The 54972-nt window shown below is 66.8% G+C and carries 56 protein-coding genes, 1 tRNA gene and 2 pseudogenes (1 of these 59 cut by a window edge); 21 read left to right on the top strand and 38 right to left on the bottom strand.

Annotated elements, in window-relative coordinates; all coding sequences use genetic code 11:
* Positions 1–133: the 3' end of a YbhB/YbcL family Raf kinase inhibitor-like protein gene (locus ACT53K_RS18670; protein WP_476230288.1), read on the top strand. The gene continues 482 nt to the left of window position 1, outside the view; the window shows 133 of its 615 coding nt (coding positions 483–615); its start codon lies off the left edge, out of view; its stop codon occupies positions 131–133.
* A gap of 19 nt (positions 134–152) precedes the next feature.
* On the opposite strand, the gene ACT53K_RS18665 is transcribed toward ACT53K_RS18670, so the two are convergent.
* The 5 genes from ACT53K_RS18665 to ACT53K_RS18645 all read right to left on the bottom strand — a co-directional run bounded on the left by ACT53K_RS18665 (position 153) and on the right by ACT53K_RS18645 (position 4467).
* On the bottom strand, positions 153–1010 hold the full coding sequence (locus tag ACT53K_RS18665; RefSeq protein WP_476230286.1) for a glucose 1-dehydrogenase: 858 nt from the start codon (positions 1008–1010) through the stop codon (positions 153–155).
* A 93-nt stretch (positions 1011–1103) separates the two neighbouring features.
* On the bottom strand, positions 1104–1229 hold the full coding sequence (locus tag ACT53K_RS18660; protein ID WP_476230285.1) for a hypothetical protein: 126 nt from the start codon (positions 1227–1229) through the stop codon (positions 1104–1106).
* A gap of 263 nt (positions 1230–1492) precedes the next feature.
* On the bottom strand, positions 1493–2506 hold the full coding sequence (locus ACT53K_RS18655; protein WP_476230284.1) for a GGDEF domain-containing protein: 1014 nt from the start codon (positions 2504–2506) through the stop codon (positions 1493–1495).
* Between the two features lie 292 nt (positions 2507–2798).
* Entirely contained in the window at positions 2799–3347 is a 549-nt protein-coding gene (locus ACT53K_RS18650; protein WP_476230283.1) for a peroxiredoxin, read from the bottom strand.
* A 55-nt stretch (positions 3348–3402) separates the two neighbouring features.
* Positions 3403–4467, bottom strand: coding sequence for a phospholipase A (locus ACT53K_RS18645; protein WP_476230281.1), 1065 nt, complete (start codon positions 4465–4467; stop codon positions 3403–3405).
* A gap of 63 nt (positions 4468–4530) precedes the next feature.
* On the opposite strand from ACT53K_RS18645, the gene hisN reads away from it, so the two are divergent.
* Positions 4531–5313 carry a histidinol-phosphatase gene (hisN, locus tag ACT53K_RS18640; protein WP_476230280.1) on the top strand — a complete coding sequence of 261 codons (783 nt, stop codon included), beginning with the start codon at positions 4531–4533 and terminating at the stop codon, positions 5311–5313.
* Between the two features lie 15 nt (positions 5314–5328).
* On the opposite strand, the gene ACT53K_RS18635 is transcribed toward hisN, so the two are convergent.
* From ACT53K_RS18635 to hflK, 6 genes are all read right to left on the bottom strand, one after another.
* Positions 5329–7275 (bottom strand): OPT family oligopeptide transporter, encoded by a 1947-nt coding sequence (locus ACT53K_RS18635; RefSeq protein ID WP_476230279.1) that lies wholly within the window; start codon positions 7273–7275, stop codon positions 5329–5331.
* 160 nt (positions 7276–7435) lie between these two features.
* Positions 7436–8734 carry an ABC transporter ATP-binding protein gene (locus ACT53K_RS18630; protein WP_476230278.1) on the bottom strand — a complete coding sequence of 433 codons (1299 nt, stop codon included), beginning with the start codon at positions 8732–8734 and terminating at the stop codon, positions 7436–7438.
* 13 nt (positions 8735–8747) lie between these two features.
* On the bottom strand, positions 8748–10490 hold the full coding sequence (locus ACT53K_RS18625; RefSeq protein ID WP_476230277.1) for an ABC transporter permease: 1743 nt from the start codon (positions 10488–10490) through the stop codon (positions 8748–8750).
* 372 nt (positions 10491–10862) lie between these two features.
* Positions 10863–12386: a Do family serine endopeptidase gene (locus ACT53K_RS18620; protein ID WP_476230276.1), complete on the bottom strand. Its 1524-nt coding sequence runs from the start codon at positions 12384–12386 to the stop codon at positions 10863–10865.
* A 95-nt stretch (positions 12387–12481) separates the two neighbouring features.
* Entirely contained in the window at positions 12482–13336 is an 855-nt protein-coding gene (gene hflC, locus ACT53K_RS18615) for a protease modulator HflC (protein ID WP_476230274.1), read from the bottom strand.
* Positions 13333–14427, bottom strand: a complete 1095-nt coding sequence (hflK, locus tag ACT53K_RS18610) for a protease modulator HflK (protein ID WP_476230272.1) — start codon at positions 14425–14427, stop codon at positions 13333–13335. The genes hflC and hflK overlap by 4 nt, the downstream gene beginning before the upstream one ends.
* Before the next feature lie 71 nt (positions 14428–14498).
* Between hflK and ACT53K_RS18605 the strand changes: the two genes are divergently transcribed.
* Together ACT53K_RS18605 and ACT53K_RS18600 are read left to right on the top strand one after the other, a co-directional pair.
* Positions 14499–15461: an Mrp/NBP35 family ATP-binding protein gene (locus ACT53K_RS18605; protein ID WP_476230271.1), complete on the top strand. Its 963-nt coding sequence runs from the start codon at positions 14499–14501 to the stop codon at positions 15459–15461.
* A 4-nt stretch (positions 15462–15465) separates the two neighbouring features.
* Complete coding sequence (locus tag ACT53K_RS18600) at positions 15466–15894, top strand: CoA-binding protein (protein WP_476230270.1); 429 nt, start codon at positions 15466–15468, stop codon at positions 15892–15894.
* Positions 15895–16032: 138 nt separating this feature from the next.
* Here the strand turns inward: ACT53K_RS18600 and ACT53K_RS18595 are convergent, their stop codons facing one another.
* From ACT53K_RS18595 to groES, 4 genes are all read right to left on the bottom strand, one after another.
* The gene (locus ACT53K_RS18595; RefSeq protein ID WP_476230269.1) at positions 16033–17166 is read right to left on the bottom strand and encodes an aminotransferase class V-fold PLP-dependent enzyme; all 1134 of its coding nucleotides are present in this window, start codon (positions 17164–17166) and stop codon (positions 16033–16035) included.
* Positions 17163–17927, bottom strand: coding sequence for a tryptophan 2,3-dioxygenase (locus tag ACT53K_RS18590; RefSeq protein ID WP_476230268.1), 765 nt, complete (start codon positions 17925–17927; stop codon positions 17163–17165). The genes ACT53K_RS18595 and ACT53K_RS18590 overlap by 4 nt, the downstream gene beginning before the upstream one ends.
* Before the next feature lie 211 nt (positions 17928–18138).
* Positions 18139–19773 (bottom strand): chaperonin GroEL, encoded by a 1635-nt coding sequence (gene groL, locus ACT53K_RS18585; RefSeq protein WP_476230267.1) that lies wholly within the window; start codon positions 19771–19773, stop codon positions 18139–18141.
* A 54-nt stretch (positions 19774–19827) separates the two neighbouring features.
* Positions 19828–20115 (bottom strand): co-chaperone GroES, encoded by a 288-nt coding sequence (groES, locus tag ACT53K_RS18580; protein WP_010544804.1) that lies wholly within the window; start codon positions 20113–20115, stop codon positions 19828–19830.
* A 205-nt stretch (positions 20116–20320) separates the two neighbouring features.
* Here groES and sppA point away from each other — a divergent pair, with 205 nt between their 5' ends.
* The 3 genes from sppA to ACT53K_RS18565 are packed head-to-tail and all read left to right on the top strand — an operon-like array spanning position 20321 to position 23195.
* Positions 20321–22222: a signal peptide peptidase SppA gene (gene sppA, locus ACT53K_RS18575; protein WP_476230265.1), complete on the top strand. Its 1902-nt coding sequence runs from the start codon at positions 20321–20323 to the stop codon at positions 22220–22222.
* Positions 22219–22782 (top strand): N-acetyltransferase family protein, encoded by a 564-nt coding sequence (locus ACT53K_RS18570; RefSeq protein ID WP_476230263.1) that lies wholly within the window; start codon positions 22219–22221, stop codon positions 22780–22782. Before sppA ends, ACT53K_RS18570 begins: the two co-directional genes overlap by 4 nt.
* A 26-nt stretch (positions 22783–22808) precedes the next feature.
* Positions 22809–23195, top strand: a complete 387-nt coding sequence (locus ACT53K_RS18565; RefSeq protein ID WP_476230262.1) for a SpoIIAA family protein — start codon at positions 22809–22811, stop codon at positions 23193–23195.
* A gap of 4 nt (positions 23196–23199) precedes the next feature.
* On the opposite strand, the gene ACT53K_RS18560 is transcribed toward ACT53K_RS18565, so the two are convergent.
* From ACT53K_RS18560 to dapB, 5 genes are all read right to left on the bottom strand, one after another.
* Positions 23200–25671, bottom strand: a complete 2472-nt coding sequence (locus ACT53K_RS18560) for a glycoside hydrolase family 31 protein (RefSeq protein ID WP_476230261.1) — start codon at positions 25669–25671, stop codon at positions 23200–23202.
* A gap of 134 nt (positions 25672–25805) precedes the next feature.
* A tRNA-Arg gene (locus tag ACT53K_RS18555) sits at positions 25806–25882 on the bottom strand.
* Between the two features lie 48 nt (positions 25883–25930).
* Positions 25931–26302, bottom strand: a complete 372-nt coding sequence (locus ACT53K_RS18550; protein WP_476230260.1) for a hypothetical protein — start codon at positions 26300–26302, stop codon at positions 25931–25933.
* Positions 26303–26320: 18 nt separating this feature from the next.
* The gene (gene nth / locus ACT53K_RS18545; protein WP_476230259.1) at positions 26321–26989 is read right to left on the bottom strand and encodes an endonuclease III; all 669 of its coding nucleotides are present in this window, start codon (positions 26987–26989) and stop codon (positions 26321–26323) included.
* Positions 26986–27711, bottom strand: coding sequence for a 4-hydroxy-tetrahydrodipicolinate reductase (gene dapB, locus ACT53K_RS18540; protein ID WP_476230258.1), 726 nt, complete (start codon positions 27709–27711; stop codon positions 26986–26988). Before dapB ends, nth begins: the two co-directional genes overlap by 4 nt.
* Before the next feature lie 126 nt (positions 27712–27837).
* On the opposite strand from dapB, the gene ACT53K_RS18535 reads away from it, so the two are divergent.
* Together ACT53K_RS18535 and ACT53K_RS18530 are read left to right on the top strand one after the other, a co-directional pair.
* Positions 27838–27987: a hypothetical protein gene (locus ACT53K_RS18535; protein WP_476230310.1), complete on the top strand. Its 150-nt coding sequence runs from the start codon at positions 27838–27840 to the stop codon at positions 27985–27987.
* 219 nt (positions 27988–28206) lie between these two features.
* A pseudogene (locus ACT53K_RS18530) lies at positions 28207–28949 on the top strand (NAD-dependent deacylase).
* A gap of 3 nt (positions 28950–28952) precedes the next feature.
* Here ACT53K_RS18530 and ACT53K_RS18525 read toward each other — a convergent pair.
* The 5 genes from ACT53K_RS18525 to ACT53K_RS18505 all read right to left on the bottom strand — a co-directional run bounded on the left by ACT53K_RS18525 (position 28953) and on the right by ACT53K_RS18505 (position 35499).
* Positions 28953–29516, bottom strand: a complete 564-nt coding sequence (locus ACT53K_RS18525; RefSeq protein WP_476230257.1) for a DUF1993 domain-containing protein — start codon at positions 29514–29516, stop codon at positions 28953–28955.
* Between the two features lie 83 nt (positions 29517–29599).
* Positions 29600–31033: a mannitol dehydrogenase family protein gene (locus tag ACT53K_RS18520; RefSeq protein WP_476230256.1), complete on the bottom strand. Its 1434-nt coding sequence runs from the start codon at positions 31031–31033 to the stop codon at positions 29600–29602.
* Between the two features lie 48 nt (positions 31034–31081).
* Entirely contained in the window at positions 31082–32083 is a 1002-nt protein-coding gene (locus ACT53K_RS18515) for an aspartyl protease family protein (RefSeq protein WP_476230254.1), read from the bottom strand.
* Positions 32084–32136: 53 nt separating this feature from the next.
* A complete protein-coding gene (locus ACT53K_RS18510) occupies positions 32137–34548 on the bottom strand; it encodes a ligase-associated DNA damage response DEXH box helicase (protein ID WP_476230253.1) in 2412 nt (803 codons plus the stop codon).
* A 42-nt stretch (positions 34549–34590) separates the two neighbouring features.
* A complete protein-coding gene (locus ACT53K_RS18505; protein WP_476230252.1) occupies positions 34591–35499 on the bottom strand; it encodes an FtsW/RodA/SpoVE family cell cycle protein in 909 nt (302 codons plus the stop codon).
* Positions 35500–35654: 155 nt separating this feature from the next.
* Between ACT53K_RS18505 and ACT53K_RS18500 the strand changes: the two genes are divergently transcribed.
* The 3 genes from ACT53K_RS18500 to ACT53K_RS18490 all read left to right on the top strand — a co-directional run bounded on the left by ACT53K_RS18500 (position 35655) and on the right by ACT53K_RS18490 (position 37790).
* Positions 35655–36650 carry a ligase-associated DNA damage response exonuclease gene (locus ACT53K_RS18500; RefSeq protein WP_476230251.1) on the top strand — a complete coding sequence of 332 codons (996 nt, stop codon included), beginning with the start codon at positions 35655–35657 and terminating at the stop codon, positions 36648–36650.
* Positions 36651–36660: 10 nt separating this feature from the next.
* Positions 36661–37266 carry an SOUL family heme-binding protein gene (locus tag ACT53K_RS18495; protein WP_476230250.1) on the top strand — a complete coding sequence of 202 codons (606 nt, stop codon included), beginning with the start codon at positions 36661–36663 and terminating at the stop codon, positions 37264–37266.
* 62 nt (positions 37267–37328) lie between these two features.
* Positions 37329–37790: a hypothetical protein gene (locus ACT53K_RS18490; protein ID WP_476230248.1), complete on the top strand. Its 462-nt coding sequence runs from the start codon at positions 37329–37331 to the stop codon at positions 37788–37790.
* Between the two features lie 20 nt (positions 37791–37810).
* On the opposite strand, the gene rpoN is transcribed toward ACT53K_RS18490, so the two are convergent.
* The 5 genes from rpoN to ACT53K_RS18465 form a co-directional block, all read right to left on the bottom strand.
* Positions 37811–39319, bottom strand: coding sequence for an RNA polymerase factor sigma-54 (gene rpoN, locus ACT53K_RS18485; protein ID WP_476230247.1), 1509 nt, complete (start codon positions 39317–39319; stop codon positions 37811–37813).
* A 6-nt stretch (positions 39320–39325) separates the two neighbouring features.
* Positions 39326–40102, bottom strand: a complete 777-nt coding sequence (gene lptB / locus ACT53K_RS18480; protein WP_476230246.1) for an LPS export ABC transporter ATP-binding protein — start codon at positions 40100–40102, stop codon at positions 39326–39328.
* A gap of 123 nt (positions 40103–40225) precedes the next feature.
* On the bottom strand, positions 40226–40822 hold the full coding sequence (locus ACT53K_RS18475) for an LptA/OstA family protein (protein ID WP_476230245.1): 597 nt from the start codon (positions 40820–40822) through the stop codon (positions 40226–40228).
* Entirely contained in the window at positions 40819–41466 is a 648-nt protein-coding gene (lptC, locus tag ACT53K_RS18470; RefSeq protein WP_476230244.1) for an LPS export ABC transporter periplasmic protein LptC, read from the bottom strand. Before lptC ends, ACT53K_RS18475 begins: the two co-directional genes overlap by 4 nt.
* Before the next feature lie 44 nt (positions 41467–41510).
* On the bottom strand, positions 41511–42131 hold the full coding sequence (locus ACT53K_RS18465) for a ribonuclease D (protein ID WP_476230243.1): 621 nt from the start codon (positions 42129–42131) through the stop codon (positions 41511–41513).
* A 292-nt stretch (positions 42132–42423) separates the two neighbouring features.
* Between ACT53K_RS18465 and ACT53K_RS18460 the strand changes: the two genes are divergently transcribed.
* Positions 42424–43209, top strand: a complete 786-nt coding sequence (locus tag ACT53K_RS18460) for a cold-shock protein (protein ID WP_476230242.1) — start codon at positions 42424–42426, stop codon at positions 43207–43209.
* Positions 43210–43284: 75 nt separating this feature from the next.
* On the top strand, positions 43285–43950 hold the full coding sequence (locus ACT53K_RS18455) for an HAD family hydrolase (RefSeq protein ID WP_476230241.1): 666 nt from the start codon (positions 43285–43287) through the stop codon (positions 43948–43950).
* Positions 43951–43963: 13 nt separating this feature from the next.
* Here ACT53K_RS18455 and ACT53K_RS18450 read toward each other — a convergent pair whose 3' ends face one another.
* Positions 43964–44941 carry an alpha/beta hydrolase gene (locus ACT53K_RS18450; RefSeq protein ID WP_476230239.1) on the bottom strand — a complete coding sequence of 326 codons (978 nt, stop codon included), beginning with the start codon at positions 44939–44941 and terminating at the stop codon, positions 43964–43966.
* Between the two features lie 61 nt (positions 44942–45002).
* The gene (locus tag ACT53K_RS18445; RefSeq protein ID WP_476230238.1) at positions 45003–46580 is read right to left on the bottom strand and encodes a cisplatin damage response ATP-dependent DNA ligase; all 1578 of its coding nucleotides are present in this window, start codon (positions 46578–46580) and stop codon (positions 45003–45005) included.
* A 47-nt stretch (positions 46581–46627) separates the two neighbouring features.
* On the opposite strand from ACT53K_RS18445, the gene ACT53K_RS18440 reads away from it, so the two are divergent.
* Together ACT53K_RS18440 and ACT53K_RS18435 are read left to right on the top strand one after the other, a co-directional pair.
* Positions 46628–47446 carry a metallophosphoesterase gene (locus ACT53K_RS18440; RefSeq protein WP_476230237.1) on the top strand — a complete coding sequence of 273 codons (819 nt, stop codon included), beginning with the start codon at positions 46628–46630 and terminating at the stop codon, positions 47444–47446.
* 87 nt (positions 47447–47533) lie between these two features.
* Positions 47534–47854, top strand: a complete 321-nt coding sequence (locus tag ACT53K_RS18435) for a hypothetical protein (protein WP_476230236.1) — start codon at positions 47534–47536, stop codon at positions 47852–47854.
* A 48-nt stretch (positions 47855–47902) separates the two neighbouring features.
* Here the strand turns inward: ACT53K_RS18435 and ACT53K_RS18430 are convergent, their stop codons facing one another.
* Positions 47903–48400 (bottom strand): Dps family protein, encoded by a 498-nt coding sequence (locus tag ACT53K_RS18430; RefSeq protein ID WP_476230235.1) that lies wholly within the window; start codon positions 48398–48400, stop codon positions 47903–47905.
* A 107-nt stretch (positions 48401–48507) separates the two neighbouring features.
* Positions 48508–49068, bottom strand: a complete 561-nt coding sequence (locus ACT53K_RS18425) for a hypothetical protein (protein WP_476230234.1) — start codon at positions 49066–49068, stop codon at positions 48508–48510.
* A gap of 164 nt (positions 49069–49232) precedes the next feature.
* Here ACT53K_RS18425 and rpmG point away from each other — a divergent pair, with 164 nt between their 5' ends.
* Positions 49233–49400, top strand: a complete 168-nt coding sequence (gene rpmG / locus ACT53K_RS18420; protein WP_025294449.1) for a 50S ribosomal protein L33 — start codon at positions 49233–49235, stop codon at positions 49398–49400.
* 123 nt (positions 49401–49523) lie between these two features.
* On the opposite strand, the pseudogene ACT53K_RS18415 reads toward rpmG, so the two are convergent.
* A pseudogene (locus ACT53K_RS18415) lies at positions 49524–49883 on the bottom strand (response regulator); the annotation flags it as partial.
* A gap of 37 nt (positions 49884–49920) precedes the next feature.
* Here ACT53K_RS18415 and ACT53K_RS18410 point away from each other — a divergent pair.
* From ACT53K_RS18410 to ACT53K_RS18395, 4 genes are all read left to right on the top strand, one after another.
* Positions 49921–50187 (top strand): DUF3572 domain-containing protein, encoded by a 267-nt coding sequence (locus ACT53K_RS18410; RefSeq protein WP_476230232.1) that lies wholly within the window; start codon positions 49921–49923, stop codon positions 50185–50187.
* On the top strand, positions 50184–50795 hold the full coding sequence (locus ACT53K_RS18405; RefSeq protein WP_476230230.1) for an HAD family hydrolase: 612 nt from the start codon (positions 50184–50186) through the stop codon (positions 50793–50795). Before ACT53K_RS18410 ends, ACT53K_RS18405 begins: the two co-directional genes overlap by 4 nt.
* A 32-nt stretch (positions 50796–50827) precedes the next feature.
* Positions 50828–51292: a RidA family protein gene (locus ACT53K_RS18400; RefSeq protein WP_476230229.1), complete on the top strand. Its 465-nt coding sequence runs from the start codon at positions 50828–50830 to the stop codon at positions 51290–51292.
* A 264-nt stretch (positions 51293–51556) separates the two neighbouring features.
* Entirely contained in the window at positions 51557–52339 is a 783-nt protein-coding gene (locus ACT53K_RS18395; protein WP_476230227.1) for a TorF family putative porin, read from the top strand.
* Positions 52340–52498: 159 nt separating this feature from the next.
* On the opposite strand, the gene ACT53K_RS18390 is transcribed toward ACT53K_RS18395, so the two are convergent.
* The 3 genes from ACT53K_RS18390 to ACT53K_RS18380 form a co-directional block, all read right to left on the bottom strand.
* Entirely contained in the window at positions 52499–52912 is a 414-nt protein-coding gene (locus ACT53K_RS18390; protein WP_476230226.1) for a DUF3035 domain-containing protein, read from the bottom strand.
* Positions 52905–53426 (bottom strand): signal peptidase II, encoded by a 522-nt coding sequence (gene lspA, locus ACT53K_RS18385; protein ID WP_476230224.1) that lies wholly within the window; start codon positions 53424–53426, stop codon positions 52905–52907. Before lspA ends, ACT53K_RS18390 begins: the two co-directional genes overlap by 8 nt.
* Positions 53426–54972 (bottom strand): class I tRNA ligase family protein (locus tag ACT53K_RS18380; RefSeq protein WP_476230223.1); only part of this gene is annotated, 1547 nt, incomplete at its 5' end. The genes ACT53K_RS18380 and lspA, both read right to left, overlap by 1 nt.

Below are 54972 nucleotides of genomic sequence, written 5' to 3'. Positions count from 1 at the left end.
CGAGAATCCGGGCCGCAGCGCGCTGGTGAAGGCAATGGCGGGGCACGTGCTCGCCGCCGGGTTGCTCACCGGCGTCTATTCACGGGGTGAGGAAGCACCCACCGCACCCGTCGGCGAGGCAGCGCCGGTGTGACGCCGGCGCAGCGCCCGTCTCAACCGTTCACGATCGTGCCGCCGTTCGGGTGCAAGACCTGTCCCGACATGTAGCTCGCATCTTCGCAAGCCAGAAACAGGAAGGCGGGCGCCACTTCATTGGGCTGGCCTGGTCGGCCCATCGGCACGCTTTCACCGAAATGTGTGAGCTTTTCGGGCGATGCGCCGCCGCTGGGATTGAGCGGCGTCCAGATCGGCCCCGGCGCCACGGCATTCACGCGGATCCCCTTTTCGATGAGGTTCATCGACAGGCTGCGGGTGAAGGCAATGATGGCGCCCTTGGTCGCGCTATAGTCGAGCAGTTCGGGCTCGCCCTGGTACATCGTTACCGAGGTGCAGTTCACAATGGCTGCGCCCGATTTCAGATACGGAGACGCCGCCTGTACCATGAAGAACATGCCGAAGATGTTCGTCTGGAAGGTTCGCCGCAGTTGCGTCTCGGTGATGTCGACAATGTCCTTGTCGGGATGTTGCTCCCCCGCATTGTTGACGAGCACGTCGATGCGGCCGAACCGGTCGATCACCTGGGCCACGGCCTGTTCGCAGAAATGCTTGTCGCCGATATCGCCGGCGATGGTCAGTGCCTGCCGGCCCTCACTGCGGACTATGTCGGCGGTGGCCTCGGCGTCCTGATGCTCGTCCAGATAGACGATCGCCACGTCGGCGCCCTCGCGGGCGTACAGGGCCGCGACGGCCCGGCCGATGCCGCTGTCGGCGCCGGTAATTACGGCCACCTTGTCCTTCAGCCGGCCTGAGCCGGGGTAGCGCGGCTGCCATTGGGGTCTGGGGTCGAGCATATGCTCCTCGCCGGGGAGGGCGTCTTCCTGGACTCGCTCGATAAGGTCGGGGTCGGACATCGGCACTGCTCCGGTGCGAGGAGGGGTGTGCCGAAAACCGGTGGGAAAGGCTTGTTGTTCCGCGGCTTGGGGCCGCCGGAGCGGTCGCAGGGATCAGCCGAGGAGGCTGGAGCCCTGCAAACCGCTGCCGAGGATGACAATGGTGGTGATCGCGAAGGAAAGGGCGGCGATCACCACGCTATAGGCCGGGGAGATCCGGCCCGGGTGCCGCGCGTTCATGCGACGTGCACGGTCGGGATGGAATAGACCATCAGCGCGACGGTGAAGAGAACGGCGCCGAAAGCGGCAACACTGCGCTGGAACGAGTCGATACGAGCAGTCATGATAGTCACTCCCTGATGTCGGTCCGGACGTTCCGAACCATGCAGAGAGCTTTGCAGACAGCGTGCCAAATTGCGGAAACGGCGCAAATCTGCGAATTTTGAAGGGTAGCTTGTCGCACTATGGCGAAATATGCGTAGCCGATCGGTGAAATGTGCTAACTAGCGGCGATTTTCACCTGGTTTGGCGGCGCCGACCTGAATGCAGTTCCGTCCGCTATTCTTCGCGGCATATAGTAGCCGGTCTGCGCGGTGAAATGCGGTCTGGTGCAATTCCCCCGCGACAACCGGGGTGAGCCCTGCGGAAAAGGTAATTTCGCCCAGCGGCGCATCGGTATCGCGCAGCTTGTAGCGCTTGGCCTGCACCGTGGCGCGGGCCTGGTCGAGAGTCTGGCGCGCTTTCTCCAGCGATACACCGGTAAACAGGATCGCGAATTCTTCGCCGCCGTAGCGCGTGACGATGTGCCCTCGGCAGCTTTGGGTCAGTGCCTCGGCGATCGCTTTCAGTACCCGATCGCCGACCGCATGGCCGAACCGGTCATTGACCGACTTGAAATGATCTACATCGCAAACGGCCATGCACATCTTGCCGCCGATATTGGCCTGGGCGGCATAGGCCTCTTCGAACGCGCGTCGATTGGGCAATTGGGTCAGCGGATCGCGCCGGGCATTTTCGCGCGCCTCTTCCAGCTTCTCACGCAGCTCGGTGGCCTCGCGCGTTGCGCTTTCCAGTTTTTCCTCGGCGGTCCGCACGCGGGTCAGCATGGCCGCAGTGAGCCGCGTAACTTCGTCGATCGCTTCGGTGCCTTCTCCCCGGTCTGAAATCGCGCGCGCGCTTGCGGCAAGGTCGCGGCCGAAATCGGCGGTTTCGGCGCGCATCGCCGTTACCATGTCGGCAAAGCCTTCGACCTGCATCTGGGTGCGCGCCACCAGCCCTTCGGTACGTGCCTTGGCGGCACCCGGGTCTTCGGCAGGCGGGGTGTGGTCGGGCTCGAGATCGCAATGCAGCGACAGGATGTCGCGTTTGGTAAGGCGTACGCCACCTTCGGTCAGTTGCTGTACGGCACGTGCCAGCGTGCCATCGGGATCGGAGAGCAGCTGATAGGCAAAGGCATAGTTGGTCGGATCGGGAACGAGCCGCTGGTCGAACAGAAACTCTCCTATCCGTTCGTACAAGGCCCGACTGGCTTCCTGGCCAGTGTCTGCTCGAACGGCCCGCGCGAAGCGCATCCGCCTAAACCCCTGTGGAACTACGGCTCGTTACCGCATCCTTCGACGCAAAGGGGTAAGGCGGAAATGCTAAAAACTGGTTTCTAGCGCGTTCATACCCTTCTTTGTCGACTGCGGCGACAAAGAAATAGAAAAGAAAATCCATCTCGGACAAAGTATTGCTGCGACTTTTCGAGAAAATATGCCCCTTGTGCCGCCTCCTTCCAGTGAAGCGGCGCAAGGGGCATGCGCCTGAGAATTAGTGTGCGTGCGAGCGGTGAAAGTTCTGCACAGCGGCCAGTGTCAGGCGAATATGGTCAGCCGGGCTGGGGTTGTCGTGCGCCAGCAGAATCCGGCCATCGGGCGCGATGACATAGCTCGTGCGGCTGGTGATGGTCTTGGGGCTGCCGTCAGCGTTGCGGCCGACGACATCATAGCCCTGGCTGATCGCAGGTGTCGAGGCGGCCACCGCAAACTTGCCGGCGCAGTGCTCGCTGGAAAATTTCTTGAGCTGATCGACATTGCCGGCCGTCATGCCGATTACCGTGGCACCGGCCTTCTGGAACTTGGGCAGTGCTTCGGCAAAGGCGCGGGCCTCGATGTTGCAGCCGGGCGTGAACGCTGCCGGGAAGAAATAAAGGACGACGGGGCCTTTCTTCAGCGCCGCCTTCAGGTTGATCGTCACCGGCTGGCCGGCGATCGCGCCCAGCGCGGTGAAGTCGGGTGCCTTGGCGCCGGGCGCCAGCGCGGCATCGGCGGGCATGGCAAAAGGCAGCATCAGCGCGGCAAGGGCGAGTTTCAGGCGCATGGCAATCCTCCGGGGTTTTTGTGGTGCGATCTCTACGCCCGCCGCCACCACAAGGCTAGCGGCTGAAGGCAATGCCCAGCCGGGCATGGGTGTCGCGGGCCGAATAACGGTCTAGCGCCTCGCCATAGCCGGTGAATGCCTGTCCGAAGAGGAATATGCCGAGGCCGCCGACCCGGCTGAGCGGGTAGGAGACGAACAGCTCGCCCGCGCCGCGTCCGGTGCGCACATTGCCGCGCCCGCTCAGCGCGATCTTCAGTCCGTCCTTCTGCTGAAGCGCGGCGGCAAGGCCGGTATAGCCGAAATAGTCCTTCATGTCGTGGAAGGTGCCGCTGCTGCCGACATAGACCCAGGCCTGCGGCGCGACGTCCACCCGCCAGTCCCGGCCCAGATCGAATCGCTTCTCGCCGCGCACGAACAGGCGGTTGAGATCGACCGAGTCGGTCACGCCCCGCCCGTTTGAATCGTGCCGCCAACCAAGCGCCACCCGCGTCGTGTCGTCGACGGGAATGTCGGCATAGAGTTCGGGACTGTAATTGGTTGAGCGGAACGGACCGGATGGCTCATTCAGCGCCCAGAACATCGTCTGGGTATAGGCGAAGCGCAAATTGCCCAGCTTGAGCGGCGCGTCTTCGGCAAAGGGGCGGAAGGCGAAGCTGAACTGCAGCTTCGCACCCGCGTCCTTTAGCCCGAAGGCGCCATAGATCGGCTCATGCGGCTCGAACCGGTCGAGCAGGGCAGAGGAACTGCCGGTCGCGCTCTGCGCCACGCTTTCCTGCGGCGGAACCATAGCGGGGCGGTGCTGCTCGGCAGGCGGCACTGTGGCGCCGGCGACGCCGACCGGCACATAGCGTGCTTTGGCGAACGCCCCCGGCGCGATGGTGCGGAAGGGGCCGGGCGTGCGTTCGAGCACCAGCCGGGTGCCGTCAGCCGCCGTGATCTCGATCTGGCGGGGGCCAGGATCGGTGACGGGGGCATCGCCTTCGTTGATCAGGAATACCTCGACCCCGCGCAGCGCCGCCTGTTCGGATTCGGGCTGGGCCGGCACGGCGCGGACCTGCGCCAGCGCAGGCGCGCCCGCAAGCAGCAGGGCGGAAGCGAAGAAGGCGGCGAAGACGCGCATGGCCGAGGAAGTGGCAGGCGTTTGTGACCTTGGCTAGTCAAATCCGGCCGGGTAGGGCGGGGCATGGCCGTTTCCGAAACCGACATCGCCCTTGCCGCCCGCCTTGCCGAAGCCGCAGGTGCTGCGATCCGCCCCTATTTCCGCACCGAACACGGGCTGGAGGCCAAGGCCGACCAGTCGCCGGTGACGCTGGCCGACCGCGCTGCCGAGGAAGCGATGCGCAAGCTGCTGATCGCCGAACGGCCGATGGACGGCATCGTCGGCGAGGAATTCGGCGTGCGCGAGGGGTCGAGCGGCCGGCAATGGGTGCTCGATCCGATCGACGGCACCCGCGCCTTCATCGCCGGCCGTCCGGTGTTCGGCACGCTGATCGCGCTGATCGAGGATGGCTGGCCGGTACTGGGCATCATCGACCAGCCGATCATCGGCGAACGCTGGCTGGGGGTGACCGGCCGCCGCACGCTGTTCAACGGCAAGCCCGCCCAGACCCGCATCTGCCGCGACCTGAAGGGGGCGATCCTCGGCACCACTTCGCCGGCGCTGTTCAATGACGACCAGCTCCACGCCTTCGAGCATCTCGATGCCGCAGTGATGAGCACGGTGCTGGGCGGCGACTGCTATAATTATGGCTGCGTCGCCAGTGGCTGGCTCGACATCGTCGTCGAGGCCGGGCTGAAGCTGCACGATTTTGCCGCGTTGGTGCCGGTTATCGAAGGCGCCGGCGGCCGCATGTGCGACTGGCAGGGCGATCCGCTCCACGCCGGCAGCAAGGGCGAGGTGGTGGCCGCAGGCGACCCAGCGCGCATCGACGATATCCTCGATGCGCTGGCCTGCCGCGGCCATTGACCTGCCGGGCGGGCGCTACCGCGCCTGCCGCCGGGTATAGGCGTAGAGCAGAGCGGTCAGCGCCAGGAATGCGGCGGTGCCACCTGCAAGCGCATAGGGCGCAAAGCCTTCGCCAAGGATCGCGAGCGGCGATTCCTTGCCCGTTTCATAGACGATGCCGGCGTAGAGCACGCCGAACAGGCTGTCGCCGACGATCATGCCGGTGGCCATCAGCACGCCCATACGCTTGACGAATTCGGGATCGCGGGCGCGTTCGGCGGCGCGGTCGTAGAACCAGCCGATCACCGCGCCCACCACCACCGTCAACGTGACGCCCATCGGCAGATAAATGCCCAGTCCCACGGCCAGCGGCGGCAGGCGCAGCTTGCCGGTGCGGGCCAGCACTTCGTCGATCAGGATCACGCCCGCGCCGATCGCCGCGCCGATGCCGATCAGATCCCAGCGCAGGTTGCCGCCCAGCACGCCCTTGGCCAGCGACGAGATCAGCGCCGCCTGGGGGGCGGGCAGCGCATCGGCGCTCGCACCTGCAACCCCGGCAAAGCCGAACGAGGCGTTGAGCACGCTCAGCACCGGCGGGATGACGAGGCTGCCGAAGATAACGCCGAAGATCAGCGCCACCTGCTGCTTCCACGGCGTCGCGCCGACGAGTTGGCCGGTCTTCAGGTCCTGGAGATTGTCGTTCGAGATGGTGGCCACGCCGAACACGATGCCGGTGACGATCAGCGCATAGGCGATCAGCGCCTGCGTCGTGTCGGGCGCGAGGTTGCGGCCGAACAGGCCGACCAGCATCAGCGACGCGGCGACGACCGACAGAATGCCGATGCCCGAAACCGGGCTGTTCGAGGCTCCGATCAGGCCGGCCATATAGCCGCACACCGATGCAATGACGAGGCCGACTACCAGCACGAACACCAGCGAACCCGCGACCAGCAGCCCGGCCGAGGCGGAAAGCGGTCCGCCGGCCAGCACGCTCCACAGCAGCCAGCCGATCGGCAGCAACATGGCGAGCGTTACGATGCCGACCACGCCGATCGGCAGGTCGCGTTCGGTCAGCGCGACGTCCGCACCGCTGCGCGCCGCGCGCGAGGCAGCGAGTGCCGAGCGGATGCCGCCTACCACCGGACCGATGATCTTGAGCAGCGTCCAGATCGCCGCCATGCCGATCGTGCCCGCGCCCAGAAAGCGCACGTCGCTGCGGAACACCGCGTTGGCGACATGTTCGGCGGTGCCCGGCACCCCGGCGCTCAGGATCGGCAGCGCGATCCACCAGCCGATCGCGACGCCGACCAGAATGGCGATGCCGACGGTCAGGCCGATCAGGTGGCCGGCGCCGATCAGCGCGAATTGCAGCCCGCCGATCACGCCCGTCGAACCGGCGCCGGCCTTGAAGAACATGGCACCTTCTTCGGCCGCCAGCTTCATCCGGGTGATGAGCGCAAAGCCCGCCGAGGCGAGGGCATTGACGACGATCACGGCCAGGCCGCGCGCGCTTTCCTCCGCACCCTCTCGGCTGCCCGCGCCTACCTGCAGCACTTCGGCGGCGGCACGGCCTTCGGGATAAGGAAGGTCGGGCGAGTCCACCACCAGCGCTCGGCGCAGTGGCACAGAGAACATCACGCCAAGGATGCCGCCGAACATCGTGATCGCGGCGGTTTCCACATAGGGGAAGCCGTTCCACCAGCCGATCATCACCAGCCCAGGCAGCACGAAGATGATTGCCGCCAGCGTACCGGCGGCACTCGCCACCGTCTGGACAATATTGTTTTCGAGCACGGTGGAATTGGGCAGGAAGCGCAGGATGGCCATCGAAATGACGGCGGCCGGGATCGAGGTGGCAAAGGTCAGGCCGATCTTCAGACCCAGATAGACATTGGCGGCGGTGAACAGCAGCGTGATCGCACCGCCGAGCAGCACGCCTCGCAGCGTTAGTTCAAGCGGCGCACGAACGGGGGCAGTGGCCATGGGTGGCGGAACTCCGGAATGATCGTCCCGGACGAGCCGGGCAAAAGGATGCCCCATGGTGGCATCCCGGTTCCGGTTTGGACAGAGGGTTTAGCGTGCGTCTGCGTTCCCCTCCCGCAAGCGGGAGGGGAACAGAAACAGAAAGGGGGACGAGGCTTTCCTATTCCGGATCCTCCAAGCTGAACACATCCGCGTCCTCGTCATAGGCGAACAGCTCGCCGAAGCGGCCCCAGAGCGTCACTGTCTTCAGCGTCTCGTCGGCGAAGTCGGAGGACATGTGATCCTCCAGCTCGTCGCGGAAGCGGCTGGCCGAGGCGCGGTGCGAGTTGCGCTCGTCGAGGATGCGGCGGATATGCTGCGCAAGCGGCACATGCGCCAGCAGCGCCTGGCCGAACATCGTCTTGCGCTGGTCGACATCGGCCTGGGCATAGCGCCGCGCCTCGGCCGTCAGCACCAGATCGGCGCCGCGCAGATCGGCGAAGCGCAGCAATTGCAGCGTCTCGGCCATCGGGAAGAGCTGGTCGATCTCCAGCCCCAGGCTGTCGGCCAGCTCGGCCATCGCGGCGCGGCCGTCGAACGGGCTGGCGTCGACTTCCTCGATCAGGCCCGACAGGCTGTTCGTCGAAACCTGCGGCAGCACCATGCCGATGCCAGTGCCGGGGAAAAGCCCGTCCTTGTGCGGCTGGCCGGCCGGGCGCTCGGTCATGCGGGCATAGATGGCATCGACCATCGCGCGGAACTCGGGGTCGAGCCGGTCGCGCGGCTGCGGTAGCTTCACCTCGATCTCGGCGGCGACGCGGCCGGGGTTCGACGAGAAGACCAGGATGCGGTCGCACATCAGCACCGCTTCCTCGATATTGTGGGTGACGAGCAGCATCGACTTGATCGGCATCCGCCCTTCAGACCAGAGATCGAGCAGGTCGGTACGCAGCGTCTCGGCGGTGAGCACGTCCAGCGCGGAGAAGGGCTCGTCGAGCAGCAGCAGCGCCGGATCGACGACGATCGCGCGGGCGAGGCCGACGCGCTGGCGCATGCCGCCGGACATTTCCTTGGGATAGGCGTTCTCGAATCCGTCGAGGCCGATCAGGTCGATCGCGGCGAGCGCCCGGGCGCGACGCTCGGCGGCGGGCACCTTGCGCGCCTCGAGGCCGAGTTCGACATTCTGTTGCACCGTCAGCCAGGGGAACAGGGCGAAGGTCTGGAACACCATCGCGACATCGGGGCTGTCATCCTCGCGCGGGGTGAAGCGCACCTCGCCCTGGTCGGGCTGGATCAGGCCGGCGATCGAGCGCAGCAGCGTCGACTTGCCCGATCCCGAGCGGCCGAGCAGGCCGACGATCTCGCCCTCGTGCAGTGTCAGCGATACATTGTCGATCACCGGCTTAGAGCGGCGGGCGCCATAATGATGGGTGAGCTGCTCGACCGAAACGAGCGGACGGCGGATATTCTGGGTGGCCATGGAACGAGGCTCCTCAGGCAAGACGCAGGCGGCGTTCGGCAAAGCGATACATCGGACGCCAGACAAGATGGTTGAAGGCGAGGACGAAGGCGGACATCGTCGCCACGCCCAGCGCCACGCGCGGATAGTCGCCGATCGCGGTAGCCTTGGCGATGAACGCGCCGAGCCCCGGCGCCTCGAGCCGCTCGCGGCCCCACACCACCACTTCGGCGACGATGCTGGCGTTCCACGAACCGCCGGATGCGGTAAGCGCGCCGGTGACGTAGAAGGGGAAGATGCCCGGCAACGCTACCTGCCGCCACCATTGCCAGCCCTTCACGCCGAACATGCCGGCGGCCTCGCGCAGGTCGTTGGGGATCGCGCTGGCGCCGGCGATCACGTTGAACAGAATGTACCACTGGGTGCCCAGGATCATCAGCGGCGACAGCCAGATGGCCGGGTTCAGCTTCCACGCGACGATGCCCATCACCGCGAAGGGGAACAGGATGTTCGCCGGAAAGGCAGAGAGAAATTGCGCCACCGGCTGGAGCCGTTCCGCCCAGGCCGGGCGCAGGCCGATCCACACGCCGATCGGCACCCAGATCAGGCTGGCAAGTGCGATCAACAGGACGACGCGCAACAGCGTCAGCAGCGCCAGCCCGAACGCAATGACGGCATCCGTCCAGCGCAGCGTGTGGGCGACATATTCCACCAGCGTCCAGCCGCCGGCCGCCAGCGTGACGAGCACCAGCCCGCGCCAAAGCCATTCGCCGGCTGCGCTGGCCTCGCGCCGCACCGGGCGAGCACGGCGCGCGCCGCGGTCGAGCGTCAATAGCAGCTGGCCGAGCGCACGGAACGGGGCGAACAGCACCGGCAGCATCCGCGTCGAGCGAAACAGGTCATAGGCCCAGCTTTGCGGGCGCTCGCCGCTTGCGGTCTGCTCGAAGCGGAAGCGATCCGCCCAGGCGACGACCGGGCGGAAAACGAGCTGGTCATAGGCGAGGATCACCGCCGCCATCATCGCCACCGCTTCCCAGATCGCGTGGAAATCCTGCCGCTCGATCGCCAGCGCCAGCCACGAGCCGAGGCCCGGGAGCGCGATGCTGGTGTGGCCTACGGTGATCGCTTCGGACGCGACGACGAAGAACCAGCCGCCCGACATCGACATCATCGCGTTCCACACCAAAGCCGGGGTCGCGAAGGGCAGCTCCAGCCGCAGGAAACGCCGGACCGGAGACAGGCCGAATCCTTGTGAGACTTCCTCCAGATCCGCCGGCAGCGTGCGCAGCGACTGGTAGAAGCTGAAGGCCATGTTCCAGGCCTGGCTGGTGAAGATGACGAAGATCGAGGCGAGCTCGGCGCCGAGCACGTCGCCGGGGAACAGCCCCATGAAGAAGGTGACAGTGAAGGTCAGGAAGCCGAGGATCGGCACCGACTGCAGGATGTCGAGTGCCGGCACGATGATCTGCGCCGCACGCTTGCTGCGCGCGGCCAGCGTCGCGAAAACGAAGGTGAAGATGAGCGAAGCGAACAACGCCGCGAACATGCGCAGCGTGGTGCGCAGCGCATACCAGGGCAGATTGGCGGGATCGAGCGTTACGGGATGGCGGATCAGCGCGTCGATCGGTTCGATCGTGCCGCGAATGCCGCGCAGCGCCAGCACAGCGCCGGCGCCGAGCAACACGAACGCGATCAGGTCGGCACGGTTGGGCGCCAGACCTAGCCAGATTCGGGGGGACGCGCGGAGCACGCGCGCATGCAATCGGATCTTGGACATCTACTACCTCGTCTCGAGCCGGGCGCCGTGCGCGGGGCGGACGAGGGCGGTGAATTAGCCCCGGTCGCGCACGCGCAGCGGCGCCAAACTTCGACTGCCGTCGCTGGGCATTGCGTTGAAAGCCTTTTGCTGCTGTCGCGAAGACGAGTCGCGACACGGGCGCCGGTGCGCGATCCCGGCGGCGCTGTCAATCGCGGTGTCGTTCGGACGCACGCGCTTCATGTTGGGATCATCCGTGGTGCTGCAGTGCAGCGCGGGAAACGAAAACGCCCGCTTCCTTTCCCTCCCCCGCGCTGGAGCGGTGAGGAGGCAAAGGAAACGGGCATTTCGATCCACCGGCATGTCCCGCTGGCGGACAGATTCGGGGAAGGATCAGTTGCTGAGCGACAGCGCGACGAAGCCGCCATTCGGTCCGCGCTGAACGAACAGCACGACTGTCTTCCGGCCTTCAGCCTTGGCGGCGGCGACGGCCTTGTTGACCTCCGCCGCAGTCGTGACCGGCACGCGGTTGACGGAGACGATCACGTCGCCGCGGCGCAGGCCCTTGGCGGCTGCGTCGCTATTCTGGTCGACCCCCAGGACCACCAGGCCGCGGGTGCCAGCCGGCACGCCGATGCTGCCGGCAATCTGCGCGTTGAGCGGCTGCACGGCGATACCCAGCGAGGCAGTGCTGCTGGTGCTGCCGCCGCCATTGCCATCGTCACCACCGGCGCCGTTGTCGTCATTGGGATCGAACTGCGCCAGTTGCTCTTCGGGCGGGCGGGTGCCGACGGTGACGTTCAGCGTCTGGCGCTTGCCGTCGCGGATCACTTCCACCGGCACGGTGCTGCCCGGCGGAACATTGGCGACGAGGTAGGACAGGGTCTGCTGCGGCGTCACGTCCTTGCCGCCGACGCGCACGATAACGTCGCCGGCCTTGATCCCGGCCTTTTCAGCGGGCTGGCCCGGCTCGACGCGCGAAACCAGCGTGCCGCGATCAGACGGCAGGCCCAGGCCGTCGGCCAGGTCCTTGGTCAGATCCTGCATGCCCACGCCCAGATAGCCGCGCTTGATCTTCTGGCCCTTCATTAGCTGGTCGATGACCGGCTTTGCCTGTTCGGCCGGAATCGCGAAGCCGATGCCGACATTCGCGCCGGTCGGCGACAGGATCTGCGAGTTGATGCCGATCACATTGCCCTGCAGGTCGAACATCGGACCGCCCGAATTGCCGCGGTTGATCGAGGCATCGGTCTGGATGAAGCGGTCATAGGCACCGCTGCCGGTAACGCGGTGGACGGCCGAAATGATGCCGGCGGTAACCGTGCCGCTGAGCCCGAAGGGGTTGCCGATCGCGACGATCCAGTCACCCACCCGCGCGCGGCTCGAATCACCGAAGCGGACGAAGGGCAGGTTGGTGCCCTCGATCTTCAGCACCGCCAGGTCGGACGCCGCGTCGTTGCCGACCAGCCGCGCCTTGAACTCGCGGCCGTCGGTCAGCGTCACGGTGATCGATTCGACCACGGCCCCGCGCTGATCGGCGGAGATCACATGGTTGTTGGTGACGATATAGCCGTCCGGCGAAATGATGAAGCCGGAGCCGAGCGACTCGGCCTTCTGGGTGCGGGTGCCACCGCCGCCCTGGCCGCCGAAGCCGAACATCTCGAACGGCGTGCCGGCGAACGGGTTGTTGTTCACCGGCACCTGCACGCGCTGGGTGGTGGAGATATTGACCACCGCCGGCTGCAGCTTGGCCACCATGTCGGCAAAGCTCATCGGCGCGCCGGCCTTGGGGGCGGCGGCCTGGATCGCGCCCGGCTCGTTCTGCGCGGTCTGCGCGCCGGCGGGCTGATTGAGCGACAGGGTGGCGGCAGCGCCGCCGAGCAGGATCGCGGTAGTAAGAGCGTAGGCGTAACGCACTGCGGTATTTCCTCTCGAAGGAACGGGGTCTCTTCAGGCGCGGATTCTTGCGACCAGTTGCTGAACAGGCATTGAATATGAACGGGTCGACAGCATCATCGTTGCCCCGTGAATTCACGCAAGTAACTATTCTGTGGCGACAGGATGATCTGCGTATCGCCCTTGGCATTCGGGTCCATGAAGGTCACCCGGTACGACTGCATCGCACGATAGAAATCGTAAAAGGCAGGATCCTTGTTGAATGCCTGGGCATAGATCTGCGCCGCCTGGGCCTGGGCATTGGCGCGGATGATCTGCGCGTCCTTCAGGCCCTGTGCCTTGATCGTCGCGGCTTCCTGACGACGGGCCGTGGCCATGCGCTCGAGGGCGCTGTTGAGCGGTGAGCCCGAGGGTAATTCGGTTTGCTTGATCCGCACGTCGACGACTTCGACGCCATATTGGCTGGCGAGCCGCTGCAGCGACTTCTGGATATTCTCCATCACATTGCCGCGTTCGGGGCTGAGCAAAACCTGCGACGGGCGCTTGCCGAGCTCGTTGCGCAGGGACGAACGCAGCAACGGCTGCAACTGATCACGCAGCCGATCCTCGCTGCCCACGGTTACCACCATGCGCAGCGGATCGGTAATGCGGTACCGGGCATAGGCATCGATCTGGAGCCGGAGCTGATCGGTCGACAGTACCGGCTCGTTCGGCAGGTCGACGCTCAGTACACGCTTGTCGACCCAGACGATCCGGTCGACGAACGGAATGCGGAACATCGGCCCGGCCTGGGTGCGGCCGAAATCTTCGCCCGGTTGATAGGCATTGACCGTGCGGAGCGGCTTTTCCAGCCGCAGCACCACTGCCTGCTTGGTTTCCGGCACGATCGCGACGGCACCCATCAGCACCACCAACACGACGATGACGGCGACGAGCAGCGTGATCGGGTTACGATACCAGGCGCCGTTCACTGATTGCCTCCCTTGGCTGCAGCATCGCCTTGCGCCTGGCTGTTCCCGCGCAGAGTCGGCAGCGGAAGATAGGGCGTCACGCCCGGCGCCTCGACGATGGTCTTGTTGGTGCGCGACAGCACCTGTTCCATCGTTTCGTAATAGAGACGACGCTTGGTCACTTCGGGCGCGGCCTTGTATTGCTCATAGATCTTGTCGAACTCGGCCGCTTCGCCCTGGGCCTGGGCGATCACCTGTTGGGCATAGGCATTGGCGTTGTTCTTGTTGGACTGTGCTTCCTGCTGCGCGGCGGTAACTGCCTTGAAGTCCTCGTCGACCTGCTGCGGTGCCTGCGCCTTCTGGATCGCGACGCCCTGGATGCGGATGCCCGAATTATATTCGTCGAGTATGCGCTGCATCAGCACCTGCGCCTCGGCCTCGATCCGTGAGCGGCCCTCGCCGATCGCTTCGTTGAGCGTGGTATTGGCGATGATGGCGCGCATCGCGCTTTCCGCCGTCGCCTTCACGGTTTCTTCGGGATCCTTGATCTGAAACGCATAGTCGGGCGCGCTGCGAATGTCCCAACGTACCGAATAGGCGAGATCGACGATATTCTGGTCGCCGGTCAGCATCAGGTTATCGCCGCTCTGCGGGAAATTCTGGGTGCGGATGTTGCCGACATCGACCACGTCGACCAGCTGCAGCGGCGCCGGCAGGGTGAATTGAACACCGGTATCGAGCGTTCCCGAATAGCGGCCCAGAAAGGTCACCACCCCTTTTTCGCGCGGCCCGATGGTGTGAATCGATGTAAACATTACCCACAGCGCGATCAGCGCGCCCAGGATCAGCAGCCATAGCCGGGGACCGGTGGGAACGCCGGGCAGGCCCGATCCGCCCCCGCCGCCGCCCATGCGGCGCAGCAGCTCGTCGAGCGCGCTGGGCCCGCCGGTGCGCGGACGCCGGCCCTCGGGCGGGACCGACCAGGGGTTACGCGGCCCGCTGCCCTTGCCGGAGCCATTGTCCGATCCGCCGCCGTTACCGCCCCAGGGGCTCTTCGGGGGCTCATTGTGGAAGGTGCCGGATGCGCCGTCACCGCCGGTTAGTATCGCCATGCAGGCCTTTATAGGGTTCGATCTGCGGATTTACAGTGGCAGCAACATAATGTCGCCTTATGTGGGCGGGCATGACGACATCCGAAGACCTTACCGCCGCGCTCGCCCCGGTTTCTGCCGGCCGCGCCACCGTACGGCTCGACGCGGGCCGGGCAAGCATCGTGCTCGACGTGACGGACCTTTCGCCCGAGGCGCGCGACGCGCTGGAGGCCGATGTCCGCGCCGCCGCCGCTGCGCTGCCCGGGGTAGCGGAGGTGCGGGTCTTGCTCACCAGCGAGCGCCGGACCCGCCGCATTCTGGCGGTGGCGAGCGGCAAGGGCGGGGTGGGCAAGTCCACCGTCGCCGCCAATCTGGCGATCGCGCTCGCCCGGCGCGGGCGCAAGGTGGGGCTGGTCGATGCCGACATTTACGGCCCCTCGCAGCCCAAGCTGCTGGGTGTAGAGGGGATAAAGCCCAAGGCGCGCGACAAGATGTTGCTGCCGGTCGAGACTGTGTTCGGCGTACGGATGCTGTCGATGGGCGGGCTGGTCGCCGAGGGGCAGGCGATTGCCTGGCGCGGGCCGATGGCGGGCGGCGCGCTGGGCCAGCTCGTCGATGCCGACTGGGGTGATGCCGAGCTGCTGTTGCTCGACCTGCCGCCCGGTACCGGCGACGTGCAACTGACGATGATCCAGAAGCACAAGCCGGCCGGTGCGGTGATCGTCTCCACCCCGCAGGATCTGGCGCTGATCGATGCGACCCGCGCGATCGACCTGTTCGCAAAGGCAGGCGTGCCGGTGATCGGCCTGGTCGAGAACATGGCCGGCTATTGCTGCCCGCATTGCGGCGGCATTTCTGATCCCTTCGGCAGCGGCGGAGCAGAGGCAGCGGCGGGACGGCTGGGTCTGCCGTTCCTCGGCCGCGTGCCACTCGACATCGCGATCCGCATGGCATCGGATGCGGGCAATCCGCCGGCTGCGGGGAACGGGCCGGAGGCGCAGGTGTTTGCCGAACTGGCCGCACAAGTGGATGCGTGGCTCGATCGAAAGGAATAAGGCTGTGCCGCTGACGCGCGACGAGGACATCCGGGCATTGCTCGAACAGACCCGCACCATCGGGATGATTGGCGCATCCGACCGGCCCGACCGGCCCAGCTATGGCGTGATGGCGTTCTTGCAGCGCCAGGGCTATCGGGTCATTCCGGTCAACCCGCAGATCACCGGCGAGCACATTCACGGCGAGTTCGTCTTCCGCGAACTCGCCCAGATCGGCGAGCCGATCGATCTGGTCGACATCTTCCGCCGTCCCCAGGCGGCAGGGGAGGCCGTCGACGAAGCCATCGCCGCGGGAGCAAAGGCCGTGTGGATGCAGCTCGGCGTGATCAACGAGGAAGCCGCGGCGCGAGCGGAGGCGGCAGGGCTGAAAGTGGTGATGGACCGTTGCCCGGCGATCGAGATTCCCCGGCTGGGGGCGGCGGCGGTGGGGTGAAGGCGGGTTTCGGTCACCCTCACCCTCCCACCGCCTGCGGCGGCGGCTCCCTCCCTCTCCCAAAGGGAGAGGTGTCAATTCCCTCTCCCTTTGGGAGAGGGAGGGAGCCGCGAAGCGGCGGAAGGGTGAGGGTGAAGATTATGCCGTCTCGAGCTCCCGCAACGCCGCAATCAGCCGCGCCGTATCGCGCGTGTCATGATACAGCCCGAAGCCGATCCGCAGCACGTCACCGCGCACGTCGGTAACGATGTCGTCTTCCAGCAACGCCGCCTGCCACGCCGCCGCCTTCGCCGTGCGCAGCGCAAGAAAGCGCGCCTGCCGGCCGTCCGCGCCGACGGGGTTGAGCAGTTCCGCCCCCTCGGGCAGTGCTGCCAGCACCTCGGCCTTGAGCGGCGCGACATGCGCGCTGATCGCGGCGGTAGTCAGCCCTTCGCGCGCCAGCATGTCGCGTACCGCGACGAAGCGGTAGAGCCCTGAAGGATCGAAGGTCGCGCCCAGAAAGCGCCGGGCGTCGGGGGCATAGCCGATGCTCCCCGGCGGCAGCGAAAGGTCGTCGAATTCGGCGTACCAGCCGGTGATGCCCGGTCGGGGGCCATAGCCAGGCGGCGCGTGCAGGAACGCACAGCTTTCGCCCGCCATCGCATATTTATACCCGCCGGCGGTGTAGAAGATGCGGTCCGCGACGTTCGACAGGTCGGTCTCCACGGCCATGAAGCCGTGATAGCCGTCGATCAGCACCCAGGGCCCGTCCGGTCGCGCGAGGGCAGCCAAGGCCTCGATGCCATCGAAAATACGGCCGGTGCCGAACTGGACATGGCTGGCAACGATCAGGTCATATTCGCCCGTCTGCGCGGCTGCGACCAGCGCGGTCATCGGCACGCGCGTCACGATTGCCGTGCCGGCTTCCTCCCAGCGCTGCGACTGGCGGCGGAAGCTGTGGAACTCGCCGTCGCTGGCCAGTATGCGAACCGCTCGGCCGGAAACGGGTAGCGCCGAGACCAGCCGGACGATCAGGTCATGGGTGTTCGACGCAAAGACGAGGGTCGCCCGGTCCGGCAGGCCAAGTTCCTGCGCCACCTGCGCCTGGGCGGCGGGCCAGATTTCGCCCATCACCCGATCCCATTTACGGTCGGCGAACCGTACCGCGTCTTCCCAAGCCGCCTGCTGCCCCAGCCACGAAGCATCTGGCCAGAGATGATGGCTGTGCGCGGCGAAGTGGAGCCGCTCGGGCGCCGCCGCCAGCGCGCGCTGGAACAGGTGCTTGTAGCTCACAGATCGGTCCGCAGCGACCAGAGTTCGGGAAAGGCGCGTTTGACCAGCGTCGATTCGAGATAGGTCACGCCCGCGGTGCCGCCCGTGCCCGGCTTGCCACCGATCACGCGACTGACGGTAAGGACATGCTTGTGCCGCCAGGTGGCGAGCGCATCGTCGATATCGACCAGCTTTTCGGCGAGCTGGTACAAATCCCAATAGCGGCTGGTGTCACGATAGACTTCTGCCCAGGCCGCGCGCACTGCATCATGCGGCACGTATGGCTGCGTCCAGTCGCGCGACAGAACCTCTGCGGGCAGTGCGAAGCCGGCAGCGGCGAGTGCGGCATTCGCATCGTCCCACAGGCTGGGGCTGGTTGACGCTTCATCGGTAAGCGGGCCGGGCACGCCACCGCCGCGCAGGCCCAGCATCGTCTCGACCGCGCGGAACTGGTCCGACTGGAAGCCCGAACTGCTGCCAAGCACGTCGCGGAATCGGGTATAGTCGGAGGGCGTCATCGTCGCGAGCACGTCCCAGCTCAGCGTCATGACCGCCTGGATGCGGCTTACCCGCGCCAGGCCCTTATACGCCTCGATCAGCCTGCCTTCGCGCACCAGCGCCTTGGCCAGCCGCAGCTCGGCGATCATCTGCTTCAGCCACAGTTCCTTGGTCTGATGGATGATGATGAACAGCAGCTCGTCGTGCCGGTCCGACAGCGGATGCTGCGCGGCGAGCAGATCGTCGAGGGCGAGATAGCGCCCATAGGTCATGTCGGATGCCATGGGCGAGTGATAGCCCCGGCGCGCGAAAAGCAAAGGGGGACAAGCATTCGGCTGCGCACTTTGCGACTGCCGACTGCCACGGGGTGAACGGCCGCTATCCTGATGTCCATGGGCGCGACGGATGGTCGGTAGCAAGGCCTCTTTCGGGCTCGCTCATGAAAAGGGCCGGCGGATCGTTCCGCCGGCCCCTCTTTTTGCGTCGAGCGCGGACTTAGAAGTCCATGCCGCCCATGCCGCCCGGCATCGCCGGGGCTGCGGGCTTGTCTTCCGGCAGCTCGGCAATGGTGGCTTCGGTGGTGATCAGCAGGCCGGCGACCGAAGCCGCGTTCTGCAATGCGGTGCGCACCACCTTGGTCGGGTCGATCACGCCGGCAGCCACGAGGTTCTCGTAGGTGTCGGTCGCGGCGTTGAAGCCGAACGAGGTGTCGGTCTGGTCGAGCAGCTTGCCCGAGACGACCGCGCCGTCCTGGCCCGCGTTGCTGGCGATCTGGCGAACCAGCGCGGTCAGCGACTTGCGGACGATGTCGATACCGCGGGTCTGGTCTTCGTTCGCGCCGGTCAGGCCTTCCAGGGCCTTGGTGGCATAGAGCAGCGCGGTGCCGCCGCCCGGAACGATGCCTTCTTCAACGGCTGCGCGGGTCGCGTGCAGCGCGTCGTCAACGCGGTCCTTGCGCTCCTTCACCTCGACTTCGGTCGCGCCGCCGACCTTGATCACGGCCACGCCGCCGGCGAGCTTGGCGAGACGCTCCTGGAGCTTCTCACGGTCATAGTCGCTGGTGGTGACTTCGATCTGCTGGCGGATCTGCTCGGTGCGAGCCTTGATCGACTCGGCGTCACCGGCGCCATCGACGATGGTGGTGTTGTCCTTGTCGATGGTGACGCGCTTGGCGGTGCCGAGCATGCCGAGCGTGACGCTCTCGAGCTTGATGCCGAGGTCTTCCGAGACGACTTCGCCCTTGGTGAGGACGGCGATGTCTTCCAGCATCGCCTTGCGGCGATCGCCGAAGCCCGGCGCCTTGACCGCTGCGACCTTCAGGCCGCCGCGCAGCTTGTTGACGACCAGGGTCGCCAGCGCTTCGCCTTCGATGTCCTCGGCGATGATGAGGAGCGGACGACCCGACTGCACGACCGCTTCGAGGATCGGCAGCATCGACTGCAGGTTCGACAGCTTCTTCTCGTGGATCAGGATGTACGGGTCAGCAAGCTCGACCGCCATCTTTTCCGGGTTGGTGATGAAATAGGGCGACAGATAGCCGCGGTCGAACTGCATGCCTTCGACGACGTCGAGCTCGAATTCGAGACCCTTCGCTTCTTCGACGGTGATCACGCCTTCCTTGCCGACCTTTTCCATCGCCTCGGCGATCTTCTCGCCGACTTCACGGTCGCCGTTCGCCGAGATGATGCCGACCTGGGCGACTTCCTGTGAACCCGAAACCGGCTTCGAGCGGGCCTTGACGTCCTCGACGACCTTGGTGACGGCGAGGTCGATACCGCGCTTCAGGTCCATCGGGTTCATGCCGGCGGCCACCGACTTCATGCCCTCGCGAACGATCGCCTGGGCGAGCACGGTCGCGGTGGTGGTGCCGTCACCGGCGGCGTCGTTGGTCTTCGAGGCCACTTCGCGCACCATCTGTGCGCCCATGTTCTCGAACTTGTCCTTGAGTTCGATTTCCTTCGCGACCGACACACCGTCCTTGGTGATGCGGGGCGCGCCGAAGCTCTTTTCGATCACGACGTTGCGGCCCTTCGGACCCAGCGTGACCTTCACTGCGTCGGCGAGAATGTCGACGCCGCGCAGGATGCGCTCACGAGCGTCGCGCGAAAACTTTACGTCCTTGGCTGCCATGGGACTGCCCTTTCAATCTGCGGAAGTTTAGGAAGTTTAGGGTAAACGACGTGCTCAGCCGACGATGCCGAGGATGTCGCTTTCCTTCATGATCAGCAGGTCTTCGCCGTTCACCTTCACTTCGGTGCCGGACCACTTGCCGAACAGGATGCGGTCGCCCGACTTCACGTCGAGCGGAGTCACCTTGCCATCTTCGGCCTTGGTGCCGGTGCCGACGGCGACGACTTCGCCTTCCTGCGGCTTTTCCTTGGCGGTATCGGGGATGATGATCCCGCCGGCGGTCTTTTCCTCGGCTTCGACGCGGCGAACGAGCACGCGGTCGTGCAACGGACGGAAGTTCATTGCCTGATCCTCTTTCAGGTGGATTTCGCTGTTTAGCACTCGGTCCCCCGGAGTGCTAACAGGCAGTCATATGTGAAGCCGTCTTCGCTTCGTCAACGGGCTGCCCGCGCAAATTTTTCAACCGTATTGGCGCGATAATACGGGTCGTTTACTCGCCCTCCCGCATCCGGTAGCACAGACGCTCAGACCTGTTGAGGAGCCGCCGGTGAAGCTGGTCCGTACTGCCTGGAAAATTCTTGTCGGAATCAAGGATCTGCTGGTCCTGGTCCTGTTGCTCCTGTTCTTCTCCGCGCTGTTCGCGGCGCTGTCGCACCGGCCGACGCCGGCCACGATTCGCGACGGCGCGCTGGTCGTCTCGTTCGACGGCGCACTGGTCGAGCAGCCGAGCGATGCCGATCCTTTCGCCGGTGTCAGCGGCAGTCGCCGCGCCAGCCAGATCGGCGCGCGCGACGTGATCCGCGCGCTCGACGCCGCCCGCGGCGATTCGCGCGTGAAGGCGGTGGTGCTCGATCTCGACAGCTTCATGGGCGGCTATCCCGCCACGGTCAGCGAAGTCGCCGACGCAGTCGGCCGGGTGCGCGCCGCCGGCAAGCCGGTGCTGGCCTATGCTACGGCCTATACGGACGGGGCCTATCGCATCGCCGCCAATGCCAGCGAGATCTGGGTCCACCCGATGGGCGGGTCGATCTTCATGGGGCCGGGCGGGCGCCAGCTCTACTATAAGGGGCTGACCGAGAAGCTGGGCATCAACGTCCATGTCTATAAGGTCGGCAAGTACAAGTCGGCGGTCGAACCCTATATCCGCGCCGACATGTCGCCCGAGGCGCGCGAAGCGAGCACGGCGCTCTACAGCGCCCTGCTCGATCAGTGGCGCGATGGTATCCAGAAGGCGCGGCCCAAGGCGCGCGTCGCCGAATTTATCGCCCATCCGGATGCGGCGATCGCCGCGGCGCATGGCGATATGGCGGCTGCCAATCGCGCCTATGGGCTGGTCGATCAGCTGGGCGACCGCATCGCCTTCGGCCGCCACGTCGCCGAGCTGGTGGGCGCGCCTGCGGGGGCGCGGGCCGGCAATTTCAACCGCATCAAGCTGCCCGACTGGCTGCAGGCGCATCCGCTGCCGACCAGCGGCGACGCGATCGGCGTGATTACCATCGCCGGCGAAATCGTCGACGGCAAGGGAAGCGCGGGCACGGCCGGCGGCGATACCATCACCAAGCTGGTGCTCGACGGGCTGAAGGACGGCAAGCTGAAGGCGCTGGTGGTCCGGGTCGATTCGCCGGGCGGTTCGGCGCTTGCGTCCGAACAGATGCGCCAGGCGATCCTGCAGGCCAAGGCGCAGAAGCTGCCCGTCATCGTCTCGATGGGCGGGCTGGCGGCCAGCGGCGGCTATTGGGTGTCGACGGCGGGCGACATGATCTTTGCCGAACCGAACACGATTACCGGGTCGATCGGCATTTTCGGCATCATACCCACCTTCGAAAACACGCTCGCCAAGATCGGCGTGACCAGCGACGGCGTGCAGACCACGCCGCTCAGCGGCCAGCCCAGCGTTGTGGGCGGCACCAATGCAACGGTCGACGCCATCCTGCAGTCGAGCATCGAGGCGGGCTATGGCCGCTTCGTCGGGCTGGTGGCGCAGTCGCGCAAGCTGACGCCGCAGCGTGTCGACGAAATCGGCCAGGGCCGGGTGTGGATCGGCGGCATCGCCCGCCAGATCGGGCTCGTCGACCGGTTCGGCGGCCTCAACGACGCGATTGCCGAAGCGGCGAAGCGCGCCGGGCTCGACCCCGCCAAGGTGCGGCCGGTCTATCTTGCCAAGAAGCCCAATGCGCTCGCCGCGGCGATCGCGGCGGCGATGGGGTCGTTCGACGATGGCGATGACGACGATGGCGACTGGGCCGATGCACCGGCGGGCGGCGATGCCTATGCCCGCATCGCCGGCGAGCGGCGCGCGCTGATCGCCCAGGCGCTGGGCGATGCCAAGCGGCTCTCCCAGAGCGGATCGGTGCAGGCACGTTGCCTCGAATGCATGGCGCTGGGCGTGCCGAGCGCCCAGCCGGGCGACATGGCGCTGCTCCAGTTCGCGCTGGGGGCTGCCAAGTGATCGATATTCGCGCGGCGACACCCGACGACGCGGCGGCGATCGCCGCCATCTATGCGCCCAATGTGCTGACCGGCACCGCCTCGTTCGAAAGCGAGCCGCCCGATGCGGCGGCGATGCGCGACCGGATGGCGGCATCGGGCGGGCTCTACCCCTGGCTGGTCGCCACCAATGGCGACGGCGCCGACGGAGGCGTGATCGGCTATGCCTATGCCAACCGGTTCCGCGACCGCCCGGCCTATCGCTATGTCGTCGAAAGCTCGATCTACATGGCCGATACGGTGCAGCGGCGCGGGGCAGGGCGGCTGCTCTACGAAGCGCTGATCGACACGCTGCGCGCGCAGGGCTTCGTCCATGCCTTCGGAATGATCACGCTGCCCAATGATGGCTCGATTGCGCTGCACGAGGCGGTGGGGTTCCGTCGCACCGGCGTGTTCCGCGAGGCCGGATACAAGCATGGCCAGTGGATCGATGTCGGCATCTGGCAGTGCGAACTGAACGAGCCGGCGCGGCCGCCGGTGGAGCCCAAGCCATTCCGCGAACTGGGCGTGGTGCGGGCATAGGGAACACCATCGTCTAGAATAGGCGCATGAACGATAGGATTACCCACAAGATTCGCGTCGACCGGGCGCATGCCCTGGTAGAGGTGACGATGTCGGGCGTGATCACGCCCGAGTCGATGGTGTGGATCGGCGAAGAAATTCGCGCGGCGGTGCGATCGCTGGGCGACATGGCGGGCAAGCACCTCACGCTCTATGATTCGCGCGGCGTGCCGGTGGTGCCGCAGGCGACTGCGGAGATGATCGTGCAGATCTTCAGCAACCCGGCGGTGGTACCGATCCGTGCGCGCAAGCTGGCCTTTGTCGTGTCCACCGCGCTCGCGCGCCGCCAGTTGCGGCGGCTGGCGGGCGTCGTGCCATCGATGGCGGTGTTCGAGGATCGCGACGCGGCGCTGGCCTGGCTGCTGACCGAGTAGCGCCTTACGCCCCGCGCAGCTCCACCACGCCGCCGGCGGCCATGTCCGGCAGATCGAAGCGGAGCCCTGCAGCGTCGGACTCCGTCTCCAGCGGTTTGCCGCCGAGCCGGGCCTGCGCGGCGCCCGCACCATGGATGGTGACGGTGATCCGCTGCCACCACGGCGCATAGCGCCCCTCCCGGCGATCGAACACGATCCGCGTCACGCCCTTTGCGTCCATTTCGCAGCGCACCGTCTGGCGGGCGAACTGGCCGCGCGTGAAGCCCATCGAATGGCCGTCGTCATCGTAGAGCGTGCCGGCGCAATCCGGGCCGGGATAGATGTGCAGCTCCAGCGGCCCCTCGGGCTTGCGGCTGGTTGACTGCACCAGCGGCTGGCGCGGCAGGATGGTGCCGCCGCGCACGAAAACCGGCAGCGTATCGAGCTGTGGCGTAATCGTCAGCAGGCCGAACGGGCCGTCGCGGGAAGGCTCCGGTGTCACCTTTGCGCCGGTCCAGTAATCGTACCAGATGCCGGCGGGCAGGCAGGCGGCATAGCTGTTGTGCTGTTCAGGGCGCGGGGCGCCCGCGACCAGCAACTTGCCGCCCAGCGTGAAGCTCATCGTCGTCACGCAGCTTTCGCTGATCATGACGGGGAAGTCATAGAAAAGCGGCCGGGCCATCGGGTCGCCGGTGCGCGCATTGGTTTCCGCCAGCCCATAGAGGAAGGGCAGCAGCCGATAACGTTCCTCGACATAATGCCGGCGGATCGCGAGCTGCTCGGGGCCGTCCACCCAGGGCTCGGCGCGCGGTGCCGCCTTTTGCGAATGGTCGCGCATGATCGGCAGGAACGCGCCATATTCGAACCAGCGGGTCATCAGCTCGGGCGTCGGCCCGCCGATGAAGCCGCCGATATCCGTGCCCGTCCAGGCAAAGCCCGACAGCCCCAGATTGAGCGTCTGCGCCACCGCCAGACGCAGATGGTCCCAGGTCGCCGAATTGTCGCCGGTCCAGGTTGCGGCATAACGCTGGCCGCCGGCATAGGAGGCGCGCGTCATCACAAAGGCCCGCTCGTCGGGACGCAGCGTGCGCAGCCCCTCATAGGTCGCACGGGTGTTGAGCATGCCATAGACATTGTGGATTTCGGCATGGGTGGCGGTGCGGGGCGCGAAATCGTCGCTGGCGATGCGGTGGCGCACCTCGGACGGCATGGTCTTGATCGGCGTTTCGAAGATCGCCGGCTCGTTCATGTCGTTCCAGATGCCGGCCACGCCCATATCGACCAGCGGCTTGAACATGCCGCCCCACCAGGCGCGGGTGCTGGCACGAGTGAATTCGGGGAACACCGCCGGGCCCGGCCAGACCGGCGCGACATAGAGGCTGCCATCGGCGCGGTGCAGGAACTGGTCGCCGGCGATCCCGCTGTCATAGGCGGCATAGCCCTGGTTCGGCGCGGCGGCGATGTGCAGATCGGTGATGGTGACAGTCTTGATCCCCTGCGCATCGAGATCCTTCACCATCTGCCCGAAATGCGGGAAGGTCTTGGTATCGATGGTGAAGGGGCGCAGGCGGTCCTGGAAATCGATGTCGAGCCAGATCACGTCGGTCGGCACCCGCTCGGCACGCAGCCGGTCGGCGAGCGTGCGCACTTCCGCCTCGCTCATATAGGACCAGCGCGACTGCTGGTACCCGAGCGCCCAGCGCGGCGGCAGCGGCGTGGTGCCGGTCAGCCACGCATAGCGGCGCGTCACCTCGGCAACGCTGGGGCCGGCGAGTACATAATAGTCGACCGCGCCGCCCGCTGCGCCCATCTCCAGCGTGTCGGCATCGCGGTGGCCGAAATCGAACCAGCCGCGCCACGTCGAATCGAGCAGCACGCCATAGGCGCGGTTCTCGTGACCCGTGCTGATGAAGAACGGGATCGACTTGTAGATCGGATCGGTGCCGTTGCCGAAGCCGAAGCTGTCGGTGTTCCAGGTGGTGAAGCTCTGCCCGCGCCGGTCGAGCGGGCCGGTCTTATCGCCCAGGCCGAAGATATGTTCGTCCAGCGCCAGCGTGGTGCGCAGGGTGAAGCTGGCGCCGTCGCGCGTCAGCGGCCGCTCGGCCTCGGCGAACAGCGTGTGGCCGGTGGCGTCCTCGAACCGCAGCCGCTGGCTTGCGCGGTCGAACACGGCGCGGAGCAGCGGCGTGGCGATGCCGTCTGCGGTGACGGTTGCGGAAGTCTGCGCATGGCGCTGCGCGGCGGGCACTGCCCAGCTCGCATCCTCGGGCGCCTGGCCATGCGGCGCGATCCGCACGCGCAGCACGCCGGGTGCAATCGCCGTGATGCGGATATCGTCGCCGCCGCGTGCGGTGACGAGCTCGGGCGGCGCGGTCTGGGCCAGGGCAATTGCCGGCAGCAGCGCTGCGGAGGCCAGCAGGCCGGCAGCGAGCGTCTTGCGGAGCGCGGGGCAGGCGGCAGGGATCGGGCGGGCGGTAGCGTGCAGGGCGCGGCGCATGGGCGGGTCTCTCCGGTATGCGGGTGCCTCTGATACCGGGAGGACGGGCACCTCACGGGCCCAAGTAACCGATTACAAAATGCCCGTCCAGCACGCGCGACCGGGGTGCGGCAAGGGTTTATGGCAATGGAGGGTGGCGCACCCGACAGGATTCGAACCTGTGGCCTCTGCCTTCGGAGGGCAGCGCTCTATCCAGCTGAGCTACGGGTGCCTGGAACGCAGCCGCCTAGCAAAGCATTTGCCGGCGCGCCAGCCCGTTTCAGCGTTTTGCCAGCGTCACCGGCTGGAATTTGCCCAGGCCGCAGGTTGCGCCGCGGCTGATGCCGGGGCCGGTGAGCACCGTGATGGTGTCCACCGAACAGATCTGCCCCAGCGTGCCATCATGCGCGTAGCGGCCCTCGAAGCCGAGGCTGGGGCAGGCATAGGGCAGGGTATTGCGATAGACTTTGCCATCCGTGGCGATGAAGTCGATCGTCCGGTCGTCGCGCACGCGGCTTTCGCGAATCCGGGTGAGCGAGAGACAGTCGACCGGCTTGCCTGCGGGTGTGGCGGCGGGGGCGGAGTCGCGTTGCTGCGGCGTCAGGGCTGGCGCGGCGAGCAGCGGCAGGGCGGCGGCGAGGAACAGGCGCATCGATCGATCCTTCGCGGTTCAGGCGCCGGGCGCGTCCTTCTTGCGGGCGGCCGGGGCCTTGGTCTTGGGCTTGAACGCACAAAGATCGGCGACGCTGCATCGCCAGCATTCGGGCGTCCGCGCCTTGCAAGTATAGCGGCCGTGCAGGATCAGCCAATGGTGCGCATGCAGGCGGAACGGCTGCGGCACCGCCTTTTCCAGCTTGAGCTCGACGGCGAGCGGCGTCTTGCCCGGCGCCAGGCCGGTGCGGTTGCCGACGCGGAAGATGTGCGTGTCGACCGCGAAGGTCTCCGCGCCGAACGCCACGTTCATCACCACATTGGCGGTCTTGCGCCCGACGCCCGGCAGCTGTTCCAGCGCGTCGCGGTCGGCGGGTACTTCGCCGCCATGGTCGCGGATCAGCGCTTCGGACAGGGCGATGACGTTCTTGGCCTTGGTGTTGAACAGGCCGATCGTCTTGATGTGTTCCTTCAGCCCCGCCTCGCCCAGCGCTACCATTTTTTCGGGCGTGTCGACTTCGGCGAACAGCCGCCGTGTCGCGCGGTTCACCCCGGCATCGGTCGCCTGGGCGGACAGCACCACCGCGACCAGCAGCGTATAGGTGTTGACCGATTCCAGTTCGGTCTCGGGATGCGGATTGTCCGCGGCCAGCCGCGAGAAGAATTCGACGATATCCGCCTTCTTCACACGCCCAGCACCTGCGCCATGGTGTAGCGTCCCGGCGCGCGACCGGCGAGCCACAGCGCGGCGCGCACCGCCCCGCGCGCGAAGATCGCGCGGTCGTCGGCGCGGTGCGTCAGCTCGATCCGCTCGCCATTGCCCGCGAACAACACGGTGTGGTCGCCGTAAATCGCGCCCCCGCGCACGCTGGCAAAGCCGATCGTGCCATCGCTGCGCGCGCCGGTGAGTCCCGCCCGGCCGACCACCGCTGCATCCGCCAGCGTCGTTCCCAGCCCGTCGGCCGCCGCCTCGCCAAGCAGCAGTGCGGTGCCGGAGGGCGCATCGACCTTGTGCTTGTGATGCGCTTCGATGATTTCGATGTCCCAGTCGGAGAGGCGCTTCGCCGCCTCGCGTACCAGCTGCGCGAGCAGCGTCACGCCGAGCGAGGTATTGCCGGTCTGCAGCACCGGGATTTCGGCCGCGGCGGCATCGATGCGGGCATGGTGCGACGCTGCCAGCCCGGTGGTGCCGATGACGACCGGCTTCCGCGCGGAGACGGCCGCAGCGAGGTGCGATTCGAGTGCCGCGGGGGTTGAGAAATCGACGAGCACATCGGCCTTGCCGGCAAGTTCGGCGGGATCGTCGGCGATATCGGCGCCGCCTGCCAGCCGGGCGCCCAGTTCGGGTGCCACTGCCGCGATTGCCTGACCCATCCGTCCCAGGCTGCCGTAGATGCCGATGCTCGTCATGGGCTGCGCTGTGGCACAAAGGGGCGCGCTTGCGAAGCAGGCAGTTGTTGGCGGCCGGCGGCTTTTTCTTTTTCCTGCCGCCGGGGCCTATTCACGGCGGCTGCCATAGCGGCTTAGGGTGGCGCCATGGCCAGCAGCATCCGCAGCATCTTCATCCTCATCCTCACCGGCGCCGGCATATCGGCCGAAAGCGGCGTCGCCACCTTTCACGGGCCGGGCGGTCCGTGGGAGGGGCATCGGGTGGAGAAGAGATGGGCGTCCGGTAAACGATTATAGGAGAGCGTACGTGTCCGCCTTTTGCCAAACCTGTGGACGGCCGCTCAATCGTGAGACCGATCCGTTATCTACCGACTGTGGCGGTGATTGCTGGGGGTGTGTCGGAGAGCTAGAGGCAGATGGCTGGCCTCCATCTGCAAAGAAGGTTGCGCAAGAGATTGCCGAGGGCTGGCGGAACCACGACGGTTCGGCAAAAACGCCCCCTCACGGCAGGACTACATGAGCGGAAAACAGAACATTGTGATTCTGACTGGCGCGGGCATTTCCGCCGAGTCCGGGCTGCCGACATTCCGCACCCAAGGCGGTGCAACGTATTGGGATGGCTATAAAAATGGCATTCTTCACAAATGCCATCGGGTGGAGGATGTTTGCACGCCCGAGGCGCTGGCGCGCGATCCGGCGCTGGTGCATCGCTTCTACGATCTGCGCCGCGCCGCGCCGCGCTTGCCACCGTCGTGCCCAATGCGGCGCATCATGCGCTGGCGCGGCTCGACGCGGCGTGGCCCGGCGAGTTGCTGATCGTCACGCAGAATGTCGACGACCTGCACGAGCGCGCCGGCGCCACCCGGCTGCTCCACATGCATGGCGCGCTGTTGTCGGCGCTGTGCGCCGCATGCGGGGTGCGCGAGCCATGGGCCGATTCCCTCCCGCCCGAAACCGAGTGCCCGAATTGCGGCACGCCGGCGCTGCGCCCCGACATCGTCTTCTTCGGCGAGATGCCATATCAGATGGAGCGGATCGAGGCGGCGCTGGCGCAAGCCGATCTGTTCGTCTCGATCGGCACGTCGGGCGCAGTCTATCCCGCCGCCGGCTTCGTCCAGACCGCGCGGCACTATGGCGCCGAGACGCTGGAGATGAACCTGGAGCCGTCGGGCGGCAGCCACTGGTTCGACGAAAGCCGAATGGGCCCGGCGGGAACGCTGGTCCCCGCATGGGTGGATGCCATTCTCGCGCGGGCCTGATCGTCAGGCTGCGGCGGGGGCGTCCTGTCGCAGATAGGCGAACATGTGCGGCACATACTCGGCCTTGCCGATCTCCACGCCTTCGGCACGCAGGATCGCATAGGCGGTCACGGCGTGGAAATAGACCTGGGGCAGCGCCCAGTCGCGGGCATAGGTCGCGCCGGTCATGTCAAAGGTCATGCCGTTGGGCAGCGTGATCGCCAGCGCCGTGTCGGCCGCAGCATCAATCTGGGCGGTATCTACGGTCTCCAGAAACGCCAGCGCTCCGTCGATCCGGGCGCGGGCATCGGCGATGGTGCCCGGCGCCTCCCCGGCATTACGACCTTCGGCCCCGAGCTGCGCCAGCGTGTCGGGTAGCGGCTCGCCCCGCAGGCGGAAGAACGCTTCCTGCGCCTGCAGCGCGACGAAGCGAAGCTGCGATGCCAGCGGGTACATGTCCGGCCGGAGCCGCGCGGCAAGCAGCGCTTCGGCATCTTCGCCGTGCTGGGCAACTGCCTTGTCGAGCAGGCCGGACAAGGTCCGCAGCAGGTTGCGATAGGTCGGGACGAGCAGCTCGGTAAGCGACATGCGACACCTCGTTTGGCCGGAGGAGAGGGCCTTGGGCTAATCGATGCGCGGGCGCCCGGCAATCGCCGAACCGGCGCGCGGACTCAGCGCGCCAGCAGGTTGCCGAGCCCGCCGTCGCCGATCGCGGCAAAGGCTTGCGCCAGGGCGCTGCGATAGCGGGGATCTTGCGCGACACGAGTCGGGAAGATCTGGCTCAGCGCCAGCACGGCCTCCACCGGCGCCGCCGCCGTCGCGGCCGCTGCCAGAATATCGGCCAGCGGATCGGTGATCGTCTCGCCCGCGCGCGCCTTTGCGCCGAGGAACGCGATCCACGCCGCCACCGGCACGGCCAGCCGATCGACCGGGCGCCCCGCATCGAGCGCCGCTGCCGTGGTGTCGAGCAGGCGATAGGGCAGCTTTTGCGAGCCGTCCCAGGCAATCTGCGACAAGAGGTGCCGGATCGCGGGATTGCGGAACCGGTCGAGCACGGCATCGGCATAGCCGGCGACATCGAGCCCTTCGACGGGGCCTAGCGACGCGGCGATTTCCTGATGCGCCAGCCGCGTGACGAAGCCGCCCAGCGCGGCGTCCGACATCGCCTCGAACACCGTCTCATGGCCGAGCAGCAGGCCGATATAGGCCAGGCTGGAATGGCTGCCGTTCAGGATGCGCAGCTTGGCCTGTTCATAGCCGCGGACATCGCCGGTCAGCGTGACCCCGGCGGCGGCGAGATCGGGGCCGTCGGCGAGGTCGAAGCGCTGCAGCACCCATTGGGTGAAGGATTCGCGCTGCACCGCGGCCTTGTCTTCCAGGCCGAGTTCGCCGGCGACTTTCGCCAGAAAAGCCGCATCGCTGGCGGGCGTGATCGAATCGACCATCGAATCCGGGAAAGCGACTTCGGCGGCGATCCAGTCGGCCAGCCCGGCATCCCATTCGCGGGCCAGCGCGACGCAGGCAGTGCGGAGCTTGCTGCCATTGCCGGTCATATTGTCGCAGCACAGCATGGCGAAGGGCGGCACGCCGGCGGCGCGGCGATCGGCGAGGCCGGCGACGATCCAGCCGATCACGCTGGCGGGCTCATCGGGGCGGGCGCGATCGTGGGCGATGTCGGGATGCGCCATGTCCAGCGTGCCGTCGCCGGCCAGGCAATAGCCCTTTTCCGTGACAGTGCTGGTGGCGATCCGCACATCCGGGCTGGCCAGCAGCGCGCGCAGGCGACGGCCTTCGCCGGGGCCGATCGCGTCCGAATGGGCGGCGATAACGCGCATCGATGGCGCGCGATCGATCACCGCCAGCGTGTACAGCCCGTCCTGCGCCTTCAGCGCATCGGTGGTGCTGCCGCTGCGCAGCGACACGGCAGCAATGCCCCAGCGCGGATCGTGATCGAGCACGCGGTCGACAAAGGCAGCCTGATGCGCGCGGTGGAACGCGCCCGGCCCGAAATGGACGATGCCGGTGCGCAGCGCGGCGGGGTCATGCCCGGGGCGGACAATGCTGGCGGGAAGCGAACCGAGCGTGGCGCGGGAAAGGATCGTCATGGCGCCCGCACAACCAGTTGGTCAGGCCAATGTCAATCGCCGCGCGGCTCAAGGGAAGTCGTTGCGCGTCTGGAAGCTGAGCGGCGAATCCCAATTGGCGGGGCGGTGCGGGCGCCGCGCCTCTGGGGGCATCAGGAAGCGCACCTGCCGGTTGGGAAAGTCGATCTCAATCCGCCGGAAGCTGCGCATCGCGTCCATGCCCAGCAGCACCGCCGGCTTTTTGGTCAGGCCGAAGCGGCGGAACGGCTCGACATCGGCAAAGGCAACCGGCAGCGTGCCGAACGCGATCTCGCCGATGCGGACATCGGGAACCTGGCTATATTCGGCCTGTAGCGTGTCGCCGGTAACGCCGGTGAGGCGGATCGGCTCAGGCCGGCTGCGGTCGTGCACCAGCCGCCGGAATGCCGAATTGCCCATGGTCACCTGCGAGCCGGTGTCGAGCACGACGCGGATTCGGTTGCCGGCGTAAAAGGCATCGGTGACGATCAGCTGGCCGAACAGGCTCTTCGCCGTGACGATGATTTCGTCGGGCGCGTGGCGTTCGTGGCGCTTGCGCGGCGTGCTGGGGCGTACCTGCATCGTGCCGGTGTCGAAGTCGATCGTCACCTGGTGCCGGCTGAGCGTGTCGATACCCAGCAAGCCCGCTGCGCCGAGATTGGCAGCGGCAAAGGCGGGGGCAATGATGCGGTGCGGTTCGCCGATCGACTGGATGGCAAGCTCGGGCACGACCACGGTATCGACCAGATTGCGGCCGGTCATCGAGGTGACGGTTACGGGTGCGCCCGGCAGCAGCGCGAGCGTCCGCGCCAGTTCATGCGAAATGACGGTGCGTTCGGCGCCGGTATCGATGATGAAAGGATAGGGCCCCTTGTTGCCCAGTGCGACCGGCACTGTCAGCCGCGCGGCGGCATCGCCCAGCGCCAACTGAATGTCGCCCGGCTGGCTGGCGGGAATGGTCGAATCGGGATCCTGCGGCAGTATCGGGGGCGGCCCCACAAGCAGGCTGGCCTGCAGGCTCCAGAAGATCAGCGGACTCAGCACACTGAACATGGCGCGAGAATATGCCTGTTCGTGCTGCGCAGCAATCCCGCAAAATAAAAGCCTTAATCGATGCGCATCGCTTCGGCTGCAATCGCTTCGGCTTCTTCGAGCAGCGCGTCCTCGGTACTGCCCTGCGCTACGGTTTCACGACCGATCATGATCAACACCGGTACCGCCATAGGGCTGACCCGCTCCAGATCGATGTGCAGCATCCGCTCGCCGGCCTCGTCGAGCAGGCGGGCGAGCCGGCCAACATCGGTCATGCGCGCGCGCGCATCCTCCCAGGCGGCGCGCAGCAGCAGATGGTCGGGCTCGTATTTGCGCAGCACGTCATAGATCAGGTCGGTCGAGAAGGTTACTTGCCGCCCGGTCTTCTTCTTGCCCGGATGCTGGCGCTCGACCAGGCCGCCGATGATCGCGACTTCGCGGAAGGCGCGCTTGAGCAGTGCCGAGCCCTGGACCCAATCGACAAATTCATGCTCGAGAATGTCGGGCGAGAAGAGCGGGCGCGGATCGGTGATCTTCTCGAGCCCGTACACCGCCAGCGCATAATCATTGGCGACAAAGCCCAGCGGCTTCAGCCCCAGCGCCTCCATCCGCCGGGTGACGAGCATGCCCAGCGACTGGTGCGCGTTCCAGCCTTCGAAACTGTAGATGACGAGGTGGTGGCGCCCCTCGTGCGGGAAGGTCTCGACCAGCAACTGCCCCGGGGCGGGCAGGGCGGAGCGGCGATCCTGCGTCTCCAGCCATTCGCGAACATCGGCCGGAAAGCGCGACCATTGGCCGCGATCGAACAGGAATCGCCGGACCCGGTCCGCCAGATTGGCCGTGATCGCCAGCCGTGCGCCCATATAGCTGGGCATGCGCGCCTGTTTGGCGGTGGCGCGAACGATCAGGTCGGTGGCCTCCACGCGCTCCACTTCCAGCGCCAGACCGGCGAAAAAGAAGGTGTCGCCGGGGGACAGCGAGGCGGCGAAGCCTTCCTCCACCTTGCCCAGCCGCCGGCCATTCTTGAAGCGCACCTCCAGCATCGGCGCTTCGACAATGATGCCGGCGTTGAGGCGATGCTGCGCAACAAAAGCGGGCTGGGTGACGCGCCAGCGGCCGTCCTTGCCCAGCGTCAGCCGTTTGAACTTGTCATAGGCGCGCAGGGCATAGCCACCATCGGCGATGAAGTGCAGCACCCGGTCGAACGTCTCTTCGGTCAGCGCCGAATAGGGGAGGGCCGCACGCACCTCGCCCAGCATTTCCGCCGCGGTGAACGGCTGGGCACAGGCGCAGCCCATGATGTGCTGGGCAAGCACGTCGAGCGCGCCGGGGCGGAAATGGTCGGGGTCCAGCTCGCCTGCTTCCACGGCGTCCAGCGCCGCCCGCGCTTCCAGATATTCGAAGCGGTTGCCGGGGATCAGCACCGCCTCGCTCGCCTCGTCGAGCCGGTGGTTGGCCCGCCCGATCCGCTGCAGCAGGCGCGAGGCACCCTTGGGGGCACCCATCTGGATCACGCAATCGACATCGCCCCAGTCGACGCCCAGATCGAGGCTGGCGGTGGCGACCAGCGCGCGCAGCCGCCCGTCGGCCATCGCCTGCTCGGCGCGCTGGCGTGCCTCGAGACTCAGGCTGCCATGATGGACGCCGATTGGCAGCTTGAGGTCGTTGACCTTCCACAATTGCTGGAAGACGAGCTCGGCCAGCCCGCGCGTGTTGCAGAAGACGATGGTGGTGCGGTGCGTCTCGATCTCCGCCATCACCTGCGGGATGGCATAGATGCCCGAATGCCCGGCCCAGGGCACCCGGCCTTCGGGCAGCAGGATGGCGATGTCGGGCTCGGCGCCCTTCTCGCCCTCGACCAGCGCGACCGTGTCGATATCGCCGTGCGGCGCCAGCCAGGCGCGGTAGCCGTCGGGATCGGCCACCGTGGCGGACAGGCCGACACAGCGAAAGCCGGGCGCCAGCCGCTCCAGCCGGGCGAGCGCGAGCGCCAACAGGTCGCCGCGCTTGCCGGTGGCAAAGGCGTGAATCTCGTCGATCACCACCGTCTTCAGCCCTGCGAACATCGTCAGGCTGTCTTCGTAGGACAGTAACAGGCTCAGCGATTCGGGGGTGGTGAGCAGGATCTGCGGCGGCCGCGCACGCTGGCGGACCTTTTTTTCGTGCGGGGTGTCGCCGGTGCGTGTTTCGACGCGGATCGGCAGCGCCATTTCCTCGATCGGCGTCAGCAGGTTGCGCTGCACGTCGACCGCCAGCGCCTTGAGCGGCGAGATATAGAGGGTGTGGAGCCCGTCCCCGGGCGCCTCGATCAACTCGGCGAGGCTGGGCAGGAACCCCGACAGCGTCTTGCCCGCGCCGGTGGGTGCGACGAGCAGTGCATGCTGCCCGGCGCGCGCCGCCGCCAGCATCGCCTGCTGATGCCGCCGCGGCGCCCAGCCGCGCGCGGCGAACCAGTCGGCAAGCGGGGCGGGAAGATCGGCGGGCACGCCCTTATGTAGGGCGTCGCGCGGCCGTTGGGGAGGCGCTTGTCAGTGCGCCCAGCCCGGCACCTGCCGCTGCCAGTGATCGGGCTTGTCGTTTTCGCGCGCTAGCGGCTCGCGGTCCGTCGCCTGCGCAAAGGCGGGTGCCGCGGGAAGCGCGAGCAGGCTGAGCAGATAGCCGATCACCGCGCTGCCGCCATAGCCGACCACGGGCGTCGGGTAATTGCCGAGCGCCGCTGCGCCGAGGGCTGCGAGCCAGACGATGCCGAAGGTCCAGCCGGTCAGCCGGTCCTCCGGCGTGCCGCTGCGGCCGGATGCCATCGGCACCAGCAGCAGCGCTGCGCCCGCCAGCACCACCAGGCCCAGCAGCGCATGGGCGGCGAAGGCCGAATAGAAGATTTGTTCGACAAAGGCCGCCGCCGGCAGATTGTCGGCCTGCGCCATCGCCGCCGCCAGTCCCACCAGCGCCGCAAGGGCTGCAAAGATGGTCGCGCGATGGGGGCGGGTGCCCGCGATCCAGGCGGTGCCGGCTGCCAGCATTCCGGCCATTGCTCGATCGGGCTGAAGTGCCAGCGCCAGCGCGGCCACCGCCATGGCGATGCCGGTCAGCTTGTTCCGCACGCGGGCATGGGTGAGGATCATCAGCGGCAGCAGCACGAAGCTCGGCTGGATGAGCAACCCGCCAAGCCGCACCCAGCGCGCGGCACCGTCATAGGTTGGGCCGGCCAGTGCTACCGCGAGCAGCAGCCCTGCCATTGCCAGCGTGGCAGCAGGCAGGACGCGGTCGACAACGCGGTCGCGGCGGAGCGCCCACAACAGCGCCAGCCCCAGGACGAAGGCAAATGCCTGCACGATCAGGAACCGCAGCGGCGCACCGGCGCCGGCGAGATAGACGAGCCCGAGCGACGTGGCGCCGGTCGCGCAGGCGATGCCGCGCAAAGGCAAAGGACGAATCACGGCTGGCACTCCCCCAAGGCTGAGCACGATGGGCGCAGCCTAGAGCGTCGCCGGCGTCGCACAATGGGCAAGCGGCGGTATCGTCATCGGCCGCTGCCGCGATCGGCACGGATCGTACACCTTTCGATCCGCCGGCCAGCCCCCATATCGACGGCATGGCGCTCGGCAGTTGGCTCACCCCCGATCCTACCGGCATCTATCTGCCGGCGGCGGATGCGTGGATCGATCCGTGCAAGCCTGTCGCACGCGCCCTTGTCACGCATGGCCATGCCGATCATGCGCGCGGCGGCCATGGCGAAGTGTGGGCGACGCCCGAAACGCTGGCGATCATGGCCGCGCGCTACGGGCCGCAGAACGGCCATCCGGTCGGCTATGGCGAGTCGATCCGGCTGGGGCCGATCGACATCGGCTTCGTCCCCGCCGGCCATGTGCTCGGCTCGGCGCAGATCGTGCTCGACCATGGCGGCGAACGGATCGTCGTCTCGGGCGATTACAAGCGCCGCCCCGATCCCAGCTGTGCGCCATTCGAGCCGGTCCCGTGCGACGTGTTCGTCACCGAGGCCACGTTCGGCCTGCCGGTGTTCCGCCACCCCGAGACTGGCGACGAGATCGACAAGCTGCTTGCGGCGTTGCGGGCCGAGCCGGAACGCTGCGTGCTGGTCGGCGCCTATGCGCTGGGCAAGGCGCAGCGGGTGATAACCGAGCTGCGCGGCATGGGGTTCGACGATCCGATCTACATCCACGGCGCGCTGCAGTCGCTGTGTGACCTTTATGCCGCGCACGGCGTGGCGCTGGGCGAGCTGCGGCCCGCCACGGGGGCGGCGAAGCAGGAACTGGCCGGCCGCATCATCCTGTGCCCGCCCGGCGCGCTCAACGATCGCTGGTCGCGGCGGCTGCCGGACCCGGTGACGGCAATGGCCAGCGGCTGGATGCGGGTGCGCCAGCGCGCCCGTCAACGCAATGTCGAGCTGCCGCTTATTCTGTCCGACCATGCCGATTGGGACGAACTGACGCAGACGATCGAGGAACTGGCCCCGCGCGAAGTGTGGGTGACGCATGGCCGCGAAGATGCGCTGGTACATTGGTGCCGGCTTCGGCAGATACGCGCGCGGGCGCTCGACCTTGCCGGGTTCGAGGACGAAGACGATTGAGGAGGTGCAGGTGGCGAAGCGGACGAACTGGGCGCTGATCGGCGGTATCGTCGGGGGAACCGTGATGGCGGCTGCGGCAGCCTATTACGCCTTTGAGCGGGCGAGCGAGCAGCCGAAATTCACGCTGGTCGAACGCGACGGCGCCTTCGAGATTCGCGACTATCCCGAACTGGTCGTCGCCGAAACGCGCGCAATCGGCGCGCGCGAGCCGGCGCTGAATGCAGGCTTCCGCCGCCTCGCCGACTATATCTTCGCCAAGCGGCGCGGCGATGGTGGCGGCAGCGGCGGCGAGAAGATCGCCATGACCGCGCCGGTGCTGAGCAGCCAGGAGGAAGGCAGCTGGCGCACCCAGTTCGTGATGCCGTCCAAATTCTCGCTCGATACGCTGCCGACACCTGCCGACGAGGTGCGGCTGACGAAGCGCCCGGCGCGGCGGGTTGCAGTGCTGCGCTTCTCCGGTGCCGCCAGCGACGCGGTGCTGGCGAACCGCGCCGACGAATTGCGCGGCTGGCTGGCGAAGCGTGGGCTGCACGGCGGGGCGGTCGAATATGCCTTTTACAATTCGCCCTTCATCCCCGGGCCGCTGCGCCGCAACGAAGTGTTGATCGCGCTGTAAGCGCAGCGATTTGCCGCGGCGTTGCCCCGATCTTGCCGCGGACCTTCGCTAGCGGGAGCACCATGTCGATTCGTATCGTGCTGGCCGCCGGGGCGGCCTTTGCTTCATTCCTCGCGGCGCCGGCTGCACAGGCCCAGGCGCGCGACCCTTTTGGCGAGTGCCTGCGCGCGCACAGCAGCCGGGCCGACCGCGATGTGCTGATCCGCTGGGTATTCGCGGACGTGGCCCAGGGCGCTGCGGTGCGGGACATGGCGCATGTCGATGAAGGCCGCAGGCTGGAAGCGACTCGCCAGGCCGGGCAGCTGATCACGCGGCTGGTGACGCGCGACTGCCGCACCGAGGCGATGGCGCGGATCAAGGGCGATCCGGCCGCGCTGCAGGACAGCCTGGCGGTGCTGGGCCGCGCCGCGCTGATGGATCTGGCGCAGGATCCGCAGGTGGTCGGCAGCTTTGCGGGCGTCGTCCAGTATGTCGATATGGGCAGCATCACGATGATGCTGATGCAGGGCGGTCTGCGCCCCTGAACGGCGCGATCGCTGCCGGATCAACCCGCGCCTTCGAGTGCCTTCTGGCGCCGGCGCTGGACCGAGCTGCCGATTCCCATCGCCTCGCGATATTTGGCGACGGTGCGCCGGGCAATGTCGAATCCGCGTGCGTTGAGCAGTTCGACCAGCGTGTCGTCGGACAGGATTTTCTTCGGGTCTTCGGCGGCGATCAGTCCCTTGATCGCGCTCTTCACCGCTTCGGCCGAAACCGCCTCGCCGCCATCGGCCGACTGGATGGCCGAGGTGAAGAAATATTTGAGCTCGAACAGCCCGCGCGCGCAGCTCAGATATTTGTTGCTGGTGACGCGGCTGACGGTCGATTCGTGCATCTCGATCGCGTCCGCCACCTGGCGCAGGGTGAGCGGGCGCAGATGCGCGACGCCGTGCAGGAAAAAGCCTTCCTGCTGCTTCACGATTTCGCTCGCCACCTTGATGATCGTGCGCTGGCGCTGGTCGAGCGCCTTGACCAGCCAGTTGGCGCTGGCGAGCATGTCGCTGAGCCAGGCCTTGCTCGCCTTGTTCTGCTTGCCGCCCGAAACTTCGGCATAATAAGCGCGGTTGACGAGCAGCCGGGGCAGGGTGGCGGCGTTGATCTCCACCGCCCAGCCGCTGCCGCGACGGGCGACGAAAATGTCGGGCGTCACCGCCGGCACCGCTTCCCCGCCATAGCGACAGCCGGGCTTGGGATCATAGCCGCGCAGCTCGCGGATCATGTCGGCCAGATCCTCGTCGTCGACATCGCAGATGCGCCGCAAGCGGGCGAGATCGCCGCGCGCGACGAGTTCGAGATTGTCGATCAGCCGCGCCATGCACGGATCATAGCGGTCGGCTTCCTTGGCCTGCAGCGCCAGACACTCGGCCAGGTTGCGCGCCCCGACGCCGGTGGGGTCAAAGGTCTGGATCACCGCCAGCACTGCTTCCACCTGCGCCAGCGCCACCCCCAGCCGCTCGGCAATGTCGAGCAGCGGCGCGGTCAGGTATCCGCACTCGTCGATCTGGTCGATGAGATGCTGGGCGATGAACAGGTCCGCGCCCGACAGGACGGAGCCCGCCTGCGCCAGCAGATGATCGGCAAGGCTCAGGTCCGAACTGCCGAGATTGTCGAAATCTGGCCCGTCTTCCGAACCGCCGGCGCCGGTGCCGGAAAGACCCAGGCTGCCGTCCAGTCCGCCGATCATGTCGGCAGCGGAGTCATGGTGGAAGGTTTCGGTCGCAAGATCGACATCGAGCGCCGCTTCGCCGCTCGCCTCGCCGCCGCCCAGGATCAGTTCGCTGGCGTCGGCCGGGCCGTCCCGGGGCTCCACGTCGGAATCCGGTTCGGCAACCGGCGCGTCACCGCTGTCGTCGCTCGACTGGGCGTCGAGCAGCGGGTTGCGCTCCAGCTCCTCGGCGATGAAGGTTTCCACCTCGAGGTTCGACAGCGCCAGCAGCTTGATCGCCTGCTGCAGCTGCGGCGTCATCACCAGCGATTGCGACTGGCGCAGATCGAGGCGAGGCGCGAGGCTCATGGCGGATTAGAGCGAGAAGCTTTCGCCGAGATAGAGCCGGCGGACATTCTCGTCGCGCACCAGATCGTCGGGCGAGCCGGCGAACAGCACGCGGCCGTCATAGATGATATAGCCGCGATCGACGATCTCCAGCGTCTCGCGGACATTGTGGTCGGTGATCAGCACGCCGATGCCGCGGGCGCGGAGCTGTTTCACCAGATCGCGAATGTCGCTGATCGAAATGGGGTCGATGCCGGCGAACGGCTCGTCGAGCAGGATGATCGTCGGATTGGCGGCCAGCGCGCGGGCGATTTCGGCCCGCCGCCGCTCGCCGCCCGAAAGCGCCATGGCCGGCGAGGTACGCAGCCGGGTGAGGCCGAATTCGTCGAGCAGCTGCTCCAGCCGCGCCTGGCGCGCATCGCGATCGGGTTCGGCGAGTTCGAGCACCGCGAGGATGTTCTTCTCGACGCTGAGGCCCCGGAAGATCGACGTTTCCTGCGGCAGATAGCCCAGGCCCAGAATCGCGCGGCGATACATGGGCAGGCGGGTAATGTCCTCGCCGTCCAGCATGATGCGGCCGCTGTCCGGCTTCACCAGACCCATTACCGAATAGAAGCAGGTCGTCTTGCCCGCGCCATTGGGGCCAAGCAGCCCCACGACTTCGCCGCGCCCGACAGACACCGAAACATCGGTCAGCACGGTGCGCTTGTCATAGGATTTGGCGATCGAAACCACCGCCAGCCCGCGTTCGGGCGTCGGGGCCGGATCGGCGATCGGCGTTTCGAGGATGTCGATGTCGCTCATCACGACTCCTGCTGGGAACTGTTCGCGGGTACCGACCGGCCAGCATGGCCGATTGGCAGGATTCCTGCATGATAAATGCCGGGAAGAAAAGGCCCTGCGCGGCGTGCCGTGGCCCGAACCCGGTTATTGCTTCGGCGAGGCCGGCGTCTGCGGCTGCTGCGAATCGCCGGAGTTGTCGCGCTTGGGCACCGAGAAGCGGCCGGTCACGCGGCCGCCCTGGTTCTGCACGCCCGACTGGCCCGCGCCCGAACCCGAGCCGCGCACGCCCGATCCGTCGATCGTCGCGCGACCGGTATCGAGGTTGATCGAGAGCCGCGCACCCGAGACATTGTTGCCGGCCTGGCGCAGCGTGACATTGCCGATCATGGTGATGATGCGGCGATCGACGTCATAGACAGCGAAATTCGACCGCGCGGTCTGGTCCGGGCGCGTGACGAGGACGTCGCCCGAGGCATCCAGCCGCGACGCTTCGGGCGAACCGCTGAGCGCACTGCCGGTATAGTTGACCACCACCCGCTGGGCCTTCAGCGTCATTTCCGCCTGTTTGATGGTGACGTCGCCGGTCAGAATGGCGCGATTCGCCTTGTCCTGCAGTTCGGCATTGATCGAGGAAACGTCGATCGGCGCGTTCGAATCGTGCCGCGACTGGGCGACGGCCGGCACCGATGCCGCAGCCAGCAGCGGCAGCCCGAGGGCGAACAGGGCGGAACGATGCATCATGGCTGCCTATTTGCGCGCTTCGGCATGATCCGCAAGCGGGCATTGCCGGTAAGCTTGACGATACGCTGGTCAAGATCGGCTGTCATTCTGTCTGCGCTGAACGGACCGCTGGGGGTCGTGCCGCGCACGCCACCCTGGCTCGCCAGCCGGCGCGTCTTCAGGTCGACCGTAGCGTTCTGGGTGTTGAGCACATAGCCGTCGGCGGTCTGGAAATGGATCGGCCCGTCCACGCCCACCTGGTCGCTGTCCATATTGTACCGGCCTTGCGGCGCCACCAGCGTGGCGGGCCCGTCGGTAAGGCGAATCTGCGCGCTCAGGTCGCGCAGCTGCACGATCGGCTCGGCCGAACTCTTCTGTACCGCCGAACCGGCATGCAGCTCGAACTGCTGCCCCTTGGCATCCTGGCCGCGATAATCGGCGGTTTCGATTCGCAACCGCTCGGGCGACATCGCCACCTTGTTCTTGTCGAGCACGAAGCTGACATCGCCGCCCATGAACAGCGGCGCCGTCACCAGAAACGCGCCGAGCACGCCGATCCCCATGGGCAGCACGACGAGCGCCAGCCGCACCATGCGATCATGGTGGCTCCCGGGATGGGCCCAGGACCGTCGCTGCGAGCGCAACCGGGCGGCGAGTTCAGACATGGCAGCCTTTGTGGGTAGCCGACTGGGGATCGGCAACCCCGGGATCAGATATGGGCGAAGATATCGACTTCGGGCCAGCCGGCGAGATCGAGTTCGGCGCGCCAGGGCAGGAAGTCGAAACAGGCCTGGGCCAGCTCGGTACGTCCCTCGCGCTCCAGCCGGCGATCCAGTTCCTCGCGCAGGGCGTGAAGATAGCGAACGTCCGACGCGGCATAATCGCGCTGCGCATCGCTGATGTCCGGGCCACCCCAGTCGGACGACTGCTGCTGCTTGGAAATTTCCGCGCCCACCAGCTCGCGCACCAGATCCTTCAGGCCATGCCGGTCTGTGTAGGTGCGCACCAGCCGCGAAGCGGTCTTGGTGCAATAGACCGGGCCTGCCGTGACGCCGAGGTAGAAACGAATCGCCGCCAGGTCGAAGCGGGCGTAGTGATAGAGCTTCACCCGCTCGGGATCGGCGAGGACCATCCGCAGATTCGGCGCGTCATAGCTGGAGCGCGGCCCGAAGCGAACGAGATGCTCGTTGCCCGACCCGTCGGACAGCTGGACCAGACACAGCCGGTCGCGCGGGGTGATCAGACCCATCGTCTCGGTATCGACGGCAATCGCTGCGCCGGGGGCGAACACGTCTTCCGGCAGGTCTTCTTCGTGGAAATATACAGCCATCCGAATCGCCTAGACCGCTTGCCGTCGCATCTCAATGCTTTGCCGCATCGGACGGCGCGTTTTCCGGGCGTTTTCCTGCACAGCGGCGGCCGGAAACGGGAGGATGTGCGGCGTTTCGGACACTTTGATGCCATAAAGGCGCTGATCGGCACGAAATTTGTTCGCGTGCCCTATTGTTTTGCGTTATGAACGGTGCCGGTGGCGCTATGTTAGTGCCGGAAGACCTGCGTTTTTCGTCCGGCGCTCGGGTTTTGATTGGTTACGTAGGGCGAACCGGGAAGACGAACAGGGCATGAGTTTCGATAGAGGGCGCCGCGGTGATCGCGGCGGGCGCGGTAGGGACAAGCGCGACGGCGGCTTCGGTGATGACTTCGGCGGCGGCTTCGGCGGCGGCTTCGAAGACCGTGGCGGTTTCGGCGGTGGCCGCGGTGGCTTCGGCGGCGGTGGTGGCGGCGGCTTCGGCGGCGGCGGTGGCGGTTTCCGCGGCGGCGGCGGCGGTGGTGGCTTCGGCGGCGGTGGTGGCGGCTTCGGCGGCGGCCGCGGCATGCCGCCCCAGGTCGTCGGCGAAGCAACCGGTGTCGTGAAGTTCTTCAATGCACAGAAGGGTTTCGGCTTCATCGTTCGCGATGACGGCGGCGAGGACGTGTTCGTGCACATCTCCGCCGTGGAACAGGCTGGCCTGACCGCACTGGCCGAAGGCCAGCCGCTGGGCTTCACGCTGGTCGATCGCGGTGGCCGTATCTCGGCGACCGAGCTGAAGATCGATGGTGAGCCGATGCCGGTGACCGAGCGCGCTCCGCGCGACGCCGCTGCCGGTGGTCCGGGCGGTGCGCCGCGCGGCGGCCCGCAGCGCCAGCTGACCGGGGAGAAGGCGACCGGCACGGTCAAGTTCTTCAACGCGATGAAGGGCTTCGGCTTCATTCAGCGCGACGACGGGCAGCCCGATGCGTTCGTGCACATCTCCGCCGTCGAGCGTGCCGGCATGCCGACGCTCAACGAAGGCGACCGGCTCGAATTCGAGCTGGAGGTCGACCGTCGCGGCAAGTACGCAGCGGTGAACCTGACGCCGCAGCAGTAACCCTGCCAAGGGCTACGCGAATCGAAGAGGCCGGGTGGAAACGCCCGGCCTTTTTGTTTGTCGGGGGAGCATCGGATGATTTCGGCTGTCCTGTTCGACCTGGACGAGACACTCCACGATCGTGCTGCATCGCTCGCGAGCTTCCTGTGCGATCAGCATCGCCGCTGGTTTGCACCGCGCATCGATCTGGCGACGTTCGTCGCGCAGTTTCTGGCACTGGACGCACATGGCAGCTTGCCCAAGCCACTGCTTTACCCGCGGTTATTGGCGGCGCTTGGCATCAACGATCTCGATTCTGTCGATCTCGCCGATGCATATGAATCCGATTTCGAGATGCACGTTGAGCCGATGGAAGGCGCCGGGGAACTGCTGGCGGCGCTACGGGAGCGGGGGCTGCGCCTCGCTATCGTCAGCAATGGCATGACGGAATTTCAGAACCGCGTTATCGACGCGCTCGGGTTTCGAGAGGCGGTCGACGCGATCCTGATCTCGGAAGCGGAGCAACTCCGTAAGCCGGATCCCCGCCTGTTCCACCGCGCAGCTGCCCGACTTGGAGTGGCGGCGGAAAACAGCCTGTTCGTCGGCGACAACCCACGGGCGGACATATTGGGCGCGGCGGCGGCAGGAATGCAGGCTGTTTGGTTTCCCCGCGCCATGGCATGGCCCGAGGGCGTTGCCGCGCCTCTTCGAACGGTTACGCATCTCCGCGCCCTTTCTGCGTTCATTGATGCTGGCAGTTGAGCGCTCAGGCCCTCTACAGCAGCCCTCTTTCGCGCAGCCAGGTTTCCATCAGCACTGTCCAGCGATCGACGCCCGTGCCCGTCCGGCGAAAGCCGAAGGCGTGGCCGCCGCTGCCGAACAGATGGATTTCCGCCGGTACCCCCGCCGCGTCGAGCGCGCGGGCATAGAGCGTGCTGTTGCAGACCTCGTCGACCGGGTCGTTCCATGCCTGGACGAGGAACGTGGGCGGCGTTTCCCTGGTCACATGGATCGCAGGGTCGAGCGTGTCGTCCTTGCGGCAGAGATGGCCGGGATAGAGCGGCAGGGCGAAGTCAGGCCGGCTGCTGATCCGGTCGAGCGCGTCGACGGGCGTATAAGCGGGTTCGACGATGTTGCTCGTCTGCACGACCAGATAGCCTCCCGCCGAAAAGCCGATCACGCCGATCTTGTGCGGGTCGACATGCCACTCGGCCGCGCGGGCGCGGAGCAGGCGGATTGCGCGCTGTGCATCCTCCAGTGAAGTGAGGTGCGGCGGCGTCACATGGCAATCACAGGCCGCGTCATAATGGTGATTGCTGTCCGGCACGCGATATTTGACGACCGCACAGGCGATGCCGCGCGCGGTCATCCAGTCGCACGCCTCGGTGCCCTCCAGGTCGATCGCCAGCAGCTTGAAGCCGCCGCCCGGGAAGACCAGCACCGCGGCGCCCTTGCCCGCGCGCTTGGGCGGATAGAAGGTGAGCGTGGGCGTGGTCACGTCGAAGATGCCGGTGACCGGCCGCCCCTCAAAGCGCTTCGGATTGACCGAGGTTTCGGAATGTTCGGGCGGGCGCGTGGCATCGGCGCTGTCGGGCGGGCTGCCGGGCCACAGCGGCATTTGGATGAGGCCGGCCGGTGGCTGCCACATGCCGATGACCGGCGGCGTGGTCTGCTGCTGTCGCGCCGCCTCGGGCGCTGCCCCACCAGCGACCGCCGCCATCACCAGCGACAGCGCCAGTCTAACCCCGACCATTTGCTTCCCCCCACAGGATGAAGCGGCAGCCTCGCACGGCGGCGCGGTGCTGCCAATGGGCTCACGTCACCAGTCGTCGCAGCCCCTCGATCGTGTCGGCTTCGTGCGGCGGCTTGTCGGTGCGGATGCGGGCGATGCGGGGGAAGCGCATCGCCAGCCCCGATTTGTGGCGCCGCGACTCGTGGATCGAATCAAACGCGACTTCCAGCACCAGCGACTTGTCGGTCTCGCGCACCGGGCCGAAGCGGTTGACCGTATGGGTGCGGACATGGCGGTCTAGCCATTGCAGCTCTTCATCGGTAAAGCCGAAATAGGCCTTGCCGACGGGCAGCAGTTCGCCGTCGGCGGTCCAGGCGCCGAAGGTGAAGTCCGAATAGAAGCTGCTGCGCTTGCCCGATCCGCGCTGGGCATACATTAGCACGCAGTCCGCCGTGAGCGGGTCGCGCTTCCATTTATACCACAGCCCGACGCGCCGCCCGGCGACATAGGGCGAATCGCGCCGCTTGAGCATCACGCCTTCGATCGCGGCATCGCGGGCGCCGGCGCGGATCTCTGCCAGCGCATCGAAATCGGGCGCATCGATGACCGCGGAGAGATCGAAGCGCTCCCGATCGAGCTGCGGCACCAATGTTTCCAGCCGCGTCCGGCGCGCGTGCCAGGGCAGTGCGCGGACATCCTCCGCGCCGTCGAACAATATGTCGTACAGGCGGACAAAGGCGGGAAATTCGGCAAGCGTCTTTGCCGACACCAGCTTGCGCCCCAGCCGCTGCTGCAGCGCGTTGAAACTGCCGGCCTCACCGCCCTGCGCCTCGCCGCGCACCAGCAGCTCGCCGTCGAGCACGCCTTGTGTCGCGAAGGCCGCTGCCACTTCGGGGAAGCTGCGGGTGATGTCGTCGCCCGCCCGGCTGTACAGCCGCGTCTCGCCGCCGGCATGGACGAGCTGGACGCGGATGCCGTCCCATTTCCATTCGGCGGCATAGTCGGCCAGGCTGACCGCCGTTTCCTCGAGCGGATGGGCGAGCATGAAAGGCCGGAAGACCGGCACATCCTCGGCGCGCGGCTGTTCGGCGCGGCCCTCCGCCCAGTCGAAAAGGCGGGTATAGGGCGGGGCAAGCCCGTGCCACACTTCCTCCACCGCATCGACATCGAGCCCGAACGCCTGGGCGAGCGCAGTCTTGGCAAGCCGGGCCGAAATGCCGACGCGCAGCGCGCCGGTCGCGAGCTTGAGCAGCGCGAACCGTTCGTCCGCCTCGAGCCGGTCGAGCATGGCCGCCAGCGTCGCGGGCGCGTCCGATTTCGATATGGTGGCGAGCGTGTCGACGACCTGGCCAAGCGTGAGCGGCGCCGATTCGGCTGGCGGCCGGTGCGGGCTGGGCCAGAGCAATGCGATCGTCTCGGCCGAATCGCCGACAAAGTCGCGGCTCATCGCATAGAGTACGGGATCGACGCGCGCCTCGATCATCGCGCGGAGCAGCGCCGGCTTCACCGCCGGCAGGTCGAGCGTCCCCGTCAGCGCCGCCATGGCCCAGCCACGGTCGGGATCGGGCGTGGCACGCAGATAGGCGCCGATCAGGCGCAGCTTCGCGTTGCGCGATCGCGTGTAGATCAGCCGGTCGAGCAGGTCGGCAAAGGCGCGCATATCGAACTAGATGGGCGCGGCCGCGTCCAGGCGCTAGAGGGCCGCACATGCGCCGCGCCGTCACCCTGTTGCTTCTCGTCCTGATCGCCTTTCTGTCCATCGGTTACGCTACCGCCATTCGCGACCCGGCGGTGCGGCGGCTGGACGTGCATATGGCCGACTGGCCGGCCAGCGCGCCGCCGATGCGGGTGGTGCTGCTGTCGGACCTGCATGTCGTCGGGCCGGACACGCCGCCATCGCGGCTGGCCCATGTCGTCGCGCAGGTGAATGCGCTGCACCCGGACCTGGTGCTGATCGCCGGCGATTTCGAATCGCATCGCGATGCTGCCACGCACGAATATTCGCAGGCGGAAATCGTCGCGCCGCTGCGGGAGGTGCAGGCGCGCTATGGCGTGGTCGCGGTGCTGGGCAATCATGATTACAGCGTGGCCGGCGTCGCGCTGCTGCCGCGCCACATGGCGCAGGCCGGCATCACGTTGCTCCGCAACCAGGCGGTGCGGCGCGGGCCGCTGACGATTGCCGGGGCGGACGATCTGTGGAGCGATCAATATCGTTTCGCGGCCATGGACCGGGCCGCGCGCGCGCTGCCGGGGCCGACGCTGGTGATGGCGCACGAACCCGACATCGCCGCTGCGCTGCCGCCGCGCTACGGGCTGGTGCTGGCCGGACACACCCATTGCGGCCAGATCAGCATGCCCTTGCTGGGGCCGTTGTTCACGGCTTCGGCCTATGGCCGCCGCTATGGCTGCGGCGTGATTCGCGAAGCTGGGCGCACCGTGGTGGTGGGCGCCGGCATTGGCACCAGCATCGTGCCGCTGCGCTTCTGGGCCGTGCCCGACATGTGGCTGCTGACACTCAGCCGCTAGCGGTTCGAAGCGTCTCGCGCTTGCCGCAATTCCGCTCTAGCGTGTGTCACGAATGCAATACGCATTCATCTTTGGAGCGCGGATGCGATGAAGCTTGCAGTTTCGTTCGGCCTGGTACTGGCCACCCTGACCCCGCTGGCTGCGAACGCCCAGAATGCGCCGGCGCCCGCCGCGCAGACGGCAACTGCCACGGCTGCGAAATTCACCCTCGACACGCCGATTCAGGATCTGATCGCCGACGCCAAGGCCAAGGCGGTGCTCGATTCCGACCTGCCTGGCCTCAGCAGCCATCCGGCGCTCGAGCAGTTCAAGGCGATGAGCCTGCACGCGGTGCAGCCGTTCTCGAACGGCGCGTTGTCCGATGAGATGCTGAAGAAGGTCGAAGCCGACCTCGCCGCCATCAAGTGATTCGGGGCGGCCGGCACGCGGAATAGCGGTGCCGGCCCCTTTCCGGCCTCAGCCCTTGCGGCTGGCCTCGAACAGGAACCAGGCGCGTTCCTCGGCCTGGTCGGTCCATTCGTCGACAATGCCGCTGGTGGCATTGTCCCGCGCCGCTTCGGCCGCGTCCTTCACCGCGCGGAAGCTTTCGACCAGCTTCAGATTGTCGTCGCGCAGCTCGGCGAGCATGTCGCCCGGGGCAACAAACTCGGCATCATTGTCCGCAAGCGTCTGGCGGCGCGCGATGTCGCCGATCGAGCGCAGCGTGGTGTTGCCGGTCTTGCGCACGCGCTCGGCAATCGCGTCGGTCACGCCCAGGATCTGCGTCGCCTGATCGTCGAGCAGCAGGTGATAGTCGCGGAAATGCGGGCCGGAGACGTGCCAGTGGAAATTCTTGGTCTTGAAATAGAGCGCGAAGCAGTCGGCGAGCGCGCTGTTCAGCGCATCCGCGACGCTCTTGGTGTCGTTGCGGTTCAGGTCGGTGGGAGTCGCCAAAGCTGCGCTATTGTCTGCCATATATTCCTCCGGTGGGGTTCGATACGAGAACCCAACGAACGGCATATAGGGCCGGGTTCCGGCCGCCGCAGCGAAATTTTGGCGATCAGGATGATCGGATAGGGTAATCAGAGCAGCCCGGCTGCCGACAGCCCGTTTACCAGCCCGGCAAGCGTCAGCAGCACCGCCGCAACCAGCCGTACCACCATGCGTGGCAGCGCATGCCAGAGCGTTCCCGCCAGCGCGGCGACGGTGAAGAGCGCCCATGCCCCCAGCGCCGCGCCGGTTGCGGCAAGCCACGGCGCGCCGCCGAGCCCCAGCGCGAGCACGAACAGCGGCGTCGCCCCGCCCGCGCCGAGCACCGCTCCGCCAAGTAGCGCAGTGAGCAACGTGCCGAATCGTCCGTCCAGCCAGCGGGGAACGCCGCCGGCGGGCCAGAACAGCGCGATGCCGCTCACCGCCAGCGACACCGCCAGAAAAACGGTCTGCGCGCGCGGCGGCATATGCGGTGCGATCGCCACGGCCGCCGCACCCGCAAACAGGCAGGGTACGGCATGGCCCAGCCCCGCCGCCAGCGCGACGGGAATCGGCCCCGGGCGCCGCTCGCCCAGCGCGGCCATCAACAGCGTCAGCCGATCCCCGGCCAGGCTCAGCAGCGCCAGCAGAAAGGCGGGAACCAGCACTTCCATTCGATTTCCCCTTGCGCCAGATGCATGGCGCGGGTGCCGTTAAAGTCGCGTGAAGCGTCCGTCCCTTGACTTTTCCGGCCGATTCGCGCATCCGCCCGCGTCTGTCAGCGGTGCGCCTTGGCGTGCCGCTCTTTTCATTTCGCACGAATTGAGGGTTCCGGGTCATGGCAAAGCCGACCACCGTAAAGATCAAGCTCGTCAGCACGGCGGATACGGGCTTCTTCTATGTCACCAAGAAGAATCCGCGCACGCAGACCGAGAAGCTGAACTTCCGCAAGTACGATCCCGTCGTGCGCAAGCACGTCGAGTTCAAGGAAGCCAAGATCAAGTAAGCCGGCCGCGCGGAGGCTTTACGCCTCCGCCGCCCCGTCCGGGGTGTCCGATTCGGGCGAGGACGGGGCTTCTTCTGCCGCTTCTCCCTGCGCGTCGTCGATGGTTGCGACCGGCTCTGCCGGCAACAGCGCGCGCACCTGCTCCATGAAGCGCATCAGCGAGATCGGCTTGGCGACATAGGCCTTGGCGCCCGCGCTCCGAATCCGCTCTTCATCCTCATGGCCCGAATAGGCCGTCACCGCCATGATCGGGATCTGGCGCAGCGCCGTATCGCGCTGCATCTGCTGGATCAGCTCGAATCCGGTGACGTGCGGCAACTGGATGTCCATGATCACCAGGTCGGGCTCGAACTGGCGCGCCGTCGCCACTGCTTCGCGCCCGTCGCGCACCGGCTGGGTGGCGAAACCGTGCGCACGCAGCAGATCGCAGAACAGCTTCAGATTGAGTTCGTTGTCCTCGACAACGAGCACCCGGTTTGGCACGCGCAACCCTTCGAATGATTAAAGCGATACTTAGGGCATGAAACGCGCAGAAACAAATGCGGAAGCATTGGCTTTGCAGGCATTGGTGTGGACGCTCGGTGATTCGGGCCGCGCGAATCGGCTGCTCGATCTGACCGGCCTCGACCCCGATGGACTGCGGGCCGGGGCCGGCGAACCGGCGGTGCTGGCGGCGACCCTGGGTTTTCTGGAGGCGCATGAGCCCGATCTGATCGCCTGCGCGTCCGCGCTCGACGTGGCGCCGCAGCTGCTGGTAGAGGCGCGGCAGAAACTGGAGCGCGCATGAAGCCCCTGCTGATCACCGATTGCGATGAAGTCCTGCTGCACATGGTCCGCCATTTCGGCACCTGGCTGGATGAGGAGCATGATATTGCGTTCGACATGGCCGGCGGTGATTTTTCCCGCGCGATGCGACGGCGCAGCGGCGACGGCGAGCTTTCGGCCGAAGAGATGTGGGCGCTGATCGACGGGTTCTTCCCGGCCGAAATGGCGCGACAGACGCTGGTGCCGCACGCCCGCGAAGTGCTGGCCCGGATCGCCGAGGTGGCCGACATCGTCGTGCTCACCAATTTGCAGGACCATTGCCGCGAGCACCGCGTGGCCCAACTCGCCACCCATGGCATCGCCCATCGCGTCGAATGCAACCAGGGCGGCAAGGGCAATCCGGTCGCGCGGCTGGTGGCTGAATTCGGCGCGCCGGTGGCGGTGTTCGTCGACGATCTGCCGGCGCATCACGAATCGGTAGCGAAGCACGCGCCTGAGGTATTCCGGCTCCATATGGTCGCCGAACCGGATCTGGCGCCGCATGTGCCGCCAGCGCCCCATGCCCATGCCCGCATCGACGACTGGCGTGAGGCGGAAGGCTGGATCCTCGACAAGTTCGTCCGGGCTTGACCGCGCCGCGCGGCAGTGGTTGAGCGGCGGCCATGACGACTGCCATCGATCGCAAGCTCGAAGAGCTGGGCCTCACCCTTCCCGAAGCCGCCGCGCCCGTCGCGGCCTATGTGCCCGTCGTCGAGGCGGGCGGGCTGCTCCACATTTCGGGTCAGCTGCCGTTCAAGGACGGCGCGCTGATGACCGGCCGGCTGGGCGAGGACCGCGACATCGCGTTCGGCACCGAAGCGGCGCAGCGCTGCGGCCTGATGCTGGTGGCGCAGATCAAGAAGGCGCTGGACGGCGACCTGTCGCGCGTGAAGCGCGTCGTGAAGCTGGGCGTGTTCGTCAATTCGACGGCCGATTTCGTCGATCAGCCCAAGGTCGCCAATGGCGCATCGGAGCTGATGCAGGCGCTGTTCGGCGATGCCGGCCGCCATGCGCGCAGCGCCGTGGGTGTCGCCGTGCTGCCGCTGGGTGCGGCAGTCGAAGTGGACGCCATCATCGCCATCGACTGAACCCATATCTTTCAGGGTTGCAGAAGCGCTTCCGGCCTCGTGCCGGGAGCGCTTTCTTCATTTGGTCTTATCTTGGTCATGTTGCGGCGCCGCAACAGTTTGTCACGATCCAACTGGCGATTGGGCGAATAATGTTGTGCAACGCAGCGCATTTCGGCAATCAACTTGTGTCGCCCCAAAGTTGCGCTGGCCAAAGAGCCTCCAACCAAGCAATGCCGGGCGCAGCAGGTGGGGACCCTTTGGTTCAGAATTGAAAGGGATTCCATGCGCTTCACCATGATCAGCTTCGGCGCGCTGATGCTCGCCACCACCGCCCCCGCGCTGGCGCAAGAAACCGCTCCCGCTCCGGCCGTGACGATCAACGGCACTGCCACGCTGGTCAGCGATTACCGGTTCCGCGGCATCTCGCAGACCGACGGTAATTTCGCGGTGCAGGGCGGCGTGACGGTCAGCCACGCGTCGGGCTTCTACGCCTCGTTCTGGGGTTCTTCGGTTGACGATTATGTCACCGCGCACGGCACGGCCCATCAGGAACTCGACCTGATCGCCGGCTACAAGCATGCTTTCAAGGGCGGCGTGACGCTCGACGTCGGCGCGCTCTACTATGTGTATCCGGGTACGCGCCCCGGCTTCACCGGCGACAAGACTTCTTCCGACTTTATCGAGCCCTATGCCTCGGTCAGCTACGCGATCGGCCCGGTGACTGCCAAGGGCACGGTCAACTATGCGCCGAAGCAGAAGGCGCTGTCGCTGGACCAGGGCCAGACCAATCTCGCCAAGAACGACAATGTTTACCTCGCCGGTGACCTGTCGGCTGCCATTCCCAAGACGCCGATCAGCCTGACCGCGCATCTGGGCCACACCTTCGGCCCCAGCTGGCTGTCGATCGGCAAGGAATATACCGATTGGAACCTGGGCGCCGCCTATACCTACAAGGCGCTGACCTTCGGCATTTCCTATGTCGATACCGACGGCAAGTTCATCACCCCCAGCGGCAAGAATGCCTCGAAGGCGGGTGTGGTCGGCTCGGTCGGGGTCAGCTTCTGATCGCGATGGTTTGACGGAATCGGGGTGCGGTTGCGGCCGGGAGCCGCATCGCGCCCCTTCCGCCAGGGAACAGGAGAGGGCAGGGCACAAGCCCGCCGCAAACGAAAACGCCGGCCCGCACATGGCGGACCGGCGTTTTTTCGTGCGCTGCGCGGTCGCTTATTGCGGCGTGCTGACGCTGGCGTCCTTGCCGTTGCCCTGCGGCGCGGCGATGATGTCGCGGGTGGTCTGGCCCTTGTCGACCACATTGGTGTTCGGGCTGCCCGCCATGCTGCGCGCGCCGATATCCGCGCTGGTGCGGCCGGCGGCGTCGAGCGTGGCATTTTCCGCCGGGCTGCGCACGGCCGAGCCGCCGAACAGCGCCTCGAGCGCCTGATCGGCTGCCGAGGTATCCTGCGGGCGCGCGGCGCCCGGCTGCGGCGGCTGCAGCGAGAAATCGGGCGGGATCACCAGCGGCGCCTGACGCGCCACGGCAAATTCGTCGGGACGGGCGCGGTCGTAGCCGCGCTTGCCGCAGGCGGAGAGCGAAGCCATGCACGCCAGGCCGGCCGCGACGAGGACAATCTTACGCATTCAGTTTATTCTCCACAGGGGCCTGCGACTTGGGTGCCTTGTCGCGAACGAGCAGGGCGCGGATCAAGAGGATGACCACGCCGATGGTAATCGCCGCATCGGCGACGTTGAAGACCAAAAAGGGGCGCCACTCGCCGAAATGCAGATCGGCGAAGTCGACGACATAGCCGAGGCGCGAGCGATCGAGGATGTTGCCGCACGCGCCGCCCAGCACCAGGCCGAGCGCCAGCACGTCGCTGCGCTTGCTCTCGCGCAGCATCCACACCAGCACGCCGACGGCGATCGCCGCCGTCATCAGCACCAGCAGCCAGCGCGTCGCCGGGCTGTTCGCCGAGAGCAGGCCCAGCGACACGCCGACATTCTTGACGAAGCGCAGGTCGAAGATGGGCAGCAGGGTCAGCGAATCATTCTGCACCACCAGGCCCAGCGGCCCGGTGACGATATATTTGCTCAACTGGTCGAGCAGGAAGACGATCGCCGCCGCCCCGAAGCCCAGAAACCGTACCGACTTCATCACAACACCACCTTCGCGCAGCGGTCGCACAGCGCCCCGTCCTGCGTCACTTCGGGAAGATGCCGCCAACACCGGCCGCATTTGTGGCGCTGGGTGGGCGTGACCGTGACCGTTTCACCTTCGGCAACGGAGGCGACGATGAACAATTCGGCCAGATCGTCGGCCGCCATCGGCAGCTTCGGCACCGTCACTTCGGCTTCCAGACTGGAGCGGACCTGCTTTTCGCGGCGATAGGGCTCGATCGCCTCGGTCACGGTCTGGCGCAGCGCGCGCACCTCCGCCCAGTCATGCTCGACCGTGGCGCCTTCCGGCAGCACCGGCCATTCCAGTTCATGGACCGACCCGTCCTCGCTCGGGAAGCGGGCCTGCCACACTTCCTCGGCGGTGAAGGCGAGGATCGGCGCCGCGTAGCGGACCAGCGCGTGGAACAGCACGTCCAGTACCGTGCGATAGGCGCGGCGCTTCGGATCGCTCTGCGCATCGCAATAGAGGCAGTCCTTGCGGATATCGAAGAAGAAGGCCGACAGGTCTTCGTTCATGAAGTCGCCGAGCGCGCGCGCATAGCGGTTGAACTCGAACGCCGCCGCCGCCGACCGCAGCTCCGCATCGAGCGCCGCCAGCTTGTGGAGCACATAGCGCTCCAGCTCGGGCATGTCGGCCACCGCCACCTTCTCGCCCTCGCTGAACCCGTCGAGCGCGCCGAGCAGATAGCGGAAGGTGTTGCGGATCTTGCGATAGGCGTCGCCGGTGCCGGCCAGCACTTCCTTGCCGATGCGGACATCGTCGAAATAGTCGGTCTGCGCGACCCACAGGCGCAGAATGTCCGCGCCGCTCTCGCCAATGATCTTCAAGGGATCGACGACATTGCCCAGCGACTTGGACATCTTCTTGCCCTGGCCGTCGAGCGCGAAGCCGTGCGTGAGCACCGCGTCATAGGGCGCCCGGCCGCGCGTGCCGGCGGATTCGAGCAGTGACGACTGGAACCAGCCGCGATGCTGGTCCGAGCCTTCGAGATAGAGGTTGGCGCGCACGCCCTCGCCATAGCGCGCCTCGATCACGAAGCTGTGCGTCGAGCCCGAATCGAACCACACGTCGAGAATGTCGGTGACGACTTCATAGTCGGCCAGGTTGTAATCGGGGCCGAGCAGCGCCTGATGGTCGGCCGAATACCAGGCATCGGCCCCGCCGGCGCGGAAGGCGTCGAGAATGCGGGCATTGACCGCCGGATCGCGGAGATAGTCGCCGGTCTGGCGGTTCACATAGAGCGCGATCGGCACGCCCCAGGCGCGCTGGCGGCTGATCACCCAGTCCGGGCGCCCCTCCACCATCGCGCGGATGCGGTTGATCGCGCGTTCGGGCACCCAGCGGGTGCGCTCGATCGAATCGAGCGCGATTTCGCGGAGCGTGGGGGCGTTATGCTCCCTCTCCCCTTCAGGGGAGAGGGCCGGGGAGAGGGGCATATCCGCAGAGGACGCCGCTTGTGGAGAGTCCCCCCCCCCCCACCCCCACCCCCCAAAAGGAGAAAGAGATTTAGCCCCCACAAAAC

It is taken from the genome of Sphingomonas sp. DMC8 (assembly GCF_056314185.1).
The sequence above is the reverse complement of the archived record's forward strand: the minus strand, read 5'-3'. Positions and strand labels throughout refer to the sequence as shown.

What these genes read in the sequence shown, in the direction of transcription:
- ACT53K_RS18395 (WP_476230227.1), top strand. Translation starts at nt 51,557, where the DNA reads ATGCGCTTCACCATGATCAGCTTCGGCGCGCTGATGCTCGCCACCACC.
- ACT53K_RS18605 (WP_476230271.1), top strand. Translation starts at nt 14,499, where the DNA reads ATGACGACATCCGAAGACCTTACCGCCGCGCTCGCCCCGGTTTCTGCC.
- ACT53K_RS18430 (WP_476230235.1), bottom strand. Translation starts at nt 48,400, where the DNA reads ATGGCAGACAATAGCGCAGCTTTGGCGACTCCCACCGACCTGAACCGC.
- ACT53K_RS18550 (WP_476230260.1), bottom strand. Translation starts at nt 26,302, where the DNA reads ATGCGCCTGTTCCTCGCCGCCGCCCTGCCGCTGCTCGCCGCGCCAGCC.
- ACT53K_RS18525 (WP_476230257.1), bottom strand. Translation starts at nt 29,516, where the DNA reads ATGTCGCTTACCGAGCTGCTCGTCCCGACCTATCGCAACCTGCTGCGG.
- ACT53K_RS18445 (WP_476230238.1), bottom strand. Translation starts at nt 46,580, where the DNA reads ATGCGCGCCTTTGCCGACCTGCTCGACCGGCTGATCTACACGCGATCG.
- lptB (WP_476230246.1), bottom strand. Translation starts at nt 40,102, where the DNA reads ATGAGCGACATCGACATCCTCGAAACGCCGATCGCCGATCCGGCCCCG.
- ACT53K_RS18400 (WP_476230229.1), top strand. Translation starts at nt 50,828, where the DNA reads ATGACGACTGCCATCGATCGCAAGCTCGAAGAGCTGGGCCTCACCCTT.
- ACT53K_RS18425 (WP_476230234.1), bottom strand. Translation starts at nt 49,068, where the DNA reads ATGGAAGTGCTGGTTCCCGCCTTTCTGCTGGCGCTGCTGAGCCTGGCC.
- ACT53K_RS18390 (WP_476230226.1), bottom strand. Translation starts at nt 52,912, where the DNA reads ATGCGTAAGATTGTCCTCGTCGCGGCCGGCCTGGCGTGCATGGCTTCG.
- ACT53K_RS18665 (WP_476230286.1), bottom strand. Translation starts at nt 1,010, where the DNA reads ATGTCCGACCCCGACCTTATCGAGCGAGTCCAGGAAGACGCCCTCCCC.
- ACT53K_RS18440 (WP_476230237.1), top strand. Translation starts at nt 46,628, where the DNA reads ATGCGCCGCGCCGTCACCCTGTTGCTTCTCGTCCTGATCGCCTTTCTG.
- ACT53K_RS18625 (WP_476230277.1), bottom strand. Translation starts at nt 10,490, where the DNA reads ATGTCCAAGATCCGATTGCATGCGCGCGTGCTCCGCGCGTCCCCCCGA.
- hisN (WP_476230280.1), top strand. Translation starts at nt 4,531, where the DNA reads ATGGCCGTTTCCGAAACCGACATCGCCCTTGCCGCCCGCCTTGCCGAA.
- ACT53K_RS18635 (WP_476230279.1), bottom strand. Translation starts at nt 7,275, where the DNA reads ATGGCCACTGCCCCCGTTCGTGCGCCGCTTGAACTAACGCTGCGAGGC.
- ACT53K_RS18435 (WP_476230236.1), top strand. Translation starts at nt 47,534, where the DNA reads ATGAAGCTTGCAGTTTCGTTCGGCCTGGTACTGGCCACCCTGACCCCG.
- ACT53K_RS18560 (WP_476230261.1), bottom strand. Translation starts at nt 25,671, where the DNA reads ATGCGCCGCGCCCTGCACGCTACCGCCCGCCCGATCCCTGCCGCCTGC.
- ACT53K_RS18645 (WP_476230281.1), bottom strand. Translation starts at nt 4,467, where the DNA reads ATGCGCGTCTTCGCCGCCTTCTTCGCTTCCGCCCTGCTGCTTGCGGGC.
- lptC (WP_476230244.1), bottom strand. Translation starts at nt 41,466, where the DNA reads ATGTCTGAACTCGCCGCCCGGTTGCGCTCGCAGCGACGGTCCTGGGCC.
- ACT53K_RS18460 (WP_476230242.1), top strand. Translation starts at nt 42,424, where the DNA reads ATGAGTTTCGATAGAGGGCGCCGCGGTGATCGCGGCGGGCGCGGTAGG.
- ACT53K_RS18405 (WP_476230230.1), top strand. Translation starts at nt 50,184, where the DNA reads ATGAAGCCCCTGCTGATCACCGATTGCGATGAAGTCCTGCTGCACATG.
- ACT53K_RS18535 (WP_476230310.1), top strand. Translation starts at nt 27,838, where the DNA reads ATGGCCAGCAGCATCCGCAGCATCTTCATCCTCATCCTCACCGGCGCC.
- ACT53K_RS18455 (WP_476230241.1), top strand. Translation starts at nt 43,285, where the DNA reads ATGATTTCGGCTGTCCTGTTCGACCTGGACGAGACACTCCACGATCGT.
- ACT53K_RS18520 (WP_476230256.1), bottom strand. Translation starts at nt 31,033, where the DNA reads ATGACGATCCTTTCCCGCGCCACGCTCGGTTCGCTTCCCGCCAGCATT.
- ACT53K_RS18590 (WP_476230268.1), bottom strand. Translation starts at nt 17,927, where the DNA reads ATGGCATCCGACATGACCTATGGGCGCTATCTCGCCCTCGACGATCTG.
- ACT53K_RS18475 (WP_476230245.1), bottom strand. Translation starts at nt 40,822, where the DNA reads ATGATGCATCGTTCCGCCCTGTTCGCCCTCGGGCTGCCGCTGCTGGCT.
- ACT53K_RS18490 (WP_476230248.1), top strand. Translation starts at nt 37,329, where the DNA reads ATGTCGATTCGTATCGTGCTGGCCGCCGGGGCGGCCTTTGCTTCATTC.
- ACT53K_RS18565 (WP_476230262.1), top strand. Translation starts at nt 22,809, where the DNA reads ATGAACGATAGGATTACCCACAAGATTCGCGTCGACCGGGCGCATGCC.
- lspA (WP_476230224.1), bottom strand. Translation starts at nt 53,426, where the DNA reads ATGAAGTCGGTACGGTTTCTGGGCTTCGGGGCGGCGGCGATCGTCTTC.
- ACT53K_RS18660 (WP_476230285.1), bottom strand. Translation starts at nt 1,229, where the DNA reads ATGAACGCGCGGCACCCGGGCCGGATCTCCCCGGCCTATAGCGTGGTG.
- rpmG (WP_025294449.1), top strand. Translation starts at nt 49,233, where the DNA reads ATGGCAAAGCCGACCACCGTAAAGATCAAGCTCGTCAGCACGGCGGAT.
- rpoN (WP_476230247.1), bottom strand. Translation starts at nt 39,319, where the DNA reads ATGAGCCTCGCGCCTCGCCTCGATCTGCGCCAGTCGCAATCGCTGGTG.
- groES (WP_010544804.1), bottom strand. Translation starts at nt 20,115, where the DNA reads ATGAACTTCCGTCCGTTGCACGACCGCGTGCTCGTTCGCCGCGTCGAA.
- ACT53K_RS18410 (WP_476230232.1), top strand. Translation starts at nt 49,921, where the DNA reads ATGAAACGCGCAGAAACAAATGCGGAAGCATTGGCTTTGCAGGCATTG.
- ACT53K_RS18650 (WP_476230283.1), bottom strand. Translation starts at nt 3,347, where the DNA reads ATGCGCCTGAAACTCGCCCTTGCCGCGCTGATGCTGCCTTTTGCCATG.
- ACT53K_RS18515 (WP_476230254.1), bottom strand. Translation starts at nt 32,083, where the DNA reads ATGTTCAGTGTGCTGAGTCCGCTGATCTTCTGGAGCCTGCAGGCCAGC.
- ACT53K_RS18465 (WP_476230243.1), bottom strand. Translation starts at nt 42,131, where the DNA reads ATGGCTGTATATTTCCACGAAGAAGACCTGCCGGAAGACGTGTTCGCC.
- ACT53K_RS18630 (WP_476230278.1), bottom strand. Translation starts at nt 8,734, where the DNA reads ATGGCCACCCAGAATATCCGCCGTCCGCTCGTTTCGGTCGAGCAGCTC.
- ACT53K_RS18500 (WP_476230251.1), top strand. Translation starts at nt 35,655, where the DNA reads ATGGCGCTCGGCAGTTGGCTCACCCCCGATCCTACCGGCATCTATCTG.
- groL (WP_476230267.1), bottom strand. Translation starts at nt 19,773, where the DNA reads ATGGCAGCCAAGGACGTAAAGTTTTCGCGCGACGCTCGTGAGCGCATC.
- dapB (WP_476230258.1), bottom strand. Translation starts at nt 27,711, where the DNA reads ATGACGAGCATCGGCATCTACGGCAGCCTGGGACGGATGGGTCAGGCA.
- hflK (WP_476230272.1), bottom strand. Translation starts at nt 14,427, where the DNA reads ATGGCGATACTAACCGGCGGTGACGGCGCATCCGGCACCTTCCACAAT.
- ACT53K_RS18450 (WP_476230239.1), bottom strand. Translation starts at nt 44,941, where the DNA reads ATGGTCGGGGTTAGACTGGCGCTGTCGCTGGTGATGGCGGCGGTCGCT.